Annotated in this window: 54 protein-coding genes and 1 pseudogene; 38 read left to right on the plus strand and 17 right to left on the minus strand. The window is 41.8% G+C overall.

The features are described 5' to 3' along the window. Window positions 1-307: 307 nt before the first annotated feature. Entirely contained in the window at window positions 308-844 is a 537-nt protein-coding gene (locus tag ACFOHL_RS10230) for a gamma carbonic anhydrase family protein (RefSeq protein WP_376920136.1), read from the plus strand. Window positions 845-889: 45 nt separating this feature from the next. Here the strand turns inward: ACFOHL_RS10230 and aroE are convergent, their stop codons facing one another. The 8 genes from aroE to ACFOHL_RS10270 form a co-directional block, all read right to left on the minus strand. After that, window positions 890-1,711, minus strand: coding sequence for a shikimate dehydrogenase (gene aroE, locus ACFOHL_RS10235; protein WP_376920137.1), 822 nt, complete (start codon window positions 1,709-1,711; stop codon window positions 890-892). A gap of 134 nt (window positions 1,712-1,845) precedes the next feature. Beyond that, on the minus strand, window positions 1,846-2,532 hold the full coding sequence (locus ACFOHL_RS10240; RefSeq protein WP_376920138.1) for an OmpW/AlkL family protein: 687 nt from the start codon (window positions 2,530-2,532) through the stop codon (window positions 1,846-1,848). Window positions 2,533-2,654: 122 nt separating this feature from the next. Beyond that, window positions 2,655-3,575, minus strand: a complete 921-nt coding sequence (hemF, locus tag ACFOHL_RS10245) for an oxygen-dependent coproporphyrinogen oxidase (protein WP_376920139.1) — start codon at window positions 3,573-3,575, stop codon at window positions 2,655-2,657. Continuing rightward, window positions 3,575-4,126, minus strand: coding sequence for an L-threonylcarbamoyladenylate synthase (locus ACFOHL_RS10250; RefSeq protein WP_376920140.1), 552 nt, complete (start codon window positions 4,124-4,126; stop codon window positions 3,575-3,577). The genes hemF and ACFOHL_RS10250 overlap by 1 nt, the downstream gene beginning before the upstream one ends. A 1-nt stretch (window position 4,127) precedes the next feature. Further along, window positions 4,128-4,685 (minus strand): DNA topoisomerase family protein, encoded by a 558-nt coding sequence (locus ACFOHL_RS10255; protein WP_376920141.1) that lies wholly within the window; start codon window positions 4,683-4,685, stop codon window positions 4,128-4,130. A 68-nt stretch (window positions 4,686-4,753) separates the two neighbouring features. Next, window positions 4,754-5,230: a DUF494 family protein gene (locus ACFOHL_RS10260; RefSeq protein ID WP_376920142.1), complete on the minus strand. Its 477-nt coding sequence runs from the start codon at window positions 5,228-5,230 to the stop codon at window positions 4,754-4,756. Between the two features lie 2 nt (window positions 5,231-5,232). Then, window positions 5,233-6,354: a DNA-processing protein DprA gene (dprA, locus tag ACFOHL_RS10265; protein ID WP_376920143.1), complete on the minus strand. Its 1,122-nt coding sequence runs from the start codon at window positions 6,352-6,354 to the stop codon at window positions 5,233-5,235. 66 nt (window positions 6,355-6,420) lie between these two features. Next, window positions 6,421-7,500, minus strand: a complete 1,080-nt coding sequence (locus tag ACFOHL_RS10270) for a LysM peptidoglycan-binding domain-containing protein (protein ID WP_376920144.1) — start codon at window positions 7,498-7,500, stop codon at window positions 6,421-6,423. Window positions 7,501-7,723: 223 nt separating this feature from the next. Here ACFOHL_RS10270 and def point away from each other — a divergent pair, with 223 nt between their 5' ends. Genes def through trkA form a run of 4 tightly spaced genes read left to right on the plus strand, consistent with a single transcriptional unit; the run spans window position 7,724 to window position 11,911 of the window. Beyond that, window positions 7,724-8,236 (plus strand): peptide deformylase, encoded by a 513-nt coding sequence (def, locus tag ACFOHL_RS10275; RefSeq protein WP_376920145.1) that lies wholly within the window; start codon window positions 7,724-7,726, stop codon window positions 8,234-8,236. Between the two features lie 8 nt (window positions 8,237-8,244). Beyond that, window positions 8,245-9,180 (plus strand): methionyl-tRNA formyltransferase, encoded by a 936-nt coding sequence (fmt, locus tag ACFOHL_RS10280; RefSeq protein WP_376920146.1) that lies wholly within the window; start codon window positions 8,245-8,247, stop codon window positions 9,178-9,180. After that, window positions 9,168-10,511 (plus strand): 16S rRNA (cytosine(967)-C(5))-methyltransferase RsmB, encoded by a 1,344-nt coding sequence (rsmB, locus tag ACFOHL_RS10285; RefSeq protein WP_376920147.1) that lies wholly within the window; start codon window positions 9,168-9,170, stop codon window positions 10,509-10,511. The genes fmt and rsmB overlap by 13 nt, the downstream gene beginning before the upstream one ends. 20 nt (window positions 10,512-10,531) lie before the next feature. Beyond that, complete coding sequence (gene trkA / locus ACFOHL_RS10290; RefSeq protein ID WP_376920148.1) at window positions 10,532-11,911, plus strand: Trk system potassium transporter TrkA; 1,380 nt, start codon at window positions 10,532-10,534, stop codon at window positions 11,909-11,911. 134 nt (window positions 11,912-12,045) lie between these two features. On the opposite strand, the gene nadS is transcribed toward trkA, so the two are convergent. The 3 genes from nadS to ACFOHL_RS10305 all read right to left on the minus strand — a co-directional run bounded on the left by nadS (window position 12,046) and on the right by ACFOHL_RS10305 (window position 14,548). Further along, window positions 12,046-12,336 carry a NadS family protein gene (nadS, locus tag ACFOHL_RS10295; protein ID WP_376919661.1) on the minus strand — a complete coding sequence of 97 codons (291 nt, stop codon included), beginning with the start codon at window positions 12,334-12,336 and terminating at the stop codon, window positions 12,046-12,048. After that, complete coding sequence (locus ACFOHL_RS10300) at window positions 12,333-12,650, minus strand: type II toxin-antitoxin system RelE/ParE family toxin (RefSeq protein ID WP_376919660.1); 318 nt, start codon at window positions 12,648-12,650, stop codon at window positions 12,333-12,335. Before ACFOHL_RS10300 ends, nadS begins: the two co-directional genes overlap by 4 nt. A gap of 446 nt (window positions 12,651-13,096) precedes the next feature. Continuing rightward, on the minus strand, window positions 13,097-14,548 hold the full coding sequence (locus tag ACFOHL_RS10305; protein WP_376920149.1) for a TrkH family potassium uptake protein: 1,452 nt from the start codon (window positions 14,546-14,548) through the stop codon (window positions 13,097-13,099). A 486-nt stretch (window positions 14,549-15,034) separates the two neighbouring features. Between ACFOHL_RS10305 and polA the strand changes: the two genes are divergently transcribed. Continuing rightward, window positions 15,035-17,821 carry a DNA polymerase I gene (gene polA, locus ACFOHL_RS10310; RefSeq protein ID WP_376920150.1) on the plus strand — a complete coding sequence of 929 codons (2,787 nt, stop codon included), beginning with the start codon at window positions 15,035-15,037 and terminating at the stop codon, window positions 17,819-17,821. A gap of 161 nt (window positions 17,822-17,982) precedes the next feature. Here the strand turns inward: polA and yihA are convergent, their stop codons facing one another. Further along, window positions 17,983-18,600 (minus strand): ribosome biogenesis GTP-binding protein YihA/YsxC, encoded by a 618-nt coding sequence (gene yihA / locus ACFOHL_RS10315; protein WP_376920151.1) that lies wholly within the window; start codon window positions 18,598-18,600, stop codon window positions 17,983-17,985. Between the two features lie 184 nt (window positions 18,601-18,784). Here yihA and ACFOHL_RS10320 point away from each other — a divergent pair, with 184 nt between their 5' ends. The 6 genes from ACFOHL_RS10320 to ACFOHL_RS10345 all read left to right on the plus strand — a co-directional run bounded on the left by ACFOHL_RS10320 (window position 18,785) and on the right by ACFOHL_RS10345 (window position 24,304). Further along, window positions 18,785-19,408 (plus strand): c-type cytochrome, encoded by a 624-nt coding sequence (locus tag ACFOHL_RS10320; protein ID WP_376920152.1) that lies wholly within the window; start codon window positions 18,785-18,787, stop codon window positions 19,406-19,408. Window positions 19,409-19,799: 391 nt separating this feature from the next. After that, the gene (gene yihI, locus ACFOHL_RS10325; RefSeq protein WP_376920153.1) at window positions 19,800-20,309 is read left to right on the plus strand and encodes a Der GTPase-activating protein YihI; all 510 of its coding nucleotides are present in this window, start codon (window positions 19,800-19,802) and stop codon (window positions 20,307-20,309) included. A gap of 6 nt (window positions 20,310-20,315) precedes the next feature. After that, the gene (locus tag ACFOHL_RS10330) at window positions 20,316-20,768 is read left to right on the plus strand and encodes a DUF2489 domain-containing protein (RefSeq protein ID WP_376920154.1); all 453 of its coding nucleotides are present in this window, start codon (window positions 20,316-20,318) and stop codon (window positions 20,766-20,768) included. Window positions 20,769-20,842: 74 nt separating this feature from the next. Further along, a complete protein-coding gene (gene glyQ, locus ACFOHL_RS10335) occupies window positions 20,843-21,751 on the plus strand; it encodes a glycine--tRNA ligase subunit alpha (protein WP_376920155.1) in 909 nt (302 codons plus the stop codon). Then, entirely contained in the window at window positions 21,751-23,841 is a 2,091-nt protein-coding gene (gene glyS / locus ACFOHL_RS10340; protein WP_376920156.1) for a glycine--tRNA ligase subunit beta, read from the plus strand. The genes glyQ and glyS overlap by 1 nt, the downstream gene beginning before the upstream one ends. A gap of 13 nt (window positions 23,842-23,854) precedes the next feature. After that, the gene (locus ACFOHL_RS10345) at window positions 23,855-24,304 is read left to right on the plus strand and encodes a hypothetical protein (protein ID WP_376920157.1); all 450 of its coding nucleotides are present in this window, start codon (window positions 23,855-23,857) and stop codon (window positions 24,302-24,304) included. Between the two features lie 61 nt (window positions 24,305-24,365). Here the strand turns inward: ACFOHL_RS10345 and ACFOHL_RS10350 are convergent, their stop codons facing one another. Then, the gene (locus ACFOHL_RS10350) at window positions 24,366-26,360 is read right to left on the minus strand and encodes a beta-propeller domain-containing protein (protein WP_376920158.1); all 1,995 of its coding nucleotides are present in this window, start codon (window positions 26,358-26,360) and stop codon (window positions 24,366-24,368) included. Window positions 26,361-26,593: 233 nt separating this feature from the next. Between ACFOHL_RS10350 and ACFOHL_RS10355 the strand changes: the two genes are divergently transcribed. The 4 genes from ACFOHL_RS10355 to ACFOHL_RS10370 all read left to right on the plus strand — a co-directional run bounded on the left by ACFOHL_RS10355 (window position 26,594) and on the right by ACFOHL_RS10370 (window position 29,843). Beyond that, window positions 26,594-27,463 (plus strand): MipA/OmpV family protein, encoded by an 870-nt coding sequence (locus ACFOHL_RS10355; RefSeq protein WP_376920159.1) that lies wholly within the window; start codon window positions 26,594-26,596, stop codon window positions 27,461-27,463. A 69-nt stretch (window positions 27,464-27,532) separates the two neighbouring features. Then, entirely contained in the window at window positions 27,533-27,886 is a 354-nt protein-coding gene (locus ACFOHL_RS10360) for a DUF3019 domain-containing protein (protein ID WP_376920160.1), read from the plus strand. Continuing rightward, window positions 27,886-28,599: a response regulator gene (locus tag ACFOHL_RS10365; RefSeq protein WP_376920161.1), complete on the plus strand. Its 714-nt coding sequence runs from the start codon at window positions 27,886-27,888 to the stop codon at window positions 28,597-28,599. Before ACFOHL_RS10360 ends, ACFOHL_RS10365 begins: the two co-directional genes overlap by 1 nt. A gap of 14 nt (window positions 28,600-28,613) precedes the next feature. Next, window positions 28,614-29,843 carry an ATP-binding protein gene (locus ACFOHL_RS10370; RefSeq protein ID WP_376920162.1) on the plus strand — a complete coding sequence of 410 codons (1,230 nt, stop codon included), beginning with the start codon at window positions 28,614-28,616 and terminating at the stop codon, window positions 29,841-29,843. A gap of 299 nt (window positions 29,844-30,142) precedes the next feature. On the opposite strand, the gene gyrB is transcribed toward ACFOHL_RS10370, so the two are convergent. From gyrB to dnaA, 4 genes and pseudogenes are all read right to left on the minus strand, one after another. Continuing rightward, on the minus strand, window positions 30,143-32,560 hold the full coding sequence (gyrB, locus tag ACFOHL_RS10375) for a DNA topoisomerase (ATP-hydrolyzing) subunit B (RefSeq protein WP_376920163.1): 2,418 nt from the start codon (window positions 32,558-32,560) through the stop codon (window positions 30,143-30,145). A gap of 2 nt (window positions 32,561-32,562) precedes the next feature. Continuing rightward, window positions 32,563-33,660 (minus strand): DNA replication/repair protein RecF, encoded by a 1,098-nt coding sequence (gene recF / locus ACFOHL_RS10380; RefSeq protein WP_376920164.1) that lies wholly within the window; start codon window positions 33,658-33,660, stop codon window positions 32,563-32,565. Window positions 33,661-33,674: 14 nt separating this feature from the next. Beyond that, window positions 33,675-34,802: a DNA polymerase III subunit beta gene (gene dnaN, locus ACFOHL_RS10385; protein ID WP_376920165.1), complete on the minus strand. Its 1,128-nt coding sequence runs from the start codon at window positions 34,800-34,802 to the stop codon at window positions 33,675-33,677. Window positions 34,803-34,826: 24 nt separating this feature from the next. Next, window positions 34,827-36,317 (minus strand): annotated as a pseudogene (gene dnaA, locus ACFOHL_RS10390) (chromosomal replication initiator protein DnaA); the annotation flags it as partial. Window positions 36,318-36,872: 555 nt separating this feature from the next. Here dnaA and rpmH point away from each other — a divergent pair. The 22 genes from rpmH to ACFOHL_RS10500 all read left to right on the plus strand — a co-directional run bounded on the left by rpmH (window position 36,873) and on the right by ACFOHL_RS10500 (window position 55,123). Next, entirely contained in the window at window positions 36,873-37,007 is a 135-nt protein-coding gene (gene rpmH, locus ACFOHL_RS10395) for a 50S ribosomal protein L34 (RefSeq protein WP_084407325.1), read from the plus strand. Between the two features lie 12 nt (window positions 37,008-37,019). Beyond that, the gene (gene rnpA, locus ACFOHL_RS10400) at window positions 37,020-37,382 is read left to right on the plus strand and encodes a ribonuclease P protein component (protein WP_376920166.1); all 363 of its coding nucleotides are present in this window, start codon (window positions 37,020-37,022) and stop codon (window positions 37,380-37,382) included. Beyond that, a complete protein-coding gene (yidD, locus tag ACFOHL_RS10405; RefSeq protein ID WP_376920167.1) occupies window positions 37,370-37,642 on the plus strand; it encodes a membrane protein insertion efficiency factor YidD in 273 nt (90 codons plus the stop codon). Before rnpA ends, yidD begins: the two co-directional genes overlap by 13 nt. Window positions 37,643-37,662: 20 nt before the next feature. Next, entirely contained in the window at window positions 37,663-39,315 is a 1,653-nt protein-coding gene (gene yidC, locus ACFOHL_RS10410) for a membrane protein insertase YidC (RefSeq protein ID WP_376920168.1), read from the plus strand. A gap of 77 nt (window positions 39,316-39,392) precedes the next feature. Next, window positions 39,393-39,878: a YajQ family cyclic di-GMP-binding protein gene (locus ACFOHL_RS10415; protein ID WP_376920169.1), complete on the plus strand. Its 486-nt coding sequence runs from the start codon at window positions 39,393-39,395 to the stop codon at window positions 39,876-39,878. Window positions 39,879-39,898: 20 nt separating this feature from the next. Continuing rightward, window positions 39,899-41,269, plus strand: a complete 1,371-nt coding sequence (gene mnmE / locus ACFOHL_RS10420; protein WP_376920170.1) for a tRNA uridine-5-carboxymethylaminomethyl(34) synthesis GTPase MnmE — start codon at window positions 39,899-39,901, stop codon at window positions 41,267-41,269. A gap of 6 nt (window positions 41,270-41,275) precedes the next feature. Further along, entirely contained in the window at window positions 41,276-41,710 is a 435-nt protein-coding gene (gene mioC, locus ACFOHL_RS10425; RefSeq protein WP_376920186.1) for an FMN-binding protein MioC, read from the plus strand. Next, window positions 41,707-42,363, plus strand: coding sequence for a DnaT-like ssDNA-binding domain-containing protein (locus tag ACFOHL_RS10430; protein WP_376920171.1), 657 nt, complete (start codon window positions 41,707-41,709; stop codon window positions 42,361-42,363). The genes mioC and ACFOHL_RS10430 overlap by 4 nt, the downstream gene beginning before the upstream one ends. After that, window positions 42,363-43,181 (plus strand): DnaA ATPase domain-containing protein, encoded by an 819-nt coding sequence (locus ACFOHL_RS10435; protein ID WP_376920172.1) that lies wholly within the window; start codon window positions 42,363-42,365, stop codon window positions 43,179-43,181. The genes ACFOHL_RS10430 and ACFOHL_RS10435 overlap by 1 nt, the downstream gene beginning before the upstream one ends. Window positions 43,182-43,716: 535 nt before the next feature. After that, window positions 43,717-45,618, plus strand: a complete 1,902-nt coding sequence (gene mnmG / locus ACFOHL_RS10440; protein ID WP_376920173.1) for a tRNA uridine-5-carboxymethylaminomethyl(34) synthesis enzyme MnmG — start codon at window positions 43,717-43,719, stop codon at window positions 45,616-45,618. After that, entirely contained in the window at window positions 45,618-46,256 is a 639-nt protein-coding gene (gene rsmG / locus ACFOHL_RS10445) for a 16S rRNA (guanine(527)-N(7))-methyltransferase RsmG (RefSeq protein ID WP_376920174.1), read from the plus strand. The genes mnmG and rsmG overlap by 1 nt, the downstream gene beginning before the upstream one ends. 11 nt (window positions 46,257-46,267) lie before the next feature. Further along, entirely contained in the window at window positions 46,268-47,050 is a 783-nt protein-coding gene (locus ACFOHL_RS10450) for a ParA family protein (protein ID WP_376920175.1), read from the plus strand. A gap of 24 nt (window positions 47,051-47,074) precedes the next feature. Further along, a complete protein-coding gene (locus ACFOHL_RS10455) occupies window positions 47,075-47,995 on the plus strand; it encodes a ParB/RepB/Spo0J family partition protein (RefSeq protein ID WP_376920176.1) in 921 nt (306 codons plus the stop codon). A 201-nt stretch (window positions 47,996-48,196) separates the two neighbouring features. Then, window positions 48,197-48,577, plus strand: coding sequence for an ATP synthase subunit I (locus ACFOHL_RS10460; RefSeq protein WP_376920177.1), 381 nt, complete (start codon window positions 48,197-48,199; stop codon window positions 48,575-48,577). A gap of 50 nt (window positions 48,578-48,627) precedes the next feature. Then, complete coding sequence (gene atpB, locus ACFOHL_RS10465) at window positions 48,628-49,461, plus strand: F0F1 ATP synthase subunit A (protein ID WP_376920178.1); 834 nt, start codon at window positions 48,628-48,630, stop codon at window positions 49,459-49,461. A gap of 45 nt (window positions 49,462-49,506) precedes the next feature. Then, complete coding sequence (atpE, locus tag ACFOHL_RS10470) at window positions 49,507-49,722, plus strand: F0F1 ATP synthase subunit C (RefSeq protein ID WP_284217642.1); 216 nt, start codon at window positions 49,507-49,509, stop codon at window positions 49,720-49,722. A 48-nt stretch (window positions 49,723-49,770) separates the two neighbouring features. Then, window positions 49,771-50,241, plus strand: a complete 471-nt coding sequence (gene atpF / locus ACFOHL_RS10475; protein ID WP_376920179.1) for a F0F1 ATP synthase subunit B — start codon at window positions 49,771-49,773, stop codon at window positions 50,239-50,241. 12 nt (window positions 50,242-50,253) lie between these two features. Continuing rightward, the gene (gene atpH / locus ACFOHL_RS10480; protein ID WP_376920180.1) at window positions 50,254-50,787 is read left to right on the plus strand and encodes a F0F1 ATP synthase subunit delta; all 534 of its coding nucleotides are present in this window, start codon (window positions 50,254-50,256) and stop codon (window positions 50,785-50,787) included. 13 nt (window positions 50,788-50,800) lie between these two features. Beyond that, window positions 50,801-52,342 carry a F0F1 ATP synthase subunit alpha gene (gene atpA / locus ACFOHL_RS10485; protein ID WP_376920181.1) on the plus strand — a complete coding sequence of 514 codons (1,542 nt, stop codon included), beginning with the start codon at window positions 50,801-50,803 and terminating at the stop codon, window positions 52,340-52,342. A 60-nt stretch (window positions 52,343-52,402) separates the two neighbouring features. Further along, entirely contained in the window at window positions 52,403-53,263 is an 861-nt protein-coding gene (gene atpG / locus ACFOHL_RS10490) for a F0F1 ATP synthase subunit gamma (RefSeq protein WP_376920182.1), read from the plus strand. A 31-nt stretch (window positions 53,264-53,294) separates the two neighbouring features. Continuing rightward, window positions 53,295-54,677: a F0F1 ATP synthase subunit beta gene (gene atpD / locus ACFOHL_RS10495; RefSeq protein WP_376920183.1), complete on the plus strand. Its 1,383-nt coding sequence runs from the start codon at window positions 53,295-53,297 to the stop codon at window positions 54,675-54,677. 29 nt (window positions 54,678-54,706) lie between these two features. Continuing rightward, the gene (locus tag ACFOHL_RS10500) at window positions 54,707-55,123 is read left to right on the plus strand and encodes a F0F1 ATP synthase subunit epsilon (protein WP_376920184.1); all 417 of its coding nucleotides are present in this window, start codon (window positions 54,707-54,709) and stop codon (window positions 55,121-55,123) included. Window positions 55,124-55,288 lie beyond the last annotated feature (165 nt).

Consider the following 55,288-nt stretch of genomic DNA (forward strand, 5'->3'; position numbering starts at 1 on the left):
CCGTTATTCTGACTGACTTATCGCTATCTGAAGTGTTTACCCCTGACAGCGGAGGCGCATTCTACGGAACAATTTAATAAGTGCAAGTATTTTTTGTAAAAAAACTGAAATATTTGTTTTTATGCTCAAAAAGCATCCATATCGTGCTGAATATATACATACAGGATCACAAACTATACTATCCACTAAAGTGAAAACATTAATAATGTTAAGAAGCTAGGTTCCTTAATTAGGTTTATTTGGTTTTGCTTTTTGCATTTAACCCCTAAAAAATACATAGCCACAAATAAAAAACTGGAGACTCGCAGTGACATTGAGAGATTACAACAACATAAGGCCTAAGGTTGGTAAAGCAGTATATATTGATGAAAGTGCTGTAATCATAGGCGACATTACCATAGCAGACAATGTAAGCATATGGCCCTTGGTAGCTGCCCGTGGTGATGTGAATTACATTAAAATTGGTGCAAGGACTAATGTTCAAGATGGCTCAGTTCTTCATGTAACACGACATAGTGAAAACCAAGCGCAGGGTTTCCCGTTAATTATCGGAGACGACGTAACAGTTGGGCACAAATGTATGTTACATGGTTGTCGACTGGGAAATAGAATACTCGTTGGAATGGGTGCAATTATACTAGACGGTGCGGTGGTGCAAGACGATGTGTTCATAGCCGCCGGCGCGTTAGTGCCACCAAACAAAGTATTAGAAAGCGGTTTTTTGTATGTAGGAAATCCCGTAGTTAAAAAACGGCTGTTAAGTGAGGCAGAGATGAGTTTTCTCAAACAATCCGCAAAAAACTATACAGAACTAAAAGATGAATACTTAGAACAGTCAACATAGCACTGGCACTATTCCAGTCTACCAATCAGCTCGATAGTCGCTTATTCACTGTGCTTGTAGAGCCTTTCTCAGTTTAACAAGCACAGGTTCAACATCTGGCATTTTACCAAACCAAAGATAGAAGCTTTGAGCCGCTTGCCCAACCAACATACCCAATCCATCTATGCAAACCTTGCATCCAGCCTTTTTAGCATGACGTAAAAACGAAGTAGGCTTATTCAAGTAGACCATGTCGTAACAAACTACCGATTCGCCATATATAAAATCGGGTAGCGAAGGTACTTTTTCTTGCAAGCTCAAAGATGTAGCGTTGATAATTAGATCAAAGTTCTCTTCGTCTTCATAGACAGACAACTGACAGTCGCCGTCTTCGCTCAAATTCAACAATAAATCACGCGCTCGCTCTACCGTGCGATTATATATGTGTACAGATGCTACCTGCGCATCTATAAGTGCAGGCAAAGCACCCTTTGCAGCACCACCTGCACCAATCAGTAAGACGCGTGCGCCTTTTAGCTTTACCTTGTTCCTCAGTAAATCTTGGATCAAGCCAATACCGTCAGTATTGTCACCAATAATTCTCTCGTCTCGCTTTACAAAGGTATTGACGGCTCCCGCCCGTTGCGCGTGAGGACTTAACTCATCGACATACTGATACGCTTGTTCTTTGAAGGGAACGGTAATATTTGCGCCAAGCACATCAGGATCGGCCAAAAACTCGTTTGCAGCACTGGTAAAAGCCTCTATCTCTGGCGAAGCTTTTGAATAGGCGAACTTAATATCAAATTGTTTAGCAAATTCTTCGTGAATAAAGGGGGATTTACTTTGACTTACCGGATTACCGAATACACAAGCTTTGTATAGCATATTTGATGGTCTATAGAACTAAGTATTCAGTAGTGTAATCAATCGTAGAAATTAGAAAAGCCCAAGTTTGTATAAGATAGTACACACAAGCGCACCTTAAACAGGTGTTAAAGATGCGCCAGTGAGGTGCATAGCTAAAATTTATATGCGACAGATAAAGTATATACGTAGGGATCAATATCTACAGTAACAGCACCTGGCGCATTATTTGCCCCTAAATCAGAGTTATTTAGTGTGAAGCTCGCATCTGTGCTGATATCAATATAGCGCACTGATGCGTTTATTAACCAATGGGTATCGACGGCATAGTCAAACCCCGCCTGAATAGAATAACCAAATGAAGCATCTAAATCTAAATCACTAAACCCGATGCCCTCATTCGTGTCTGTAAACTCTTCATCAAAAAAGAGAGTGTAGTTTAAACCCGCACCAATATAAGGTTGAAATGCGGCTCCACTATTATTAAAAAAATAGTTGAGCGTTAACGTAGGGGGTAAGTGAGTTGCTTCACCGAGCTTGGTTAAACCAAGTGGATTGTCATTGACTTGAATGTCATGAGTAAACGGGGTAGCGGCTAAAAGCTCTACATTTAAATTGTTAGTTAAAAAGTAAGCGAGGTTTAAGCCAACCTGTGTATTGTTATCAACGCTCAGACCAAAGCCTAAATCTGCTCCCGCTAATGCTATGTTTGAACTAGATTCATCCGGCGCTACGGTAGTTAAGCCAACCCGTAACAATATATCGCCTTTTTCATAAGCTTGTGCAGCACAAGAAAATAGTAGTGTAGCCGCGACGGCAAGTGTGATGTTTGATTTTTTCATAATGTTTTTGCTCCTAATCGAATGTCGTACATAGTACCGACTACATCAGGGCAAACTTTGATCTAGATTAAGATCTTAAAAAACATGAATAATCAAAAATTTAACTTTGATCCAAATCAAACTCAAAGCCAATCAATAGGCTTCAAATATTGATAGAGCTCTGCTTCAGGGCTTCCTGGACTCGGTGAATAGCCGTATTCCCATCTAGCTAGCGGTGGCATGGACATCAATATGGACTCAGTTCTTCCACCCGACTGCAAGCCAAATAGGGTGCCGCGATCGTATACAAGGTTAAACTCAACATAGCGTCCACGCCTGTACAACTGAAAATCCCGTTCCCTTTGCGTAAATGGCATTTGCTTTCGCTTTTCAACAATCGGAACGTAAGCTTCTAGATATGCATCACCCACGGCTTGCATGAAAGAAAAACATTTGTCAAAGCCCCATTTGTTCAAGTCGTCAAAAAACAGTCCACCTATCCCACGCGTTTCGTCTCGATGCTTGAGATAAAAATAATCGTCACACCACGTTTTATATTGAGTATATATGTCGTCGCCAAAGGGGGCACACAAATCCTTTGCGACTCGATGCCAGTGCTTGGCGTCTTCTTTAAACACGTAGCTAGGTGTAAGATCGAAACCCCCACCAAACCACCATATACTTGGCTCACCTTCTTTTTCAGCAATAAAAAACCGGACATTTGCATGAGAAGTCGGAATGTAGGGGTTGTTTGGGTGAATGACTAGTGATACCCCCATCGCCTGAAATTTACGCCCTTCAAGCTCGGGTCGTGCTGCCGTGGCAGACTTCGGCATCTTGTCACCGAATACATGTGAAAAATTTACACCGCCCTGCTCAATGACAGCTCCTTTACTCAATACTCTGGAACGGCCACCACCGCCTTCCTCTCGCTGCCAAGTATCTTCTACAAAATCACCCTTGCCATCGGACAAAGCCAGCGTTTGACAAATATTATCTTGAAGCGATAACAAATACTGTTTTACGAGTTGAATTTGCGGTTCTGAGATGGTGGACAAAGGCATTAACGTAATTTTTCCATGGTGATTGCATTGATAATTGTACTGGGTTTGGATTGCGTACCTAGACTTCCATCGATCAGTACTACTTCGTCATCAAAGTAGTGTTGAACGTCTTCCGCTGTTTTTGCTGGTGCTTTGCCAGCGTGATTGGCACTTGTCGAAATAATTGGGCTGTCAACAGCCAGACACAACTCGCACACAAGTGGATGTGCGCTCACACGAACAGCAACAAGGCCAGAATCACCACTAATCCAAGGCGGTGTATGACTGGTTTTGGGCACTAAATAGGTATATGGCCCTGGCCAATGCTCGTTCATGTGATGGCGAGCTTCATGGGACAAAGACGATAATTTTACAAAGGGCTTTATTTGATCGGTGTTGGCCGCAATCAGAATGACCCCCTTTTCTACGGGTCTTTGTTTTAGGGCCAAAATCTTTTCCATCGCTGTTTTATTTAAGGGGTTGCAACCCAAGCCATAAACAGCTTCAGTTGGGTAAGCAAATACACAACCGTCATTAAATTGTTGGCGAAAAACTGCAGTATCAATACTCATATCAACTATTTTGTTCGTGCAAACAGTGGCTCACTTCGCATTGTAACGTAGACTTTTTTGCTAGCGAAAACATTGTCGGAGATTGACAACGCTCGCATTGTACCGCGACAGGTTCATTATTTGTAATAAACTTACATTTTGGATAATTTGTACACGAATAAAAAAACTTTCCAAAGCGGTTTTGTTTTTTATGCAATTCCCCGTCTTGGCATAAGGGACAAAGTGGTGAAGTCTTCTTATCTTCAACTTGACTCTGGTTACTCGAAATAAAATGACAATCAGGAAAGTTAGTGCAGCCAATAAACATCCCGTAGCGCCCCTTTTTCACCGCTAATTTAGCTTGGCAATTTGGGCATTCACTGTCTTCAATAACTTTGAGCTGAGTAACATCTACATCGGACATCCCTTGTGTATAGACACAATTTGGATAAGCCGTACAGGCCAAAAAACTGGATTTACCTTTATATTTGATCGTTAACTTAGCGCCACATTCTGGACAATCACCGTAAGCAGCCTGAGAGGCAGCTGAAGAAAATAAATCACTGTTGATTTTAGACAAACTCAATACCCATTTATTATGCGGCTCAAACAGGCAAGGTAGTATGGTAGTTGTACTTTGTACTTATACTAATGCAACAAACCCTCTGGAATTTCAAATAGCAACTCTTCCATTTGTTCATAAGCACTTTCTTTTCCTGGTACATTAAAAAGTACCATCAACACTACCCACTTGAGATCGATCACACAAAACTCTTGAGAATCAATTTCCATTACTCGGTCTATCACCATTTCACGTGTAGACGAGTCCAGTACATTAATCCTCTCTAAGAAAACTAAAAAGCCTCGGCATTCCATGTCAAGTTTTAGCTGTTCTTTATACGTATAAATTCGAGTGGATGGGACGCCACTCAAACCGCTTATGTAAGGGTTATTTGTAGTTTGTTGTAAAGCTGAAAGTTTTTCTAGCCATGCGAGTGCCTTGTATATCTCGTCGTGATGAAATCCAGCCCTTATTAACTCATCGGTCAGTGCGTCATGGTCTGTTTGAATATCAGACTGATCATAAACAAGGTTTTCGAAAAGATACATGAGGATATCGAACATTTTTAGCCCCTCAGTTTGACGTAGCCCTCCGCTGTTGAAGAGACTAAGCCACGCAACTCATATTCTAATAATTGTGTCAGCACATCTACCACAGACATGCCGCTGCGCTTAGCAATAACATCTACTGATGTACCACTAGCATCTACACTATCTAACAATGGATCGCTTGCCAAGGGTTTATCCGCATTTTTTGGTGAATTATTTATGTTGAGTGCAAAATTATGAAAAGCAGGTACTGCTTCAACAATATCACTTGCCGATGTCACGGGCGTTGCGCCGTCTTTTATTAGCTGTAAGGCAAGCTCGCCATTGGGGTTAAAAATACTGCTAGGCACAACCAATACTTCTTTGTTTTGTTCGATAGCGTATTTTACCGTCACCATTGTCCCGCTCTTTATTCGCCCCTCGGAAATAAGTACCGCATCGGACAAAGCACTAATCAAACGGTTTCTGCGCGGGAAGTTAAAGGCTTGTGGTTTTACGCCAGGGAAAAACTCACTCAGTAGCAAACCTGATGCTGCTATATCTTGTTGCAATTGTTGGTGACGCTTGGGGTACACGAGATCTATCCCGCAACCTAAGACCGCAACAGTGGGAATGCCATGAGCTAAGCTTGTGCGGTGGCAAATGGCATCTACGCCCAAGGCCAATCCGGATATGGTCGCAAAATCAGCATAACCATAAAACGCGGGAAGCAGTGATTCTGCAACATCGTAGGCATATTGCGTTGGCGAGCGTGTGCCGACCATAGCAAGCATAGAATAGTTGAGAAGATCCAATTTCCCTTCAGCAAATAATACAATCGGCGGGCTGGCTGTATCCAATAAAGCCTTGGGGTAATCTGGGTGTCCTATATGTAGAACATGGCGACGACTTGTACTCTCAAGCCACTTTATCGCTTTTTTTATACGATGTTCTGTTTTAGCACAGCGGCCTTTAACTGCGTCTATTTGCCCGACTTGCCAACCAAGTTGCAATAGTTGGTCGTGATTTGTTTTGTGTATTGTATGTAAGGGGGTGCGCAATGCCTCGGCTGTTTTAGAAAGACGAGCGAAGCCCATTTTGGTTATACATGCTAGGCGCAACCAACTGTGTATATCATCAATTGTTTCAGTAGTGTGCATATGTCCATCCTTGGAGTCATTGAGAGCTATAACTTATGTGAGCTATACTCGAGATAAATAAAATGATTAGGGGCTGGCAATAATTTCCCCGCCACGCATGTGGATTTCGGCCTTCGTCACTAGGGCATAACTACCTAGCTCAAAGGTTTTAAATACCACTAATTCACCGACTTTATAAGCGGGTTGCTTGATTTCTTCCCCCAAACTCAGCAAGGTAAATATACTCGCGCGCTCTAGAGAGTAACTGGTTTCTTCTTTGTAATCTATGTCAGTACCCACATCGTAAATGCCAAACACGGTTCCGGGTTTTACTTTACGTTTTCCCAAATTAATAATCACGACATCGTTTTTGCCGATAAGTTGACGGCCATTGGCATTCTCAACCAACTCACCTTTTTGTCTTTTTGCTGCTCTTAATACTAAATCTTTTTGTGAGACCTTTTTATGGGGCACAATTCTGTCACCCTGTCTCGCTTCTGACAAACTATTATCTAATTCGACAACGACATGACCATCGTTAGCTTGCTGTTTTAATTTTGCAGTGCTGATCAGGTCAACTTGCAAACCAAGTGACATCCCTCTGCTGTCTTTTACTTCACGTACCTTGCGCATAACATTGAACAAGGCCTTTGTTTCATCTAACCCCCGCGTCAGTATAAAGTCACGTTCAGCATATCGAGGGGTGCCGGTTCTATCACCTAGCAAGGGTGGTAGATCGTGATATTGGGCTTCAGGCATCAATTGATCACCAATTAAGAAAGGTTCAATGAGCGACCAAGGCAACACATCAATGGGAAGACGCTTTTTACGAACAAACTTTTCAGGAGTTAACACTAGCGTGCCTTTTTCCCGGGTAATAGCTAAAACGGGTTTGCCGTTTTCATATTTCAAGCTCAGGACATCACCTGGATAAATCAAGTGAGGGTTTTCAATGTGCGAATTTGTGCGCCATAACTCCGGCCATAACCATGGTTTGGAAAGAAACAAGTTAGAAATGTCCCACAAGGTATCGCCTTTTTCTACCACATAGGTAGAAGGTGCATCTTGCTTTATTTCAATGATATCGGCTGAAGCATGCAGTACCGCACCTAAAGCAAGGGCGTAAAATAGTGCAATACGGGAAATATACCTGTGAATTTTTACCATTAAATATTTGCCTCAATCCCAAGCGTGTTCAATTTAGTTTATCTATCTACTGACTGCTGTATAATTACTTATCGGTTTGAAATCTGTTTAATTAACCCTTATTACAGGTAAAACACAACACGTATAACCTAAGCACGCATCTTATCTTGCAGCAGTATGTATATAGATACATATTCTGCTTTATGCGTATAAATATTTATACTGAATCAAAGGGCGGTTTTGTATGGCAGTTTTAGAAGTACTCACATTCCCAGATGAACGTCTTCGTACCGTTGCTGCGCCAGTGACATCGGTGGATGACACAATAAAACAACTGGTCGAAGACATGTTCGACACAATGAAAGAAGAAAAAGGCGTGGGCTTAGCCGCCACCCAAGTGAATGTCCACAAACGCGTGGTAGTGATGGATGTATCCGAAGAGCAAAACGAACCAAGGGTATTCATCAACCCTGAAATAGTCGAAAAAGAAGGCTCTAAAATAAGCGAAGAAGGCTGCCTCTCGGTTCCTGGAAATTATGCAAAAGTGGATAGAGCAGAAAAAGTCAAAGTACGGGCCTTAGATAAAAACGGTGAAGAGTTTGAAGTAGAAGCAGAGGGGCTATTTGCTGTATGTATTCAACATGAACTTGATCACTTAGAAGGTAAACTGTTTGTCGATTACCTATCGCCCCTAAAGCGTCAAAGAATTCGTAAAAAGTTAGAAAAAGAAGCGCGATTAATAAACAAAGCGTCATAGGAAAATAATTGAGAATTGTATTTGCGGGTACGCCCGATTTCGCCGCCGCTCACCTTCAGGCTCTACTCAATACCGAGCATGAAATAGTAGCCGTTTACAGTCAGCCCGACCGCCCTGCGGGTCGAGGCAAAAAACTTACCCCTAGTGCAGTGAAGTCCCTTGCACAGGCCAACAATATCGCCGTAGAACAGCCCCTAAAGTTCAGCGACGAGGGTGCTGCAGACAAGCTAGCCAGCTATCACGCTGATGTGATGGTAGTCGTTGCTTACGGCTTGTTGCTACCCGAGCATATACTTAACATTCCCAAGCGTGGATGCATCAATGTGCACGGTTCTATTCTACCCAAGTGGCGAGGTGCTGCGCCAATCCAACGGGCGATTTGGGCAGGTGACAAAGAAACGGGTGTTGCCATCATGCAAATGGATAAAGGCTTGGATACTGGCAAGGTAATACAAATTGCTACCCTCGCAATAGAAGACAACGATACCAGCGCCAGCTTGTACAACAAACTGGCAGCATTGGGACCCCGCACTCTTGTCGACACCCTAGCGAAGCTTGATACACTTGAAGCCACTGAGCAAAACAACGATCAAGCAACTTATGCAAAAAAACTGAGCAAAGAAGAAGCGCGATGTGATTGGTCACTAGACGCTCAACAACTCGCTAGAAATGTAAGAGCTTTTAATCCGTGGCCGGTAGCTTGGTTTGATTATAATGGCCAAGCGATTAAAATATGGGAAGCAGAACCAGTAAGTGCAAAAAGCTTTGAAAAAAGCGCTTGCGGGGAAATTACAGAATACTCAAAAGATGGTCTTTCAATCAAATGTGCGAGTGGTTTACTGCTGATTAAACAAATTCAATTACCCAACAAGAAGCGACAAGCCATTGCTGATTTAGTCAATGGCAAGCCCGATTTGTTTGCACCTGGTCAATGCCTGCTTTGAATAGTCAACAACGAATATCACATAAAATAGACTTACGCGCTGACGCTGCATGGGCTTTGTTTGAAGTATTAGAGAACGGTCGTTCGAGCCGAGATATCATGCCCATGATCTTTGCCCGATACAATAAAAGCCAAGACAAAGCATGGATACAAGAAGTGATTTATGGTTGCTTGCGGGTACTCCCTAAATTGCAGTTTTGGACGCATTCTCTACTAGAAAAACCGCTAAAAGGTAAACAAAAAATCATTGAGCATGTCATTATGCTTGGGCTGTTTCAAATTCATAGCATGCGTACTTCAGATCATGCCGCCGTTTCAGAAACCGTAAACGCAGCAAAAGTGTTAGGGCAGCCTAAATTTGCGGGCTTAGTCAATGCCATTTTGCGTAACTTTACCCGCAAAAAAATTGCCGAATTACCTTTCCCTCAGCCACATATTGCCTACGACTTACCCAAATGGCTATTCAAACAACTGCAAGCCGATTATCCCGAAAGTTGGCAAGATATTGCTCAGCAATCCAATAAAAAAGCCCCACTTTGGCTGCGGGTAAATCAACAAAAAATTTCTGTCGGTAGTTTTTGTCAAGCACTTGAACAAGCGGGTATTGACTACGAATGTGTCACAAATACAGCGATTAAAGTACTTTCACAAGCTAGCGTGCCTGCCCTACCCGGCTATGAGCAAGGCTGGTTTAATGTGCAAGATTACGCCGCACAACAATGCACACATTTACTCGATGTCAATGCAGGTGAACTAATTCTTGATTGTTGTGCTGCACCAGGCGGAAAAACACTAGCACTGTACGATAGCTGCCCCGAACTTGGCACTATTTATGCCGTGGACAAAGTAAACAAGCGCTTGGACACGATGCGTGAAAATCTTGAGCGTGCACACCTTAAAGGCCTACAAAGAATTAAGCTTTTGGAGGCAGATGCGTGTGCGCTAACAGAAATCGAAGCGCTACCGATGTTCGACAAAATACTGCTGGATGCACCTTGCTCAGCAACCGGTATTATTCGCCGGCACCCAGACATTAAATGGTTGCGTAAACGCCAAGATATTGAAGTCTTGGTTGCACTCCAAAGTGACATTCTCGAACAAGCTTGGGCTAAACTGAAACCAGGTGGCACCCTACTCTATGCGACTTGTTCTATTTTAAAAGTAGAAAATACCCTGCAAATAGAACAATTTCTCAATACACACAAAGATGCCCAGCTATCACCAATAAGCCATGCTCTGAGTTGTGAGGGCCAAAGTTATGGTTGGCAAATTTTACCCGGTGAACAAGAAATGGATGGTTTCTTTTACGCAAGATTGATAAAGTCAAAATAGAATGACAAGAACACGCTAATATGAAAATAATAATTATCGGCGCAGGTCAGGTAGGCGGGACACTTGCAGAAAACCTAGTTGGCGAACAAAATGAAATAACCATTGTTGACTCTGATATCAAGGTGCTGGAAAGTCTGCAAAGCCGCTTGGATCTGCAGGTTATTTGTGGCATTGGCTCCCACCCAGATGTGCTAAAAAAAGCAGGTGCCGAAGACGCCGACATGCTCATTGCAGTGACCAACAGCGACGAAAGCAATATGATGGCCTGCCAAGTGGCCTACAGTCTGTTCAAAACACCGACCAAAATCGCGCGTGTACGATCTGAGCAGTACATCATTTATCAATCACAGCTATACAAACACCAAGATATACCGGTTGATCATTTAATTGCACCAGAACAACTGGTAACTACCGCCATTAAACGCCTAATAGATTACCCTGGGGCACTACAAGTCGTTGAATTTGCAGAAGGTAAAGCTAGCCTTGTGGCCGTAAAAGCGTATTACGGCGGTTTGCTCGTCGGTCACGCCTTATCTGCCTTAAAAGAGCACATGCCCAATGTCGAAACCCGCGTAGCCGCAATTTATCGTCGCGGTCGCCCAATTCGACCGCTAAGCTCTACCGTTATCGAAGCTGATGACGAAGTGTTTTTTATAGCCGACACCAAGCACATTCGCGCAGTAATGAGCGAACTGCAAAAACTCGAGTCCAGTTATAAGCGCATAATGATAGCTGGGGGCGGACTCATTGGTGCAGGTTTAGCCAAACGCCTCGAAGGAAAGCACAACGTAAAACTCATCGAATATAGCGCAGAACGTGCGGAGTACCTGTCTACCGTGCTAGACCAAACCATTGTGTTTCAAGGCGATGCCTCTGACGCCAGCTTGCTGCAGGAAGAAAGCGTAGAACAAGTCGACGCCTTTATCGCCGTAACTAATGACGACGAAGCGAATATTATGTCAGCCATGTTAGCTAAACGCATGGGCGCACAAAAAGCCATGGTGCTCATTCAACGCAGTGCATACGTCGATTTGGTACAAGGTGGAGATATTGATATTGCCTTTTCACCTCAACAAGCCACCATTTCAGCCTTGCTCACCCACGTCAGGCGTGGTGACATAGTAAACGTTCACTCACTACGAAGAGGCGCTGCAGAAGCGATTGAAGCCATCGCCCATGGTGACGAGAACACTTCAAAAGTCGTCGGCAAGCAAATAGACGATATAAAGTTACCGCCCGGCACAACCATAGGCGCCGTTGTACGAAACGACGAAGTGATTATTGCGCACAGCGATACGATTATAAAAGCCAACGATCACGTGATTTTGTTTTTGGTAGATAAAAAATTCATCCGTGATGTAGAAAAACTATTCCAGCCCAGCGCTTTGTTTTTTGGGTGAAGTGTAATTTTTGGCTCTTTCAACGTCTCTGCTTTGATTCGATTTATTACCACCGCAAAGCAGACTATTTTTAACAGAGTTCCCGAGCGCATTGCCAAACGCATCGGTCAAGGCACTCGACTTTTAACGGCTATTCAGTGATTAAGTGCTTCCAGAGCGTACTTAGGGTTAGCATCTAAAATTTTAAGTAAAGCGCGAGCTGGACCAGTTGGATGGCGGCGGCCTTGTTCCCAATTCTCTAACGTGCGTTTGCTCACACCCAAAACATCAGCAAACCGGCTTTGTGTTAATCCCGTTTTGGCGCGAATAGCTTTGACTTGGGGCTCAGCAAATTCAGTTACACGAGAAGGCTTAGCGGTACCGTTGATAATATCATCAGCTTGACTAACGCTTTCTATTAATTGTTCAAACATGTCCTCATTCATTCTGACCACCTCTCTAAAATTTGCTTTAACTTTTTAAGCTGTGAATCTGTCAGGTTCTCCTGCACATTTTTTGGGTAAGCCAACAACATATAAAGCTGATCATTGTCGGTCATCCAGTAATAAATAACCCTTACTCCACCACTCTTGCCCCGTCCTTCTAGAGCCCAACGAACCTTTCTGAGGCCGCCACTGTTTTTGATTATTGCGCCCCTATCCGGCCTGCTAACCAATGCTTCCTGCAAGTCTTTGTATTCGTCATCACTCATCAACTCTGTTATGAGTTTGGTGAATATAGGCGTTTCAATAATTACCATTTCGTGAATATAACATTAAAATTAATCATACGCCAATGACGTATAAAAGTTATCTTTGACAGTAGTTATCTTACTTACTCTAAAAAAGGACTATTATCCAGCACATTGCCAAATCTATCGGTCGAGAAGCCACTCAGGTGCTGTGTTGAGCCAGATAAAAACGTGGGAATCTAAGAGGATATTCATTGGTGTTCGGCTCATCGCTGTTTACCGCATCATTGAGTGCACCCAAGCCCTTCTTATTCACTGCCTCGTCCCCCTAATCATTACCAAGCAGGGTTTGTAATCGCCGACCTTGCTGCTCACTCATATGCACAGTGTGGGTCTGTGTATGGACTTTCTTGAGCTTTTTGAATCAGCCAACACCACTCAATAAAACCAAATAAGTTCCGAGATGCATCGTACCCACAAGCTTCCCAAAACAATCTCTCATACAACGGAAGAAATCAACTCCGCCAAAAAGTAGGGGAAAACAATACGAGCAACGAAAATACTTCTAAGCGACCAAATAGCATTGCCATAACCAGTAGCCACTTTGCGGAATCCGATACTTCTGCGTAAGTACCCGCAACGGTGCCTAAGCCTGGGCCTAGATTGTTAAGGGTAGCTGCGGTCGCTGAAAAGGCGGTGATATTGTCAAGGCCAGTACCAATTAGGCCAATCATAATAAATACAAAGACAATGGCGTAGGCTGCAAAAAAACCCCACACGGCATCTATCACTCTATTGGGCATCGCACGGTCGCCCAACTTTACGGCGTAAACGGCTTTGGGGTGAATAAGCCTATCTATTTCTCGCTTGCCTTGTAAAAACAATAGCAGTACGCGGATTACTTTTAAGCCGCCGCCGGTAGAACCTGCACAACCACCGATAAAGCTAGAAAATATCAGTAAGATAGGTAAAAACGCTGGCCATGATGAAAAGTCGGTTGTAGCAAACCCTGCTGTCGTACTTATCGATACGGCTTGAATCAATGCCTGATCTAAGGAGGCCTCGGCGCTATCGTACACTTCAAATTTTACCAATACCAAAAAGCACACTGTGATCAAGGCAAACTGAATAGTAAAAAAGGACTTACACTCCGGATCGCGAAAGTAATTTTTTATATTTCGACCACTTACGGCAGCATAGTGCAACGAAAAATTGAGTGCAGCAATCCACAAAAATATGACACAGACCACGTTAACCGCAACACTATTGAAATGGCCGAGGCTGGCATCGTAGTTTGAAAAGCCACCAATCGCAATCGTAGAAAATGCATGACAAATCGCATCAAACAAAGACATACCAGCGAGCCAATATGCAAAGGTACAAGCTAGGGTTAACGACAAGTAAATATACCATAGGTGCTTGGCCGTATCGGCAATACGAGGTGTCATCTTTGAGTCTTTTACCGGCCCTGGCGTTTCTGCACGGTATAGTTGCATCCCCCCTACGCCCAATATGGGTAATACGGCAACTGCGAGTACAATAATACCCATACCACCGAGCCATTGCAGCTGTTGGCGGTAAAACTGCACGGCCGTGGGCAAAAACTCGATACCTTCGATTACTGTTGCACCCGTAGTAGTCAGCCCAGAAAAGGACTCGAATATGGCATCGGTAATGGTCATTTGCGGCTGTTCTAACAGGGCAAAAGGTAAGGCACCAATGCCCGCGAGCACCGTCCAAAAAAGGACAACAATTAAAAAGCCTTCTTTTGCTCGCAAATCTTGCTTACTGCGGCGGTATGGGTACCAAATGATTAAACCTGTAAACAGGCTAAGAAAAAAGGCCACCACAAAAGCCAAGCCACCGCCATCTTCATATATTAGAGAGATAAGTGCTGGAGGCAGCATAGTTACGCTAAAAATCGCAACTAGCAGCCCTAAGATCCTTATGATTGCTCGATATTGCAAGCTAAAATAACCTTGGTTGTGATGCTACTGATATAGTCTACAACGCTTATGAAATCTTCGACAAGCAGAATGCCAATTTTTATTTTGTATTTATAAGCTATTGACCTTCAAAGATAAAAAAAATAATAAATTAATTTCTTGGCATGGCATATTTTTGTGTTAAATTTAACGAAATGACAAAGGCAATCCCCTTGCGTTTGTACATACACAGAAGCAATGATACAACACCATTTATTCTTGTCGTAAACAAATGGGTGCTTCTACAAAACAATAATAAAATTGGTATGGATATTAGGCATTTTGCCATTAGTTGTAATCCCTGCAAAACTACTACGGATGCTTTTTTCAAAAGAAAAAGGTAGATTTTTTATGTCTTTGTTTTAGTTTATTAACAAAGTTATCCACAGGGTTTTCAACAAATATTTTTATTATTTCTTTTTTATTTCATATACTTAATACACAGTCATTACCACAAGCGATCTTACTATGCACAACACACAAACCAGCCCTTTAGTTCTTGTCGACGGTTCTTCTTACTTGTTTCGTGCATTCCACGGTTTACCTCCTTTGACCAATTCGAAAGGGCAAGACACAGGCGCTATTTACGGTGTAGTAAATATGCTTCGCAGCTTAGTAAAAGATTACTCCCCCAAAGAGATGGTTGTTGTATTTGATGCCAAAGGCAAGACATTTAGAGACGACATTTACCAAGAGTATAAAGCCAATCGCCCGCCTATGCCTGAAGAGCTTCGGAGTCAAATTGCCCCTTTACATGTGATTGTCGAAGCAATGGGATTTCCAATGATTGTACAAGAGGGAGTGGAAGCCGATGACGTCATTGGTACGCTGGCTCGACAAGCAAGTGAACAAGGCAAAGCTTGTGTTATTAGTACAGGTGATAAAGATATGGCACAACTGGTAAATGACCAAGTGAGTCTTATTAATACAATGACCAAAACTACGATGGACAAAGCGGGTGTATTGGAAAAGTTTGGCGTACCTGCGGAGTTAATCATCGACTACTTGGCACTCAAGGGAGACAAAGTAGACAATATTCCTGGTGTACCCGGTGTCGGCGATAAAAGTGCCATAGCAATGCTAAACGGCATAGGCGGTATCCGAGAGATATATGACAACTTAGATAAAATAGCGAGCTTGGACTTTCGTGGCGCTAAAACCATGGCAAAAAAGATGGAAGCATATAAAGAACAAGCGTTCTTATCATACGAGCTAGCCACGATAGTCACGGACTTGACTCTCCCTTTCTCACTAGAGGAGTTAAGCTTAAAAGAATTAGACAAGCCCACCCTTAGAGAACAATTTGCCAACTTAGAATTCAAAAAGTGGCTGGCTGAAGTCAGTGACCAAGGTGATGAATATGTTGACGATGCAATAAATGGCGGCTCTGAAAAACAAACAGCAACGGATAACGGTAACGATGCTGCAAGTGCACAGATTGATCGCAGCGTTTACGAAATAGTACTTAGTCAAACGCAGTTCGACAAGGTTTTGCAAAAACTTAAAAGCGCCACATTATTTGCCGTGGATACCGAGACAACAAGCTTGGATTACATGGAAGCTGAATTGGTCGGCATATCCTTCGCTTTTGCAGAAAATGATGCGTGTTACATTCCACTTGCTCACGATTATCCTGATGCGCCAGAACAGCTCGACAGACAGCAAGTATTGTCAGCACTAAAACCCATTTTTGCTTCAGAGCAAATCAAAAAAGTCGGACAACATATAAAGTACGATCAAAATGTGCTCGCGAACTACGATCTAGAACTAAAGGGCATCGCCTGTGACACCATGCTAGCATCCTACGTATTAAACAGTGTTGCGACTCGGCACGATATGGATAGCCTGTCACTGAAATACCTAGGGCACAAATGTATTAGCTTTGAAGAAATTGCAGGAAAAGGTGCTAAACAACTCACATTTAATCAATTGGATATCGACATTGCAGGCAAATATGCCGCCGAAGACGCTGACGTAACCTTTCGTTTATTTCAAGCTTTAAGCGGTTTATTAGCAAATGAAGATAAGCTGCCTGAGATCTTAGAGACGATTGAAACCCCGCTTTCCACTGTATTAGCAAAAATGGAACAAACTGGGGTGTTAATCGATGCACAAATGCTAGGTCAGCAAAGCCAAAACTTGGCTAGTCGAATCGTAGAACTAGAAAAGCAAGTGCACGAAATGGCGGGTGAAAGCTTTAATTTAAGCTCTACTAAGCAATTGCAAACGATTCTGTTTGAAAAAATGGGCTTGCCTATCGTGAAAAAAACCCCGAAAGGTGCGCCATCTACCTCTGAGGAGGTATTGCAAGAATTAGCAAACGATTACCCACTCCCCGCTTTGCTCATGCAATACCGAGGACTGACTAAGCTGAAAAACACCTACACCGACAAACTGCCTAAGATGATTAATCATCGTACAAACCGTGTGCATACCTCCTATCATCAGGCGGTGACGGCGACCGGTCGCTTATCGTCGACGGATCCAAATTTGCAAAATATTCCTATTCGTACACCAGAAGGCAGACAGGTCAGACAAGCGTTTGTACCTCGAGAAAACTACAAGATTGTCGCCGCTGACTATTCACAGATCGAACTCAGGATTATGGCACATTTGAGCAAAGACGAGGGCTTGCTGAATGCATTTAATCACGGCAAAGATATTCACCGAGCTACTGCTTCAGAAATTTTTTCCATAGCTGAAGAAGCTGTTACAGACAATCAACGACGAAGTGCAAAAGCAATTAATTTCGGCCTCATTTACGGCATGAGTGCCTTTGGCCTATCCAAACAACTACATATATCCCGTCACGATGCACAGCAGTACATGGATACCTATTTTGCGCGATACCCTGGTGTACTTGACTACATGGAAGCGACAAGAGAGTCTGCAAAATCTGTCGGCTATGTCAGCACAGTATTTGGCCGCAGGCTATACTTACCTGACATCAATGCAAGCAACGGTGCGCGTCGCAAAGGTGCGGAACGTGCAGCCATTAATGCCCCGATGCAAGGCACCGCAGCTGATATCATTAAGAAAGCTATGATAGACGTCGCCGCGTGGATTGATTCGCTTGATGACGACAGTGTCGTAATGATCATGCAAGTACATGATGAATTAGTTTTTGAGATAAAAGAAAGCCAGTTAGACGCTCACAAAAACAAAATATGTGAACTCATGCAAAATTGCGTCGAGCTGTCAGTACCATTAGAAGTAGAAGCAGGTGTTGGTAATAATTGGGATGAAGCGCATTAATACCTATTGGCGCATCACCTCTGTCGACCTAAAAAAGAAGATTAATCAAATTAATTTAAAATAAATATGAACTTTCTGATTTAACCGCACTCTTAAGCTACGAATGTGTTGTTCTCCCTGAGTAGTAAAGCCCCGTTAGTGTGTTGCGGGGCTTTCTTTTTTTACTCATCGTCGTTTGTTGTTTTACTTACTTCCAGCCATGTCATAAGTTTATTTTCAGCTTCACTCAAGCCTATCCCTGACAACGAAGAAAATGCATGAACACTCACATCACCCTGAAATGCCAAAGCTGCCTCGCGCACCATCAAAGTTTGCGCCTTACGCTTCCCGGCTTTTAATTTATCTGCCTTCGTTAGCAAAATGAGCACAGGCAATTTGGCACTTACCGCCCAAAAAATCAAATCTTGGTCAAGATCTTTCAAAGGGTGCCGAATGTCCATAAGTACCACCAACCCACGCAAACACTCGCGTTTTTGCAGGTATTCACCTAAAGACTTTTGCCATTTCTTTTTCATCGCAATAGGCACTTGTGCATAGCCATAACCTGGTAAATCCACCAATCGCCTGTACTCATCAAGTTCGAACAAGTTGATCAACTGGGTTCTACCCGGTGTTTTGCTTGTTCTTGCTAAGTTTTTTTGCCGCGTAAGCTTATTTAAGGCACTAGATTTTCCCGCATTTGAACGCCCAGCAAAGGCTATTTCGATCCCCTCAAAAGGACTCAAATGCGTGATACCAGGTGCGCTGGTTAAAAACTTAGCTTTCGTAAAATATGACATACCACCTCAAAAATTTGCTGAATAGACAGCATAAGTTTACAAATGTAGTTAGAGGCTGCTTATCTTTCATTGATTTAAATCCATTGTATTACCAACAAACGGTTTTTTTAACTGCTTAATTGTGTAAAATACACCACCACTGCCGTTATAGGTATGTTATTCCTCATCTTTAGAGAATTTAAGTATGAAAAAATTATGTTTACTTTTCGGATTAACCTTATTGAGCACAACTGCATTCGCAGTAGACGGTGATGCCGAGTCAGGTAAAGCAAAATCAGTTACCTGTGCCGCTTGCCACGGTGCTGACGGCAATAGCGCAATTAACTTAAATCCAAAATTAGCGGGACAACACGCGGGTTACATATTAAAACAACTTAAAGAATTCAAACTTGCCGCCAGCACTGGAGGTAAAGAGGGAAGAAACAACGCAGTAATGAACGGGATGGCCATGCCGCTCTCTGAGCAAGACATGAAAGACCTTGCTGTGTACTTTTCTAGCCAAGAGCTAAAAATCGGTGAAACACCTGAAGATGTGATTGAAGAAGGTGAAGCTTTGTATCGTGGTGGCGACGCTGAACGAGGTATAACCGCATGTATCGCTTGTCATGGCCCTGATGGCGGCGGCATGAACCTAGCTGGCTTTCCTGTTATTGGTGGTCAGCACGCTGCGTACACAAAACAGCAACTTGAAATGTTTAGAGCGGGCGACAGAAATAACGACATGAATGAAATGATGCGAAATATCGCCGCTCGTCTAAGTGACAAAGATATTGATGTCTTGTCTAAATACCTCGAAGGTTTGCATTGATTTAGACACACATATTTTTAGCTCGATACCGTAAGAAGACGACTCGGTTGTATTGTAAAAAAGTTGTAAATATAATTTTTTTGAGTATTATCTAAACAAGCTACAAACAGGGCTTGATTAAAGCTTCTTTTATGAGTAGTATCAAAGTATAAGAAAGCGTAATGGAATACCTACAACAATACTGATCAACTAGTTAATAATAATAAAAAGATAGTGAGTCAGCTAAGTACAAGACGTGCAAAACGGGAGAGGTGTCGTCAGACACTAATTAATATAAGGTGATAATCTTCGGGTTATCACCTTTTTCTTTGCCTGTGTTAAAATATGCACCCTCAAACACAAACTGTGTTCAAAAGCCATCACGACAATAGCATCTTCATTGGAAACCATTATGGCAAGACAAAAAAAATCGAGAAAAATTGGAAAGATTGGGGTGAGTAAAGACGAGCGCCCAGCAAAAGTCACTTCAAGTGGAAAACCTAAAAACAGAAGTGGTAAAAAGCCTGGTTCCCGTCAAATGTTAAATATGACATCAAACCAAGCGAACAATCATACTACCAAGAAAGATCCTCGAGTAGGCAGTAAAGCAAGCGTCAATTTAGACAAATACAAAGATGCACCGTTTAAGAAAACAAAAACGAAGCAGGTAGAAAAACGGTATTTTTCGCCGCAAGACGAGTTAGACGCAATCGAAAACGATCATAAACTCGATGTTTTGCTAGAAAAACAACAACAATCGACTCTCACGTCATCCGAACAAACCTACCTTGACACAAAACTTGCACGACATGCTCAACTATGTGAAATGCTTGGCATCGCCAGTGAAGAAGAAAATGAAACAAGCGATACTGATCCATTTTCATCTTTAGATGCAATTAGTATTGATGAATTTAAGAATTAACTAATCATGCTTTATTGGATTTTAATACTAGTAGCTGCACTTATCGTTATTGGCTTAGGCGTTTACGCTGGGCGACTATTGTTTTTGTTGCAAGCACAAAATAAGCGCCAAGCAATGGCAAGAGACAAACGGTGCCAAACTATTGTAGACAGTATTCAAACCATTGCTTTCGCGATGCAACAACAGCAATGTGACCTTTCAGAGGGTGTCATTCGTCTCTGGCATTTGCTCGAAGCTATGCCAATATTGCCACAACCCAATTATCGCCAGCAATTTCCAGCGGTATATGAGCTTTATGATCGCATTCAACACTTCCCCACTTTAGATGCCAGAAAAGCCCTAAGTAAAAAAGAGCGCAAACAACAAGATAAAGAAAGGGAGCAAATTGAAAGTGAATTTGATAGCCGAGTTAGGCTTGATATCGATAAATTAAGACACTTTCACGTGAACAATCCCTAAGATACCAAATCTGCGTGAATCACGCTATAATGCTGGCCTTTTTGAATTTCTAACTAGCTAACACGATCACGCGGATGCATAACTACGACTTAAATACCTTTCAAGGTTTAATTTTGGCGCTGCAAGACTATTGGGCGCGCCAAGGCTGCGTCATTATCCAGCCTCTCGATATGGAGGTTGGGGCAGGCACTTTTCACCCAATGACATTTTTGCGTTCTCTAGGTCCTGAGCCTATGAGTAGTGCGCATGTGCAACCCTGTCGCCGCCCCACAGATGGCCGCTACGGAGAAAACCCCAATCGCTTGCAGCACTACTATCAGTTTCAGGTGATGCTAAAGCCTTCACCTGACAACATTCAAGAGCTCTATTTAGGCTCGTTAGAGATGCTTGGCTTTGATCCAAAAGTTCATGATATCCGCTTTGTAGAAGACAACTGGGAATCGCCTACCTTAGGGGCTTGGGGCTTGGGTTGGGAAGTTTGGCTGAATGGAATGGAAGTCACCCAGTTTACATACTTTCAGCAAGTCGGCGGCTTAGAATGCCGCCCAGTCACAGGTGAAATTACCTATGGCTTAGAAAGACTCGCGTTGTATATGCAAGGCGTGGATAGCATCTACGACTTGGTATGGACAAAAGGGCCGTTTGGCACCGTAACTTATGGTGATGTGTTCTTACAAAACGAAAAAGAACAATCTGCATACAACTTTGAGCATGCCGACGTTGCATTTTTATTTGAAAGCTTCGATCAATGTGAGAAAGCGTGCCAAAAGTTAATTCAAGAAGCCTTACCTCTGCCCGCATATGAGCAGGTAATGAAAGCGTCCCACGCCTTTAACCTTTTAGATGCGCGACACGCAATTTCGGTGACCGAGCGTCAAGGTTATATTCTTCGAGTAAGAACATTGGCTAAAGCCTGTGCAGAAATGTACTACGCATCTCGTGAAGCACTGGGCTTCCCTCTTTGCAATGGAGCTGCAGAATAATGAGCAATACAGAAAACTTATTAATTGAATTAGGCACTGAAGAGCTTCCACCAAAAACACTGAAAAAGCTCAGTGACACCTTTTGTACTTTCCTTGTAGCCGAGTTAAAAAAGCTTGGGTTTACTTACGAGCATGCGAGTGCTTTTGGCGCACCCAGACGTTTAGGCGTGTTAGTCAGTAACTGCGAACGCGTACAAGCTGATAAACAAGTTGAAAAGCGCGGCCCTGCCGTATCTGTCGCGTTTGATGCAGAAGGTAATGCCACACCGGCTGCAATAGGCTGGGCAAAGTCAAATGGCATTGACATCACTCAAGCAGAACGTTTAGTGACGCCAAAAGGCGAATGGCTATTACACAAAGCAACTGTCGCTGGCCAGTCTTTGGATGCCGAGTTACAAGGTGCTTTAGAACGTGCGTTGAAACAATTACCCATCCCCAAACCAATGCGCTGGGGAAGTTCTGCTGCCGAGTTTATACGCCCAGTCCATACCATTTGCGTGTTATATGGTAGCGAAATCATTGACATAGAGCTATTTGGTCTGCAATCAGGCAGACAAACCTCTGGACACCGATTTCACGGCGATCATCGCGTAGCCATACCCAAAGCGGATGACTATGTCGATGTGATGCGTGATCAATATGTGTTGGTAAAATACGAAGAGCGCGTTAACACGATAAAAACGCAACTCGAAGAAATGGCCAGCTCACTTGGCTTACATGCAGACTATGATCAAAACCTGCTTGAAGAAATTTCGTCCCTAGTAGAATGGCCGGTAGTACTCAAAGCAACCTTCGAAAACGAGTTTTTGGCAGTCCCCAAAGAAGCCTTGATATATACGATGAAGGACGATCAAAAATACGTTCCTTTGCTCAATACCGATGGTTCCTTGAGCAATACGTTCTTATTCGTTTCAAATATTGAGAGCAAAGACCCCAGCCAAGTTATCACTGGGAACGAAAAAGTGATCCGCCCTCGCCTTTCTGATGCCCGCTTCTTTTTTGAAGCCGACAAAAAAACGAGCTTAGAAAGCAAAGCAAAGCAGTTGAGTACTATCCTGTTCCAGAAAGATTTAGGCACGGTTGCAGAAAAATCCGCACGTGTTGCAGATATTACCCAACTTATTGGCAAAGCATGCAAGCTAGACCACACGGTTTTGCAAAATGCACATAGGGCGGCTTTACTAGCAAAAGCCGACCTAGTGTCGAACATGGTAATGGAATTTACCTCAATTCAAGGAACCATGGGTAAGCACTATGCCAACCACGATGGAGAGAATGCTGCGGTAGCACTAGCAATCGAAGAGCAATATTTACCGCGCTTCGCCAATGACAAATTACCTTCGTCAATGGAGGGAACATTGGTCTCATTGGCGGAAAAACTAGATACTCTCGTGGGTATATTTGGCATCAACAAAATACCCAAAGGCGATAAAGACCCCTTTGCACTTAGGCGAAGTGCGATTGGTATATTGAGAATTTTGGTCGACAACAAGCTCGATATCGATCTTTCATTGCTGATTGATGGCGTCATCGCAACTTTCTCCGACAAATTAAAAAACCCTCAAACAAAAGAACAGGTCTTAGCTTTCCTACTTGATAGGTGCAAGCCGTTTTATGCGGATCTTGGCGTTAGTAGCGATCTAGTTAACGCTGTCATGGCAGTTACCGATAGTTATTCGCTCAGTGATATTAATTTGCGTATCCAAGCAGTTGCCGATTTCGCTAAGTCACAAGCGGGCGCTAGTTTGATAGCAGGAAATAAACGAGTGAGTAACATCCTCAATAAAAACAATATTGAGTTAAATGAGTACTCCTCAATAAACACTGAATTGTTCGAAGCAGACGAAGAAGCCGCGTTGTTTGAGTCGTTTGAAGATATTCAAGGCTTAGTATCTGCTGATACTGGGAGCATAGATTATGCTGATTTGTTAGTTAAACTCTCCTCACTAGAGGCACCTTTGTCCAATTTCTTCGACAAAGTGATGATCATGGCTGATGATGAGAAAGTCAAAGCGAATCGAATAGCTATAGTGGCAAATGTGCGCTTGGCGTTTCTGAGTGTAGCGGATATATCGTTGATAAACGTATAAGGGATTAAACACGATGCGGTTTACGACCAAAACCATGGTTTTATGCGGTGCATACTTGTTCTTACAAGCTTGTACCACTATGCAGTCGGCCGAAAGTATTTTTACCAATGATGCGCCAAAAGACTATTCCAGTATGTACTTACGAGGTGTATTTAATTGGTGGGAAGCACCAGACGATTATCGTTTACTCGCCATCGAAGAGTATAAGTACAGAGTCACAATAGAGCTGATTGCAGACGGTCAGCCCTATGATTTTAAGGTTGCAGATAAAATTTGGGCTCACGAACTCAATTGCGGCCTTAAGTTTGGCAATCAATCAGTAGAGATTAATGATGATATTGATCTCTATTGTGCAAGCGACTCAGCCAACTTACAGTTCACCCCTGACGAAACCGCCATGTACACCTTTGTACTCGATGTATCCGATGATGAAGAGCCCATACTGACTATACAAAAGCAATAAAAAAGGGACTCGCAAAATGTGAGTCCCCCCACCTTCCTTCCGTGAAGGTGCTACTCTAAAACTAATATGGCCCTGTTACTTTGCTATCTATTGACCAAGTCCCATGCCAAAAGCTATTTCCACGCAAATAATAGATGTTGTCCCCATGGATTATGCTCCGGTCTTCACCACCGTATATGTATAGTTCATTTTCATCTTGTTCGACAGTAAGACGCACAGCTTGTTCCATTGTCATGGCATTCACATCCACTTGCAGTCCAACTAGACTGTATTCTGAACGAGAGAAAAACCTATCGTCGTGGATCCATGTTTCAACTGGCATGGCAAATTTATACGTATCACCTTCTTGCAATACAGACAACGCACGGTAATCGAATTCAACTGGGGTGTACGAGTTTTCCCACACTTGTTCAGCCCGCACAATAGGCGAAGAAGGATCGGAAACATCAAATAAACTGGCTTTCATCCCAGATGTCGTCGGCAGTATCAATACATCTTCGCCATTTCTGGGTAAATTGCCTTGATTCACTTCCTGCCCAATACCCAGCACTAAATTTTCTCCAATTGGATGGAGGTAACTTGAAAAACCCGGTATTTCGAGGCTACCAGCCACTTCAGGTGCAGTGTGGTCGGACAAATCAAGAACATATAATGGATCAATTTGTTCAAAGGTCACCACATAAGCTTGATCTCCAAAGTACCTGACTGCAAACACATCTTCCCCTTCCTTTCCAATGGGCTCTGGTTGTGCATCATTTGGCAACTGCCCCACCACTTCCAAGCTGTCTGAAGATTCGTTTAATATATATAATTGGTGTTCAGGATCAGAAAAATCCGAGTAGTCAGTCGTCAACACACGCAAGTGGTCGTCATGCTCACTTAGTCGCAAGTTCGGCGCCCCTCTTCCCCCCAATATGCCATCAACAACGCCCGAGGCTTTGTAACTAAGACTACTTAAATTGACTTTATGAATGTTGGTAGACTCAAAATAACCAGATGTTAAATATAGGTTTTCTGGCGACATGTAGATATTGTCAGCAACAGCGCTTAAACAGGTAGCATCAAAATCCTCTGGCTTGTCTAAGTCAATTTTTATCACTGTGAGTAACTGCGCATTGCCTTCATCACTATTTGTGTCTGCAGGGATCACACAGTCATCAAACGAAAACAACGAGAATTCATTGTCATTGACAGTAATAGTGGGTATCAGTGCTTCATCGTCTAGTTGCAACAAAGTATTGTAGTTGCTGACAAGCTCCTCATCTGTTTGAGCGCCTACAACTAGGCCTTCAACAATAGGCATGTATTGCGTGATTAGAAAAAGTGTATTGCCAATTCTACGGCTGTTAATTAGGCTACCTTCAATACTGATTTCAGCTTCATTGCTAGGCTCAGCAGGGTCAGCAAGCCCGTATATGTCTACATCGACAGTGGCTTCGTTGTTACCACCAAAACCAGGGAAAAACACACTGGTTCTAAAAATTTCAATTGGATAACTGGGTGCAGATTGTGTGATTACCGCTAGTTTATCGTCCGCTAAATAAAGACCACCCACGTTATAACTTGACGCAACATCCAGATCTGCCACTTGGTTTAAAGAATCATCACCTAATCGTTGGAGTATTCTTACCTTTGGCGCGTACTCTTCTTCCGGATACCAAATGGGGACATCTGCAGCAAATACATATTCACCGTTGTACTCCACCCTGTCAGCTTCATCCACACCAGTTTCCTGAGTGTTAGTTTGCGAAAAACCTCGGCTAGAACTAGAAGCGGGAGTGCTTACTGCATCATTTTCTAGAAAAGTAAAAAACTGCTGTTGGTTGTTCAGATATATGCCATTTTTAACAAATAAACTCACAGAGTTTGCGCCGGAAGATTGCAACGGGCTACCCGAGTTTTGTTTCAGTACAATCTCAGGAGGCGATGTAACCAGTTCAATTTCTGGGACACTCCCACTGTCGCTACCGCCACTACAAGCACTTAGCACGGAAAGACTAAGTATACTCATGCCAAATAGTTGCTTTGTTTTGTTTAAATTGTGTTGCTGTTGCATTCCGATTTCCTTATATGTCCGAAGGTTTAAGCTCATCCTAAGACTAAAATTACCTTGTTTCAGATCATAAATGCGATTAAATGTGAATATTTGTAATCGCTTAGTGAGTTTGGACTAGGGCTTTGGTAGTCTTTGCTTTATTGAGTCCTAGCAATAAAGTATTGAGTTTGTCCCAGTATACTGTTCGTCACAAATATGGCTGTTTATTTCATTGCGTTTTGTTAGCAACTTTTTTGTGTATACAACATGTTGCGTTTGCTGGTGAAGATAAGCTGCATTCTTCAGAGAAATCGCCTTCCACTCATAACAACCTTGTTGATACAAATAAGTGGGAAATAGGGCTAGCAATAGGTGCGGGTGTGCGGACAAACCCTTTGTCAGATGGGGATAATATTCCTCTTGTTTTGTTACCCGACATAGCTTGGTATGGAGAAAAAGCTTATTTTGACAACGGCGAACTTGGCTATCAATGGCTAAGCAATGCAAGTTATGCGCTTGAAAGTTTCGTTGAAATAAATAGAGAACGTGCATTCTTTTCTTTTTGGCACCCCGAAAATATTTTCCTCACTCAAAGCTTTATCCAAACTTCATTGCCCACTGGGCCTTTAAATGAAAGTGATGACATGAGGCTAACGAATTCTGATTTTTTGTCGATTGACAACATAGCAACTAGACGTTGGGCTGTCGATGCCGGATTTAGGTTTCATCTATACACCAAGACCGGCGAATTAAACTTATCCGTATTGCATGACATCAGCAGCACTTATGACAGTTTTCACGCCGAGGCAAACTATCGCTATTCCTTAAAATTCAACTCATGGCAATTTGCTTTTAATGCTCGACTGAATTGGAAAAGCGATGGGTTGATTGATTACTATTATGGGATCTCGTCTAGAGATGCCAATTCTCTGGACTTAATGTATAGTGGGGAATCAACACTTAACCCAAGCATAAGCGTATTAGTGAGTAAATCAATAAATGAAAATTGGCAAGGCTTAGCAATGGTCGGAACTGAATGGCTAGGGAGCGGGATCACAAATAGTCCTATAGTGTCAGAGAATACCATTAATACTTTTTTTATTGGCGCAGCTTACAGGTTTTAAGGGATACAAATGGCTTGTAAGCCTATAATCTACATATTCTTTATTTGTATGGGTGGATTGTGCACGAGTATGGCATTTGCAGAAGGTTCTGACAGTATATCAAGTGCCAGTCCAATTGAAGTCGGTCCAGATGTGTGCGTTACCATGAATAGTAGCGAGATTTGCGAGATGGATCTTCAAATGCAATACCAACTAGAAAATAGCAACATAAACACACTTTGCTTTGCTCTTAAAGAGGTGTCGCTTGGTTGTTGGCCACTAACAAAATTACCCACATCGCTGCCTATTCAGTTATCACGCAATACTTGGTTTCAAGCAACCTCAACAAATGGCGATGTTATTTTCGAAAAACAACTATTGGTCAAATACACTCAGCCAATTAAACAACGTCGACGAATAAATAATCCTTGGAGTATTTTCTAGTGATCGACTTAGTACTCGTCGAAGATGACACAAGGTTGTCAACGCTCGTTTCTCAATATCTTGAGAATAACGGCTTTTCCGTCAAAGTCTTTGGCGATAGCAAAGGATTAATAGAATATGTTTCGTCACAAGTGCCTAGTGTCGTCATTTTGGATGTTATGCTACCAGATATTGACGGATTTCAGTTGTGTAAAATGCTACGGCAAATTTACCAAGGACCACTACTATTTTTGACCGCAAAAAATGAAAGTATCGATCAGGTGATTGGACTAGAATTAGGGGCTGATGATTACATACTCAAACCCGTTGAACCTCGCTTGTTACTTGCGCGTATCCACGCCTTACTCAGGCGCGCTAGTGAAAACCATCTCAAACAGAGCAATACTGAGCTCGCATCTCCGCACATATTGCGCTTTGGCACACTCTGCATAGATAAAGATTCACGAAAAGTCACACTAAATAATGACGATATTGTATTGACCAGCCACGAATTTGACATGCTTTGGAAGTTGGCAGAAAACCCTTCACAAGTCGTAAAGAAAACCACATTGTATACCGAGTTAATTGGTCGCGAATATGATGGAATTGACCGGTCTGCAGATGTTCGAATATCTAGACTTCGCAAGAAGCTTCAAGACAACCCCAAAAACCCCTACCGAATAAAGACTATTTGGGGCAAAGGTTTCTTTTTCGTCCCTGATGCATGGGATTAGTCTAAAGCGACGTCATGGCGAAACTGTTTCTTAGCTTTTATCTATTTATCACCTTATCGCTTATTATCATAAGCAGCTTGCTTGATATTTTTTTACCGACCGATGCTGAGCAAAATAGTCATACACAACTTAGTGTCTATTTAATTGAGGCAATGAGTAAAACCCCAGAGGACTTATTTGATACTTTGGCGGCTCGAGGCATTCCCTTTGAAGTATTGCGCATAAACGATATTGCCTGGCCTCCATCAGAAATAGCTATGCTAGCCGAAGGTAAGAGTGTAGTGCTATACGATGAAGACGGACAATCAATTTATACTCCTTTGGTCGATAATTCGCTGATTGCCCTTAACTTACCCTACCCAGAAAATATAAATAGCGAATTTTTCAGCACCTACGCATTTTTATTTTTAATGCTCCTCGCAATAGGTGTGGCTATTTGGTCTTGGCCTTTATGGCGAGACTTATCAAAAGTAAACCGCTCGGTACTTTCCTTCGACCAGTATGGCCACATACAAACTATCGATATAGGAAAAGGCTCGTTAATTCAACCTATTGCGAATACCCTTAACGGGTTAAATGAAAAAGTATCTGAAGTCTTAAATAGTCAACGGGAATTGACTGGCGCGATTGCACATGAGTTTAGGACACCCATAGCGCGCCTAAAGTTTGCGCTCGCTATGCATCCTCAGCCAGATTCAGATGAATGGTCGGCGCTTGAGAGCGACCTAGACGAGCTCGAACGCCTCGTACAAGAGCTTTTAGACTATACCCAATACGAATCTATTCAACCAGAGTTAAATATTGCTGACTTGCCCTTACGGAAGCTTTGTGAAAACGTGGTAGAAAAGTTTAGCTTACATTGTCCCCACAAATTTTCCGTAAACGGTGACAATTGCATTCTGCAAGCCGATGGCCACTTTATTGAGCGCGCAGTTAACAATCTAGTGGGCAATGCAATTCGGTATGCCCAAAATCAAATTGAAATAAACATTCAATGTCAACAAACGCAAATTATATTGTCCGTTGAAGACGATGGAGTGGGTATTGAGAACGAGACTAAAGACAAAATATTTTCTCCCTTCTACCGCCCTGATAGTGGGCGAGACAGAAAAAAAGGCGGCGCAGGTTTAGGTTTAGCGATAGTCAAACGCATTCAAGATTGGCACGGAGGTAGTTGTTACGCAGAAAACAGTGACAAACTAGGTGGAGCAAAAATAGTTTTAGTGTATAACGTGCCACCATAAATGGGCTATGTAAGCACCAACGTGTACCCCCTCGCAGAAACGTTCGTACTTAGAAATTCGTCCTATATTGTTACAAAACCGTTTTGAATATACATATACACTTTGATTATTCATCCGTGAAAAATAAATTTTGCAAAAATAAAGAATGAAAATTCAAGTACAATATCGCTGCGTGTCCAAAATTTTCCCTTTTTTATTGTTTATAATCATAGTTAAACTCTGTAAGTTTAAAAACAAAAAAAGCGCGATGTGAGTCGCGCTTTTTAGATAATAAACTTACTGTTTTAGTGGATAACTATTTACACATCCAAGTTTTCTACATTCAAGGCATTTGATTCAATGAATTCGCGACGTGGCTCCACTTGGTCTCCCATAAGTGTTGTGAATAACTGATCAGATGCAATGGCATCTTCAATCGTCACTTGCAACATTCGACGGCTATTGGGATCCATCGTTGTTTCCCATAATTGTTCTGGGTTCATTTCTCCTAGACCTTTGTATCGTTGAATGTATTGCCCGCGTTTGGCCTCACTCATCAGCCATTCCAAGGCCTCAGAAAACTCGACAACAGGTTTTACTTTTTCGCCGCGTTTAACATGGGCGCCAGCTTCCATTAGCCCGTTGATCGTTTGATTTAGTGATACAATTTTTTCGTATTCTGGAGATTCTATAAACTCTTGATTTATATAGTATTCATAGTCAATACCATGTTGTTTCATGGTGATGACTAGTGCATTTTTACCGTTCTCATCAAGCTTAACTTCCATGCTAAAGCTATGTGACTCGCTGTCTTGCTCGGATAAAGCGTCAACAATTTCTTGACCAGCTATTTGTAGTTCACTTTTGTCTTTCAAAGTGTCTACTGTAATCACTTTATTATAGACAAATTGTGTGAGTATTGACTTAGGCATTCTGCGCCTACTCATACGATCAATCATTGCAAAAGTGGTTTGATACAACTTCACCATGTTCTCTAGTGCAACACCCTGAATGGCAGGTGCATCCTCGCTGACATGCAAAGACGCACCATCTACAGCAATGTTCGTCAGATACGCACTCAGCGCATCATCATCTTTTAAGTACTGCTCCTGTTTACCTTTTTTAACTTTGTATAGAGGGGGTTGTGCAATAAAGATATGCCCCCTTTCAATCATTTCAGGCATTTGACGGTAAAAGAAAGTCAAAAGTAATGTACGAATGTGTGAACCGTCAACATCGGCATCGGTCATTATAATGATGCTGTGATAGCGAAGTTTGTTCGGATCATATTCATCCCGACCAATACCACAACCAAGGGCGGTAATCAGCGTCGCCACTTCTTGTGATGATAGCATTTTATCAAAGCGTGCTTTTTCTACGTTTAGTATCTTTCCTTTGAGAGGAAGAATGGCTTGGTTTTTACGATTTCTACCCTGTTTTGCAGAACCGCCGGCAGAATCACCCTCCACTATATATAATTCAGACATAGCTGGATCTTTTTCTTGGCAGTCAGCGAGCTTTCCAGGTAAACCAGCTAAATCTAAAGCACCTTTTCGCCTCGTCATTTCACGAGCCTTTCTTGCTGCTTCGCGAGCTCGTGCGGCATCAATAATCTTATTAACGATAACCTTGCTTTCAGTGGGATGCTCTATTAAAAATTCAGCAAACTTTTCGCCCATTGTCGATTCAACCGCTGATTTGACTTCAGAAGATACAAGTTTATCTTTAGTTTGAGAAGAAAACTTAGGATCAGGTACTTTCACAGAAATGATTGCCGTCAGCCCTTCCCTAGCGTCATCACCGCTAGCATTAGTTTTGTTCTTTTTGTTGTACCCTTCTTTTTCCATGAAGTTATTCAAGGTACGTGTTAGCGCGCCTCTAAAGCCTGCTAAATGTGTCCCTCCATCACGCTGAGGAATGTTGTTAGTAAAACAAAATATATTTTCTTGAAAACCATCGTTCCACTGCATTGCAACTTCCACTGCAATACCATCATCTCGCTCAGTCGAAAAATAAAATGGGCTTGTATGCATAGCATTTTTGTTTTTATTTAAATACTCTACAAATGCTTTAATTCCACCTTCATAATGAAAGTGGTCTTTTCTACCATCTCTTTCGTCTTCCAATTTTATCGATACACCAGAGTTCAAAAAAGATAACTCTCTAATACGTTTAGCTAAAATATCGAAGTGGAATTCTACGTTAGTAAATGTCTCTTCACTGGGCCAAAAACGTATAGTCGTACCTGTTTGTTCTGTGCTACCTGTTACTTTAAGCGCCTCATTTGGCTCGCCCATTGTATAGGACTGTTCGTGTACTTCACCGTTTCGCTTAACTTTTAAGCTTAGCTTTTTAGAAAGCGCGTTAACAACTGAAACACCGACTCCATGTAAACCACCAGATACTTTGTATGAGTTATCGTCAAATTTGCCGCCGGCGTGCAGCACGGTCATAATAACTTCAGCTGCACTTACCCCCTCTTCAGGATGAATTTCAGTTGGTATTCCCCGACCATCGTCGCTTACACTAACCGAGTTGTCCGAATGAATTTTAATTACGATATCATTGCAGTGCCCAGCAAGTGCTTCATCTATTGAATTGTCAACAACTTCAAATACCATATGATGTAAGCCTGTTCCATCATCGGTATCGCCGATATACATACCAGGTCTTTTTCTAACCGCATCCAAGCCTTTTAGGACTTTTATACTGGATGAATCGTAGTTATTTTCGGACATCTTTACTCCTCGAACACGGAATTATGTTTCACGTGAAACACTTTCTTATTTTTGTATTTATCAGCAAAAGTAAGCTGTTGTTTTTCTATTGCGGTAACAAACAACTGTGAACTATCTTCTACTGCCTTATCTAAAAAAAATTCCCTAGTCGTTTCGTCCAGTTCTGCACTAATATCATCAACTAGGAAGATCGTATTTTTATTCGTTTTTTTTCTTAGTACTTTTACTTCTGCGATCAACAGTAATGAAACCAATACTCTTAATTGACCACGAGACAAAAACTCTGAAACTTCTTTACCTTCTACGTAAAACCTTAAATCGCTTTTATGCGTGCCGACCGAGGTAAAACCCCTAAATATATCTCGCTCAGTTTTATAAGATAATGCAGAAGCTAAATCTTTTTCTCTTTCCCATCCTTGATTATATCTTATTTCAACATTTATCTCAGGCTTAAATTCCTTGTACAAGCCAATTAATTCATCATTTAAATCGTTTACGTACTGCTTACGCAACTTGTCAATCTTTTCACCATAGTCAGCTACTTGATTTGCCCATACTTCATCAAATTTTGAGTATTGACTCGTTTGCAAGTGACAAGATTTAAGAAACGCATTTCTTTGTTTCAACACCTTGTTGTACGCCTGACTGAGTCCTAAGAATTCATGTTCCACGTGAAACAATAACCAATCTAGATATCTACGGCGTAATGAAGGAGACCCAGTTATCAGCTCTGTACTTTGAGGTGTAAATATTTGAACTGGCATTATCCGAACTACATCACCTATACGGCCAGATTTATTTCCATTAATATTAAATGTAAAACCTTCACCTTTTGTGCGGCTGAAACCCAATACCTGCGAACTATCGACGTCTTTGTATGAACAAAACACAGTCGCTTGACTGGCGTCATTAGTATTAATTAAGTTGTCAGCTTTGTTGGTTCTGAACGAACGACCAAAGCCCAATACGTGGATGGCTTCTAATATACTGGACTTACCGGCGCCATTGACACCATATATGATGTTAAAACTTGGGCTAGGAGAAATTTGCAGTTCAGGAAAGTTGCGGAAGGTTGTCATCCGCAACTGATTGATAAACATGGCTTGGCTTACTATTATAGCCTCATAGGCATAATTACGTATTGGGCACTTTCGTCTTCTACAAGTTGATCATGCTTGACAACCATTCCTTGAACCAAAGCACTGGCATTTGAGTCAGATAGTTTAAATATTACTGAATTGGTTTCGAGTACGTTAAGCGCATCAATAAGATACACAACATTAAAACCGATTTCTAATGGTTCCCCATCGTAATTAACTTCTATAATTTCCTCGGCTTGCTCTTGTTCTGGATTATTTGCCGTTATCTTTAACTCGTTCTTTTCTAGATTTAATCTGACGCCCTTAAATTTTTCATTGGTAAGAATCATCGCACGCGCAAAAGCACTTTTGATTGCGTTCCTATTTACGATGAGACCTTTGTCCGTATCCTTTGGTACAACGCGATTGTAATCAGGGAATCGACCATCAACGAGCTTACTAGTAAATATAAACAAAGTGCTAAAGACGCGAATATGATTGCTACCGACCTGTACTTTGATATTTGTGTTACTATCTTCTATCAGTCGCGAGATTTCTAAGACGCCTTTTCGTGGGATAATAACTTGTTTAGGCGCAAGTACTGAGGCTTCATAAGGAATAGCAGCCATTGCGAGACGATGTCCATCTGTAGCGACAGTGCGAATTTCGCTTTCGCTGGTCTCCAAACTCATACCATTTAGATAGTATCGAACATCTTGCTGCGCCATAGAAAACTGAACAGAATCAATAAGATACTTTAAATCACCTTGACTAATTTCAAATTCAGATTCGCCTTGCCAATCTTCTAAATTAGGGTAATCATTTGCGGACAAGGTTGACAAGGTGTACTTCGCTCGCTGAGCTTTAAGTATGGCTTTGTTTTCGCTTAACTCAAAAATTATTGTTACTTCTTCGGGTAAGCCACGCACTATATCTAAAAACTTTTTAGCAGGTACTGTAATACTCCCTTCTGTAAAAGAACCAGCAAGTTTTACGCTCGCCATCAATTCTACTTCTAAGTCTGTACCCGTTAACCAGAGTGATCCTTCAGATACACGCAATAACACGTTAGCAAGGATTGGCAAAGTGTGTCGTCTTTCCACTGCTCCTGAAACAAGTTGCAAAGGCTGTAACAAACTTTCACGGCTAATAGTAAAATTCATTTCTTATTCTCGTTCTACGTGTAATTAAGAAGAAAGTGTTCTTATCAAATTTTTATAATCTTCCAGAACGTCGTGACTTAACCCTTTCAGCTCCTCTATCTTTCGAATCGCATGAAGAACTGTTGTATGATCCCTGCCACTAAAGGCATTCCCGATTTCAGGTAGACTGTGGTTAGTGATTTCTTTAGCCAAAGCCATAGCCATTTGCCTAGGGCGAGCCACACTGCGCGTTCGACGTTTTGATAATATATCAGCGACCTTTATCTGATAATAGTCTGCTACTGTTTTAATTATATTTTCAATAGTAACCAACTTATCTTGTAAGGCAAGCAGATCACGCAAAGCATCCCTAACAAAATCTATCGTGATTGGGCGTCCTGTAAAATTAGCATTTGCTATTACTCGGTTTAATGCACCCTCTAATTCTCTAACATTGCTGCGAATTCGTTTTGCCATAAAAAAAGCAACTTCACTTGGGAGTTCAATCCTGTTCTCATTGGCCTTGCGCATCAAAATAGCCACTCGTGTTTCCAGTTCAGGCGGCTCGATGACGACAGTTAATCCCCAACCAAAGCGAGATTTCAATCGATCTTCGACCCCATCTATTTCCTTTGGGTAGCGGTCAGACGTGAGAATGATCTGCTGGTTTCCTTCTAGCAGCGCATTGAAGGTATGAAAAAATTCTTCTTGAGAGCGTTCTTTATTTGCAAAAAACTGAATGTCATCTATTAATAGTGCGTCTACAGAACGATAAAAACGTTTAAACTCTTCTATCGCATTGTTTTGTAGTGCTTTTACCATATCTTGAACGAAGCGTTCGGAATGCATATAAACGATTTTGGCATTCGGGTTTTTGTCAACAATACCATTGCCAACCGCATGGATTAAATGTGTTTTACCTAAGCCTGTGCTGCCGTATAAGAATAATGGATTATAAGATTTACCAGGATTTTCAGCAACTTGCATAGCAGCTGCACGCGCAAGTTGGTTTGATTTACCCTCTACAAAATTATCAAATTTATATTCTGTTTTTACGTTGCTTTTATGATTATTTAACTTTGGTACTGGAATATTATTGGCGACTGCGTTGGCATTCCCCGAATTACCCTGAGTCATGCCTAAATTTTGCCTAGGCGCCAAGGCTTTACCATTTAAAGCCTTTGATTTTAGATGCACTTGCGCCGTTTCGCTCTCTGTAAGCGGTGAATCGCTATTGGACTCTTGCGAAAAAGGTTCATCGGAAAAAGCACGTAAATAGTTGTCAGATTTTGCCGTAGCGAAAGCATTTTCTGACTGTACTCCAAGATGAGCAGTATCCGAAACTAACTGATTATTAACTGGGGCTGGCGGCTGTCCAACCTTTAACAATAGTGAAGGCGCATCCTTACCATACAATTGACGCAAAGATGAAGATATCAGCTCAAAGTATTCATCGCGTACCCAATCCAAGATAAAACGATTGCCAGCGAATAAATGCAAACTTTCTCCATCGTAATGGGACTTGAGGGGCTTTAACCACATACTGAATTGTTCAGAAGACAATTCATGCTTTAGCATATCTAAGCATTGTTCCCAGTCGATGTTCAAAATCCTATTTACCTTAGCTGACAATAAAATAGCGCTACAATATAGCGAAGTACAGTATATTTATCCACAGTAAATCACTTACAATGCCTGAGTTGCTTAGTATTTATTCACATTTCAATATAATTGCTTGTTTTATAGAAGCGTACATTTAGATTTTTATACCACTATGTAGGTAGCTACCACTGAAAAAAGCCTGTTTTAATAAAAATTGGTCAATTTTTAACACGAAATTTACAACACTTATCGCGAATATGTGGATAAGTTTAAACAATAAATACTGACTTGTGGATATCACTCCAATCATACAAGCGCCCTCTCATCACCACCAACAAAAGAAAGCATTTAATTTGTATGCAGTAACTGCACTTTTTTGTTGACAAAAAGAACATAGATCAATAGACTTCGGCGTCCAAATTAATCAGGTGCAAGCAACAGCCGTTTTTGGCAACGCGACAACACCACAAACTTAGACGAGAATAGGTCATGAAAAGAACTTTTCAACCCAGTAACCTTAAGCGTAAGCGTTCTCACGGTTTCCGTGCTCGCATGGCCACTAAAAACGGTCGTAAAGTATTGGCAAATCGCCGTGCGAAAGGTAGAAAGCGTCTTTCTGCTTAATGCTTGGCTTTAGTGAAAAAATCACTTTATAGCTTTCCAAGGGAGTCACGTTTACTGACTCCCTCTTCTTTTTCTAGGGTCTTCGAAAAAGCAATACCCGCCGTTTCCCCATGTATCACAGTACTCGCTAGACACAATGATCTTGAAAAACCGAGATTAGGCATTACAGTACCCAAGAAGAAAGTAAAACTCGCGAGCAATAGAAATCGCATTAAACGGTGTATAAGAGAAAGTTTCAGATTAATCGCGCATGAATTACCAAATGTTGATATTATTGTTGTCGCCAAACACGGCATCGGCGACATGAATAATAGAGCCATCAATGAACAACTCGATAAACAATGGCGGAAACTGCAAAAGCGATGTCAAACCTAGCACACCAACAACGGATAAAGAGCAATATTGCGGCATTACCACTCATCGGTACTATTAAGTTTTATCAAACTTTAATTTCGCCCATGCTTGGTCAAAACTGTCGTTTTTATCCTAGTTGTTCTTGCTATGCTAAAGAAGCCTTAGAAGTACACGGATTATTCAAAGGTAGCTATTTAGCCGCCAAACGTATTACACGGTGTCACCCGCTACACCCCGGTGGTGTGGACCCTGTACCTTTACCCAAATCATCAAAAAAATAACCTGGATATACGAGAGAGTTATGGAATCCCAACGAAGTATTCTCATTATTGGTTTGTTACTTGTCAGCTTTTTACTTTGGATAGAATATCAAGAAGCTAACGCACCACAGGCAATCATACCTGCTGAACAAACTGAGCAAGCAAGATCTGAAACTGAACAAAGTAATGAAACTGGTTTTGTGCCTCAAGCAGATAACGACAGTTTGATAAGTCCAGTGAATACAGATACTAGCAACAAACAGCGCTTGATAAATGTCACAACTGATACCTTGCATTTAGTCATCGATACCTTAGGTGGGGATGTTATCTCAGCCGATTTAATTAAATACCCGGTTACACAAGGAGGAGACGATGCATTTCAAGTCTTTAGTAATAAAGCCGCGACACTCTATATTGCGCAAAGTGGCCTGATTGGCAAACAAGGTGTCGACCTTTCTACAGGTAGAGCCAATTACAATGTTCCACGGGAAACATATGTATTAAGTGAAGGTGAAGAACAGATTGTTGTACCACTAAGTACAGTCACTAAAGAAGGCATTATCGTCACAAAAAACTTCGTATTTACACGTGGAAGTCACGCTGTTGAAGTAAGTTACACGATCAACAATACAACAAATAGCCCTGCCCATGTTCAGCAGTATGCTCAACTCAAACAATCTTTAGTTGAGCGCGAGGGTGGTAGCATGTTTATGCCTACTTATAGAGGTGCCGCGTACGGCACATTGGAAGACAATTATGAAAAGTATAAATTTCCAGAGTTTGAGGATGAAAAGCTCAATCTAGCAACACAAGGCGGTTGGGTTGCTATGCTAGAACACTATTTTGTTTCAACTTGGATAGCGCCTAAAACCGGTACTAATACTTTGTATTCAACGATATCTAACAATGCAGCCATCATTGGTTATAAAGGTGAATCTTTAAGTATTCCTGCAGGAGAAACAACGACCGTATCAAGTACTTTATATGTCGGCCCGAAAGACCAAGATACCCTAGCAGGCTTAGCAAAAGGTTTAGATTTAACCGTTGACTATGGAATATTATGGTGGCTTTCTCAACCCCTCTTCGCCATGCTCAAATGGATATATGACCTTGTAGGAAACTGGGGAGTAGCAATAATATTTATTACTATTATTGTTAAAGGAGCAATGTATTGGTTAACGAAAAAACAATACGAATCCATGGCAAAAATGCGCGCCCTTGCACCTAAATTGCAGCAGCTAAAAGATCGATACGGTGATGACAAACAAAAGATGTCTAAAGGTATGATGGATTTGTACAAGAAAGAAAAAGTCAACCCGATGGGTGGCTGTTTTCCGATGCTACTTCAAATGCCGATCTTCATGGCGCTATATTGGGTATTACTCGAAAGTGTTGAATTAAGACACGCCGATTTTGCACTTTGGATTACAGATTTATCCATCCCTGATCCTTGGTTTGTCCTACCAATATTGACGGCTGCATCGATGTTTTTATTGCAACGATTACAGCCCATGACTATACAAGACCCAATGCAGCAAAAGATATTCAAATATATGCCCGTGGGAATGGGGGTGTTTTTCATTTTCTTCCCTGCAGGTTTAGTGCTTTACTGGTTAATAAGTAACGTCATCACCCTAGTACAAGCAAAAATAATTTACGCCTCAATGGAAAAACGTGGATTAAAAACTAAGTAAACAGCCAATAAGGCCCGCAATGACAGCGGGCTTTTTTAAAGCAGTACTTATCACCTAAAAATTAATAAGGAATCATTATGCCTTCATTCGATATTGTTTCTGAACTAGATGCTGTAGAAGTAAAAAATGCTGTTGATAATGCCAATCGAGAGTTATCTACACGTTTTGATTTCAGAGGCGTAAATGCGTCTTTTGAATATAATAAAGAAACCGTCACATTGATTGCCGAAGGTGACTTCCAACTTCAGCAACTACAAGATATGTTACGCAATGCTTGTGCAAAAAGAGGCGTAGACGCACGAGCAATCACACCTGAACAAATTGAGCGCAGCGGTAAAACGCACAAACAAGTTATTTCTTTTAAGCAGGGTATCGACCACGAGCTGGGCAAAAAAATAAATAAATTGATCAAAGATAAAAAGATGAAGGTGCAATCTAGTATTCAAGGCGACCAACTAAGAGTGAATGGTAAAAAACGTGATGACTTGCAAGCTGTGATTGCCTTGCTAAAAAGTGAAGATTTTGGTCAACCCTTGCAATTCAATAACTTCCGAGACAAATAGCACTTTTAAGAATTCAGCCCGTGCAAAACGATTTTAAAAAAGAAACCATTGCCGCTCAAGCAACTGCGCCCGGACGAGCCAGTGTCGGGATCGTTAGAGTATCTGGGCCAAATACGCGCAAAGTTGCAGAATTAATATTGGGGCAATGCCCTCCTCCTCGCAAGGCAGTTTACCAAGATTTTGTTGATGCAAAGGGCGATACTATCGATCGCGGAATCGCGTTATTTTTTGTGAACCCTCATTCATTCACAGGTGAAGATGTCCTTGAATTACAAGGACACGGAGGCCCTTTTGTCATGCAACTACTATTGGAAGCGTGCTTGGCAACAGGTTTAGTACGAATGGCAAAACCCGGCGAATTCAGTGAACAAGCATTCTTAAATGACAAACTGGATTTAACTCAAGCGGAAGCAATTGCCGACTTGATCAATGCCTCGTCTTTACAAGCAGCAAAAAGCGCAGTGCGAAGCCTGCAAGGTGAATTTTCAAAAAAAATTCATGCTTTAACAAATTCGTTGATTCAACTAAGAATGTATGTCGAAGCTGCCATTGATTTTCCTGAAGAAGAAATCGACTTTTTAAGTGACGGTAAAATTCAAGGTGATCTTCAAGATATCATTATTACACTGACACAAATAAAGCAAACCGCTAAACAAGGGGCACTATTACGAGAAGGCATGCATGTTGTCATTGTTGGGCGCCCAAATGCAGGTAAATCAAGTTTGCTCAACGCACTTTCTGGCAAAGATACCGCAATTGTTACCAGCATTGCCGGTACAACAAGAGATGTGCTAAAAGAGCATATTTTAATAGATGGGCTACCGCTACATATTATCGACACAGCTGGGCTTAGGGATTCAGATGATGAAGTGGAAAAAATAGGAATAGAACGAGCCTGGGAAGAAATCAGCAAAGCTAACCAAATATTATTTATGGTTGATGCAACTACTGAAACGAAATGTAAACCACAACAGATTTGGCCATCCTTTTTTGAGAAATTACCAAAAAACATCCCCCTGACCTTAATTAGGAATAAATGTGATCTCAGTGGTGAACCAGTAGAAATCATTGAAGACGATACGACAACCATTTCCTTGTCCGCAAAAAGCGGCGACGGTATCGATTTATTGAAAGCGCACTTGAAAAAGACTGTCGGATTTGAACAATCGGGAGAAGATCAAATCATTGCGCGTCAGCGCCACATCAATGCTTTATTAACCGCAGAAAACCACATATTGTCAGGTAAATCACAGCTTGAAGAACACATGGCAGGTGAGCTACTAGCTGAAGAGCTTCGTATTGCCCAACAAGCTTTAAATGAAATCACAGGTGAGTTCACCGCAGATGATTTATTAAGTAAGATATTCTCATCTTTTTGCATAGGAAAATAACGGAGCATCATGGATATCCACATTGTCGTAGGATCAGTACTGGGTGCCAGTGAATATGTTGCAGATGCCTTGAATGAATACTTATCTAACAAAGGGCATCAATGTACGCTACATTTTCAACCGATATTTACTGAAGTTGACTTTAGCAAACTCGTGATCATTATCACATCCACCCATGGCGCAGGTGAACTGCCCGACAACATTCAGGATTTTGCAGACGAGTTAATTAATGCACAGCTTGATAACACAAATTACTTACTCATTGGCTTGGGCGATACCAGCTACGATACTTTTTGTAATGGTGCAAGAACAATAGAAAACCTAATGAAAGAAGCGAATGCAAGGCTACTTCATCCTGCGCTACACATTGACGTATTGCAGCACCCCGTCCCAGAAGAATTTGCACTTGAGTGGTTTGAACAAATTGTAGATAAGCTGTGAATATTGTTGAAATAGAAGCCTTAAAACAAGCCATTAGCAATGAAGCACGTGTATTATATACCTTGTACTTAAGGCCGATGTGGACCTTAAATTCACAAAAAATCACAATTAAAAACAAAGCCATCATTCAACTACTCAATGCCAAAACACCCCGTCTGTCACTTGGGAGAGAAATTACTGACTTGTTTGTTGAACTAAGCAAAGTAGGCCTAGTAAAATTTGAAGAAGACATTGACCTCAACAATAGTTTGAATAATCAAACGGTGTCCTTGCCATTACTTCAAATTCCCGCACATATTGACGCAAAAACACTTCATCAACAACATCAAGCCATGTCCTTGCAATGGCGCCCTAGTCCTGACCATTTTGAAATGCTATGCAAGCTTTTAGGTGTCATTACCAGTGAATATAGCGCTGATGAGTTAGGTGAATTTATCGCATATTGGCTTGGTCGCCCAGAAATAAACCAAACCCCATACCAATGGACACAGAAATTTGTGTTACAGTTAAAACAACGTCGTTTACAAAAACCTGCTGCTCAAGGACAAACTAAAGCCGGTCACCAATGGATGAATCCAAAATCCGGTCTTACATTTGATCAAAATGTAGAAAATTTAGTGAAGCAGTACAGCCAACAAGACAACAAAAAATAATGAAAAGTTTCCAACAACAACTCGCCGATTTAGGTAAACGTCTAGGCAAAAACATCGATGAATTGCCAAGTCTCGATACCGCTGAAGACTACGCCACTCGCAGAAAAATGTATGATGCACAAGCCAATCAAGACGTGGCCAAATTGCAATTGGAAACAAAACAAGCCCGTATACAAGCCCTGTATGGTGCTTCAGAGCTAAATGAAAACTGGACATTTGATCGATTAATTGAAGATTCTCAAGACGTAAAAGAAGCCATCAGTATCGCAAAGTCTTTTATTGCGGCGCATCAAGATCCAAAATGGCGAAATAGTCGCGCACATATGATGTTATTTTATGGCGACTATGGCAGAGGTAAATCACACATTGCTGGTGCAATCGCGCATCAACTTATTCAACAATTTGAAATCACAGTGTTGTATCGACAACTGCAAACCTTGTTAGAACTGCGTTTTTTCTCATATGATTACCAAGCAGAAGATAAAGCGTCAATGAAATTCAGAGAAATTAGCAAACAACTACTTGAAGTAGACTTGCTCATTCTTGATGAAGTCTGCGTCAATCAAACTATACTTAAGCAATCAGCGCAAAGTTGGTTAGGCAGCTTATTGCGTCAACGTTGCGCTGACAATAAAAACTGTATTCTTATCACCAATCACCATGTCAACGATTTACCCAAAGCGCTCGGCACCTATTGCTTTGAATCGATAAAAGAATATGAAACATATAAAGTCCACTTTCAAGGTCCTAGTCGCCGCGGCAGCCATGAGAGCGAACAAGCAAGTGATTCTAGCCACTATCAACCCAACCATTTCTAATTTTATCTAGCCCCCTACCCTTGCTCAACATACCCGCGTTTTCTTATTGTGGGATGACAACTATCAAACAAGTTTTAGTAGTCAAATTAGCCATATATCCGTTTATATATTGATTCTTAGAGGAATAAATTCACGTTTTCCATCTGTGGATAACTTAAGTATAAGCGTGTTAATATCCACAAGATAGGATCTGAATAAAAAAAATGAAAAATCGACTTGTGGATAACTCACCCAGTTATACAGCATTTACACAAGCTATATACGTGAATTATCCCAAAGTTAATTTTAATTTAAATTATTGTTTTTATTAGTAAATATAGGGTTTTCCACAGTTTCGGTCAACACTAATAAAAATAATAATAAAGATCTCTATATAGATCTTTTTAATTATAGGGATTGGCGGAAATTTAACCATCCTAGTAAAAAATAGATATGAATGTATGTATTGTTCAATTAATAATCATTTAAAAAAAACGAAGACTCATATAAACTATGCGCCCTTTTTTTAACGTAACTGCGCGTGAGTGAGGTTAAGATGTTTTATCAACAAGAGTACGATGTAATAGTGGTAGGTGGTGGTCACGCAGGTACCGAAGCCGCGCTTGCGTCTGCGCGTGTGGGCGCAAAAACTCTGTTGTTGACACACAGTGTAGAAACCCTAGGGCAAATGTCATGTAATCCTGCCATTGGTGGAATTGGCAAAGGGCACCTCGTAAAAGAAATAGATGCTTTGGGTGGCGTTATGGCAAAGGCCATTGACAAAGCAGGTATTCAATTCAGAACCCTAAATTCATCAAAAGGCCCAGCGGTAAGGGCTACGCGCGCGCAAGCAGACAGAACCTTGTATCGCATTGCCGTTAGACAAAGTCTTGAGCAACAAGACAATCTGACGATTTTTCAGCAGTCTTGTGATGATCTTATCGTCGAAAATGAAAAGGTGTGTGGTGTTGTTACACAAATGGGTCTGAAATTCAGATCGAAGACCGTAGTCTTAACTGTCGGCACGTTTCTGGGCGGCACTATCCATATTGGATTAGAAAATTACAAAGGCGGCAGAGCCGGTGATCCTCCTTCCATCGCCCTTGCGCATCGCTTACGAGAATTACCGTTTAGAGTAGATCGATTAAAAACTGGCACGCCAGCAAGATTAGATAGCAGAACACTAGATTATTCTGTTATGCAAGAACAAGCCGGTGATACGCCACTACCGGTATTTTCTTTTATGGGAAAAGTAGAAGATCATCCAGAGCAAATATCTTGCTATATTACTCACACGAATGAAAAAACCCACGATATTATTCGTTCGGGTTTGGATCGGTCCCCCATGTTCACAGGGGTTATTGAGGGCGTTGGTCCAAGGTACTGCCCCTCTATTGAAGACAAGATAACGCGTTTTGCGGATAAAAGCTCTCATCAGATATTTGTTGAACCAGAGGGTTTAAACAGTATTGAAGTCTACCCCAATGGTATTTCGACAAGTTTACCGTTTGATGTTCAGGTTAATTTGATCCAATCGATTAAAGGCTTTGAAAATGCCCATATTATTCGCCCAGGCTATGCTATTGAGTACGATTTCTTCGATCCGAGGGATCTTAAACAGAGTTTAGAAACTAAATTTATCCATGGCTTATTTTTCGCCGGTCAAATTAACGGCACAACCGGCTATGAAGAAGCTGGTGCGCAAGGCCTTTTAGCGGGCGCGAATGCAGCATTGCAGAGCAAAGAAAAAGCACCTCTATCGCTTCGTCGTGACCAAGCATATATTGGTGTGTTAATCGATGATTTAGCCACACTGGGTACCAAAGAACCCTACAGAATGTTCACCAGCCGTGCAGAATATCGTTTACTACTGAGAGAAGATAATGCTGATGTTCGACTAACTGAATTAGGTCGCAAAGTAGGCTTGGTAGATGATCATAGGTGGGCCGCGTTTAGTCATAAAATGGAACTTGTTGAGCAAGAGAAGGCACGTTTGCGCTCAACATGGGTACATCCAAAACATGCAGCAGTGGATAAGTTAAATACCCTACTAAAAACCCCTATTAGCAAAGAAGCTTCGCTAGAAGAGCTTATTCGTCGACCTGAAATGAACTATCAGTGTATAGCTAATATACCTGAACTTGGTTCTGCACTTGACGATCCGCAAGCAGCTGAGCAAGTAGAAATCCAAATTAAGTACGCCGGTTATATTGCGCGACAACAAGATGAAATTGCAAAAACTCAGCGACACGAGAATACCATTTTGCCTGCAGACTTTGATTATTCAAGTGTTTCAGGTCTATCAAATGAAGTCGTAGCAAAGCTAGAACAAGCCAGACCTGAAACAATTGGGAAAGCGTCGAGAATTTCAGGTATAACGCCTGCGGCAATATCGTTACTTTTGGTGTATTTGAAAAAATACTCAGTTGTCCGTAAGCAAGCACAAAAGACCGCGTAATGACAACAGACCTAACTCAACTGCGTGAACAACTTGACGTACTTATTAACAGAACAGCGTTAACAGTAACAGAGGAGCAGCGCAACAAACTTGTGCGTTTTGTGGGCTTATTGGATAAGTGGAATAAGACCTATAATTTAAGCTCAGTGCGAAAGCCAAGTGATATGTTGGTTAAACACATTATGGATTCCATCGTTGTTGCGCCTTACGTAGAAGGTAAATATGTCGCGGATATTGGCACTGGACCTGGCTTACCTGGTATCCCGTTGGCTATCATGTTGCCGGAGAAAGAATTTACATTACTGGATTCTTTAGGCAAACGGATTCGATTTATTAAACAAGTGTTGCACGAGTTGGATATATCCAATGTTACGCCAATACAAAGTCGAGTGGAGACATTTCAAGCAAGCCCGCTTTTTGAATGCATTTTAAGTCGCGCATTTGCATCAATGTCTGATATGCTTAATTGGTGTGAACACTTGGTGTCTGATAACGGCTATTTTTTAGCCTTAAAAGGACAGCTTCATCCAGCAGAGCTGAGTCAAATTGACGCGCGTTTTTTTGTTGAAAAAACGACTTCACTCGACATACCTAGCCTGGAGGGAGAACGTCATTTGGTTAAAATCAAAAAATTATAACAGGACTAATTTTGGCCAGAGTTATTTCTATCGCAAATCAAAAGGGTGGTGTGGGTAAAACCACAACAGCTGTCAATGTTGCCGCATCGATGGCAGCAACAAAACGCAAAGTTTTATTGATTGATTTAGATCCCCAAGGCAATGCGACCATGGGTTCAGGCGTGGATAAATATGAAGCAGAAAACACTTGTTACGAACTGCTGATAGAAGAAAAACCGGCTGAAGACGTCATCGTTAAAAATACCAGTGGAAAATACGATCTTATTGCGGGAAATGCTGATGTGACAGCGGCTGAAATCAAACTTATGGAAGTCTTCGCCCGAGAGGTTCGTTTACGTAACGCATTGGATCAAATTAAAGACCAATATGATTACATTTTTATTGATTGTCCGCCTTCATTAAACCAGTTAACGGTAAACGCACTCGCTGCATCAGATTCAGTACTCGTGCCTATGCAATGTGAGTACTATGCGCTGGAAGGTTTAACGGCATTAATGGACACCATTCAAAAATTGGCTTCGGTGGTCAATCCCAATCTAAAAATAGAAGGGGTGCTCCGAACTATGTACGATCCGCGCAATCGTTTAGCGAATGACGTATCAGAACAGTTAAAACGCCATTTTGGCGACCAAGTATACAGAACGGTCATCCCCAGAAACGTCCGATTAGCCGAAGCACCAAGTTTTGGCGCACCTGCCATGTATTACGATAAATCTTCAACGGGTGCAAAAGCATACTTGGCACTGGCAGGTGAAATCATCCGTCGTCAGAAAAAGTCACAGGCAGTGGCGTAATGAATATAGCGTATCGAGGTAAAAATGGCGCCTAAATCTAAAGGGCTTGGACGCGGCTTGGATGCATTGCTTGCAACAAGTCAAAGTTATGCGGAAAAACAAACGTCAGAACAAGAAACCACGCCAAATGTAAGTGTGGAAAGTGAGTTACAGCAACTTCCCATTGAACATTTATCGCCAGGCAAATATCAACCTCGCAAAGATATGGCCACTGAGCCATTAGAAGAATTGGCTGCATCGATAAAGTCACAGGGTATCATTCAGCCCATTGTTGTTAGAACAGTCGGTGAACACGCCTATGAAATCATTGCAGGTGAACGTCGTTGGCGAGCTGCGCAAATAGCGAAATTGGATACTGTTCCTTGTTTGGTCAAATCCATACCGGACGATGCGGCTGTTGCTATGGCATTGATCGAAAATATTCAACGTGAAGATCTTAATGCAATGGAAGAGGCGCAAGCTCTCGACAGGCTTATGGTCGAATTCAAACTGACTCACCAACAAGTTGCAGAAGCAGTTGGAAAATCGCGCACAACTGTCACCAACATTCTTCGCTTAAACGGCTTACAAACACCAGTCAAAACCCTACTAGAGCATGGCGATATTGACATGGGGCATGCACGAGCGCTATTGGCTGTAGAAGGTAATTTACAAGAATCACTCGCTAAACAAGTTGCCGAGCAAGGCTTAACCGTTCGTGAAACAGAGAGCCTAATCAGAAAAATACAATCTGAAGATCTGGATAGTAAGCAAAGCCCCGCAAAACCAAGCAAGCAAATTGACCCCGACGTTAAACGCTTGATGAATAGTTTGAGTGATACCTTAGGCGCCCCCGTCAATATTTCGCACAATAGTAAAGGTAAAGGCAAATTAACTATAGCATTTAGTGATTTAGCACAATTAGAGGGTATTTTGGCTCATATTGATATTAAAGATGGGGCTTAGTCTTTGATATATCGAAAGAATAAATAGTTTTTTGTTCTGAGCGCACTTATTTGGGGATTTTATTCGATAAAACTGAATAATTACGACAATTTTTTCTGTGAATAGAATACTAAGAATAACATGATTTATTCCCCTTTATAGTTGAATTATTTTGCATTAGCAGTATACTTCGAGCGCTTTTAAATAAGGTGTTACGGGATAATGCAATCCGATTTGGCAGCCAATGGAAAAAACCTTGCTATAAAAGGTTTGGCTGTGCAGTTTGCCCTAGGTTTCACATTAATAATAATTTGTGCACTATTTTGGCCTGAACACGTATCATCAGTAGCACTAGGTGTAATCAGTTTTGTATTACCCCACAGTATTTTTGCCTATTGGATTTTCCGGTATGCAGGTGCGAGCAAAAATCAATTAGTTGTTCGCAGTCTGAGCCAAGGTATGAAAATTAAATTGGCGCTGACGAGTATAATTTTCACTGTTGCGTTCTCTACTTTTTCTGCGCACCCACTGTTTTTACTTGGTGCCTACGCAATGATTACATTGAGCCAATGGTTGGCTATGTTCTGGTTCAATCAACAATGAATTGACCAGCAAAAGATAAGATTTTTAAATTACACAATTTGGGTTAAAAAATGGCGTCTGAATATACCACTACTGAATATATCAAACACCACTTAACCAACGCTAGAATGTGTTATACCGATGAAGGCTTAGCTTTCAATAAAGCGTGCGACGATGCGGGCTTTTGGGTATGGCATGTTGACACACTAGGTTGGTCTATTGGTCTTGGTTTACTTTTCTTATTTATTTTCCGTAGCGTTGCAAAATCTGCTACCACTGGCGTACCCGGTAAACTGCAAGCTTTTGTAGAAATAGTTGTCGATTTTGTTGACAGTAATGTTAAAAGTACCTTCCATGGTAAAAGTGATTTAATTGCACCACTTTCTCTGACTATTTTCGTGTGGGTTTTATTGATGAACCTCATGGATTTGGTGCCGGTAGATGTGTTGCCAATGATTGCGGGTATGGTGGGTCAATACGGTTTCGGCATGGATCCACATGACGTTTACATGAAAGCTGTGCCTACAACAGACCTAAACTTAACGTTTGCATTGGCTTTAGGCGTGTTCATTTTAATTTTGTTTTATTCAATAAAGATGAAAGGCTTTGGCGGCTTCACCAAAGAACTCACGATGCAGCCGTTTAATCACCCTGCGTTCATTCCTGTGAACTTTATTCTGGAATCGGTCACTTTACTGGCAAGACCCTTGTCACTTGCACTGCGTTTGTTTGGTAATTTGTACGCGTCAGAGTTGATATTTATTCTAATCGCGACAATCGGCTTTGCGCAGTTGCCGCTTCACTTTATGTGGGCCGTTTTCCACATATTGGTATTACCCTTACAAGCTTTTGTATTCATGATGCTGACGATTGTTTATCTCAGCCTTGCATGCGAAAAGCACTAATTTATACACTTTTAATTTTAACTTAACTAAAAATCGGAGATTTACATGTTATATATCGCAGTTGCTATACTAATTGGTATGGGTGCTCTTGGTACTGCTATCGGGTTTGGTTTACTTGGTGGTAAATTCCTCGAGTCTGCAGCTCGCCAACCAGAACTTGCCCCTACGCTTCAAACGAAAATGTTTATCGTTGCAGGTCTTATCGATGCGATCGCTATGATCGGTGTTGGTATCGGCTTGTACATGTTGTTCGCGCTTTAATTGACAATAAACCTTACTTTTTGCGAACTATATTAAGGAGGAGCGGACGTGAGTATTAACGCCACTCTAATCGGTCAATTGATTGCTTTTGCTGTTTTCGTATATTTTTGTATGAAAATGGTATGGCCACCTCTGATGGCTGCAATCGAAGATCGTCAAAAAACGATAGCTGATGGTTTAGCAGCCGGTGAACGCGCTGAAAAGGATCTTGAACTTGCTCAAGCAAAAGCAACGGAGCAATTGAAAGATGCGAAAGCACAAGCCGCTGAAATTATCGAACAAGCGAAAAAGCGAGCGAATCAGTTAATAGATGAGGAAACTCAACGAGGGCATGCTGAGCGTGAAAAGATCATCGCGCAAGGTCACGCCGAAATTGAAGCCGAAAAAAATCGCGTCAAAGAAGAACTGCGTAAACAAGTGGCGTCGTTAGCCATTGTTGGTGCGCAACAAATTCTTCAGCGCGAAATTGATGCGCAAGCACAAAACGACATTGTTGAAAAACTTGTCGAAGAACTTTAAGGGAGAGGCGCCATGTCTGAATTGACAACTGTCGCTCGCCCCTACGCAAAAGCAGCTTTTGATTTTGCGGTAGAAAAGTCTGACGTTGAAAACTGGCAAAGCATGCTGGTTTTCGCTGGTGAAGTTGCTAAAAACGAAGCAATGAGTGATTTATTGGCTGGTTCTGTCGCTGCAAGTCGACTTGCAGAACTTTTCATTTCAGTTTGCGGAGAGCACCTAAATGAAAAGGGTCAAAACTTTATAAAAGTCTTGGCTGAGAATGAACGCCTAGCTGTGCTGCCTGCAATTGCAGATGGCTTTAATTTACTTAAAACTGAGTATGACAAAGTGCTTGATGTCGATGTGACATCTGCGAGTGAACTCAGCGCAGAGCAACAAACCAAAGTTAGTGCCGCATTGGAAAAACGATTTGCGCGCAAAATACAGCTTAATTGTAACGTGGATCCAAGCTTAGTGGCTGGCTTAATTATCAGAGCCGGCGACACAGTGATTGATGGTTCCGTAAATTCTAAATTGAACCGTCTGCAAGACGCGTTGCAAGCATAACGGGGATAAGAGCATGCAACTTAATTCCACTGAAATTGCTGAACTGATCAAAAAGAGAATTGAACAGTTTGATGTAAAAAGTGAAGCGAGAAACGAAGGAACTATCGTTGGTGTAACTGACGGTATTATTCGCATTCACGGCCTTGCTGATGTAATGCAAGGTGAGATGATTGAACTTCCTGGTGGTCGTTACGCCATCGCACTTAACTTAGAAAGAGACTCAGTTGGTGCGGTTGTAATGGGACCATATGCTGACCTTCAGGAAGGTGTAAAAGTAAATTCGACTGGCCGTATCTTAGAGGTGCCAGTTGGTCCGGCACTACTTGGTCGTGTAGTTAACACACTAGGTGAGCCTATTGATGGTAAAGGTGCGGTTGACGCTTCTGGCTTTGAGCCAGTAGAAAAAATTGCACCAGGCGTAATTGAACGTCAATCGGTAGACCAACCAGTTCAAACGGGATACAAGTCAGTTGACTCTATGATCCCAATCGGTCGTGGCCAGCGTGAGCTAGTTATCGGTGACCGTCAAACAGGTAAGACTGCTTTGGCAATCGATGCGATTATCAATCAGAAAAACACAGGCGTTAAATGTGTTTATGTCGCGATTGGTCAAAAAGCGTCTACGATTGCTAACGTTGTACGTAAGTTAGAAGAACACGGTGCAATGGGTCATACTATTATCGTTGCTGCTTCTGCTTCTGAATCTGCTGCTTTGCAATACTTAGCACCTTATTCAGGTTGTACTATGGGTGAATATTTCCGTGATCGCGGCGAAGATGCACTTATTGTTTACGATGATTTGTCTAAGCAAGCTGTTGCCTATCGTCAGGTTTCATTGTTGCTAAAACGTCCTCCTGGTCGTGAAGCTTATCCTGGTGACGTATTCTATCTACACTCACGCTTACTAGAGCGTGCTGCTCGTGTAAATGCCAATTATGTTGAAAAATACACGAATGGTGAAGTAAAAGGCAAAACAGGCTCGCTAACTGCCTTACCAATTATTGAAACACAAGCCGGTGACGTATCAGCATTCGTACCTACTAACGTTATTTCGATTACCGACGGTCAGATATTCCTAGAAACTGATTTGTTCAACGCAGGTATCCGTCCTGCTGTGAATGCAGGTATTTCGGTATCTCGTGTTGGTGGCGCAGCGCAGACAAAGATCGTCAAAAAGCTTGGTGGTGGTATTCGTCTGGCACTTGCCCAATATCGTGAACTTGCAGCCTTCTCACAATTTGCTTCTGACCTAGACGAAGCAACACGTGAACAGCTTGAACATGGTGAGCGTGTTACGGAGCTAATGAAGCAAAATCAATACGCGCCCCTTTCTGTCGCCGAAACTGCTGTCTCTCTATTTGCAGCAGAAAAAGGTTATTTGAAAGACGTAGAGTTAAACAAAGTTCTTGATTTTGAATCTGCCTTGCATTCATACATGAATAGTGAGTGTGCTGAGTTGATGAACACGATCAATGAAACAGGTAACTACAATGATGATATTGAAGGCCAATTGAAAGCTGCATTTGATTCGTTCAAAGCAACCCAAACTTGGTAATCAATCAGCCCTGTGACAGTTGTTTACAGGGCGCATTGTTGAGTAATCGGAGAAAGTGTCATGGCTAGCGGAAAAGAGATAAAAGGTAAGATTGGGAGTATTAAAAATACTCAAAAAATTACCAATGCAATGGAAATGGTTGCCGCTTCAAAAATGAAGCGAGCGCAAGAGCGTATGAGCTCTGGCCGTCCATATGCTGAAAGCATGCTAAAAGTGATTGGTCATATTGCTAACGGAAATCTTGAATTTCGTCATCCATACTTGGAAGATCGCGAAATCAAGAATGTTGGTTTTATTGTCGTTTCTACAGACCGTGGTTTGTGTGGTGGACTAAACACCAACGAGTTTAAAGCGGTAGCCGAAAAAGTACGTAGTTATAAAGAACAAGGTGTAGAAGTAAGCTTTGCTGCACTAGGTTCTAAAGCTGTTGGATTTTTTGGACGGTTTGGCGGCAAAGTACTTGCTGCTGAGTCAGGTCTAGGTGACAAACCAAGTGTTAGTGATGTGGTGGGTGTAGTAAAAGTAATGCTGCAAGCTTACGACAATGGCGAGTTAGATCGCATTTATTTGGTATACAACAAGTTTGTTAATACCATGTCGCAAGAACCACTAATCAGTCAACTATTGCCTTTGCCTAAATCAGAAGATGAAGGACTAAAGCATCGCTGGGATTACATTTATGAGCCTGATCCAAAAGAAATTTTGGAAAAGTTAATGGTCAGATACATCGAATCGCAAGTGTATCAAGGCGTAGTAGAAAATGCTGCTTCAGAACAAGCAGCGCGTATGGTCGCTATGAAAGCGGCAACGGATAACGCTGGTAATCTCATTGATGACTTGCAGTTAGTTTATAACAAAGCGCGACAAGCGGCGATTACACAAGAGATAAGTGAAATCGTTGGCGGTGCGGCTGCTGTTTAGGTAAAGAATTTAAAGTTTAAGAGGACAAATTATGAGTCAAGGTAAGGTCGTCCAAATCATTGGTGCCGTTGTGGATATCGAATATCCACAAGATCAGGTTCCACGTGTATACGATGCACTTAAAGTGACCGAAGGTGACTTAGCGGGCTTAACTTTGGAAGTACAACAACAGCTGGGTGGTGGTGTTGTGCGTTCAATTGCGCTAGGTACTACAGACGGTTTGCGCCGCGGCATAGCGGTAGATAACACAGGTGAAGCAATACAAGTTCCAGTAGGTAAAGCGACTTTGGGTCGTATAATGGATGTATTGGGGAATCCTATCGACGAAGCGGGTCCAATTGGTGAAGAAGAAAAAATGTCGATTCACCGTGCAGCACCAAGTTACGAAGATCAGTCAAATACGGTTGAGTTACTCGAGACGGGTATCAAAGTAATCGATTTGGTATGCCCCTTCGCTAAAGGTGGTAAAGTTGGTCTGTTTGGTGGTGCTGGTGTTGGTAAAACCGTAAACATGATGGAGCTTATCCGTAACATCGCTATCGAGCACAGTGGATATTCAGTATTCGCTGGTGTGGGTGAGCGTACACGGGAAGGTAATGATTTCTATCACGAAATGAATGAGTCAAACGTACTAGATAAAGTATCGCTAGTATACGGCCAGATGAACGAGCCACCAGGTAACCGTTTGCGTGTTGCCCTGACGGGTCTAACAATGGCCGAAAAATTCCGTGACGAAGGTCGTGATGTACTATTCTTTGTAGATAATATCTATCGTTATACGCTAGCAGGTACAGAAGTATCAGCGCTGCTAGGTCGTATGCCATCTGCGGTAGGCTACCAGCCTACACTAGCTGAGGAAATGGGTGTACTACAAGAGCGTATCGCATCAACTAAGACAGGTTCTATTACGTCGATTCAAGCGGTATATGTACCTGCTGATGACTTGACTGACCCTTCGCCTGCGACTACCTTCGCTCACTTAGATGCGACGGTTGTACTATCTCGTGATATTGCGTCACTTGGTATTTACCCGGCAGTTGACCCACTTGATTCAACGTCTCGTCAGCTTGATCCACTAGTCATCGGTCAAGACCACTATGATACTGCTCGTGGTGTTCAGTCTGTACTGCAACGTTACAAAGAGTTAAAAGATATCATTGCTATTTTGGGAATGGATGAGTTATCTGATGAAGACAAGCAGGTTGTGACTCGCGCGCGTAAGATACAACGTTTTCTATCTCAGCCTTTCTTCGTTGCTGAAGTCTTTACTGGCTCTCCAGGTAAATATGTATCGCTTAAAGATACAATTGCTGGCTTTAAAGGTATTCTCAACGGCGACTACGATGACTTGCCAGAACAAGCGTTCTATATGGTTGGATCGATAGAAGAAGCAATTGAAAAGGCTAAAAAGTAATCTAAGTATCAGATTGCAGGAGATTTAATATGGCAACGACCGTTCACTTGGATGTGGTAAGTGCAGAGGAGTCGATTTTTTCGGGCTCTGTACAAAGCATTCAAGTATCTGGTAGCGAAGGTGAGCTAGGGATCAATCCTGGTCATGCGCCTTTGTTGACAGGCATCAAACCTGGCATGCTAAGATTGGTTAGTGAGCATGGAGAAGAAGAATTTCTTTATGTTGCAGGCGGTACTATCGAAGTACAACCCAGCCAAATAACCGTATTAGCTGATACCGCATTACGTGCCGATGATATTGATGAATCTGCCGCGCTGGAAGCAAAAAAACATGCAGAAGAAAAAATAGCACAAGCAGATGGTGCTGATTTTGATTATGCCGAAGCTGCGATAGAGTTATCAGAGGCCATTGCACAATTAAGGTTAATACAAAAATTACGAAAGTAATCGCATATACCTAAGTATTGTATTAGTAAAAAGCCAGTGTCTTTACATTGGTTTTTTTTTGCCAAAAATTTGATGGCTTTCCGCATAAAAATAGTCAGAACTGTCATTCCGCACCCACTTTCAAGATTTCAAACTGATTGGATGTGATCTTGCTTTTTTTAAACT

Origin of the sequence: Agaribacter flavus (assembly GCF_042646125.1) — a bacterium.
Classification (GTDB): Bacteria; Pseudomonadota; Gammaproteobacteria; order Enterobacterales; family Alteromonadaceae; genus Glaciecola; species Glaciecola flavus.

Bases quoted from the DNA above. Each gene is read 5' to 3' on its own strand.
- aroE (WP_376920137.1), bottom strand. From the start codon at position 1,711: ATGCTATACAAAGCTTGTGTATTCGGTAATCCGGTAAGTCAAAGTAAA.
- ACFOHL_RS10240 (WP_376920138.1), bottom strand. From the start codon at position 2,532: ATGAAAAAATCAAACATCACACTTGCCGTCGCGGCTACACTACTATTT.
- hemF (WP_376920139.1), bottom strand. From the start codon at position 3,575: ATGCCTTTGTCCACCATCTCAGAACCGCAAATTCAACTCGTAAAACAG.
- ACFOHL_RS10250 (WP_376920140.1), bottom strand. From the start codon at position 4,126: ATGAGTATTGATACTGCAGTTTTTCGCCAACAATTTAATGACGGTTGT.
- ACFOHL_RS10260 (WP_376920142.1), bottom strand. From the start codon at position 5,230: ATGTTCGATATCCTCATGTATCTTTTCGAAAACCTTGTTTATGATCAG.
- dprA (WP_376920143.1), bottom strand. From the start codon at position 6,354: ATGCACACTACTGAAACAATTGATGATATACACAGTTGGTTGCGCCTA.
- ACFOHL_RS10270 (WP_376920144.1), bottom strand. From the start codon at position 7,500: ATGGTAAAAATTCACAGGTATATTTCCCGTATTGCACTATTTTACGCC.
- def (WP_376920145.1), top strand. From the start codon at position 7,724: ATGGCAGTTTTAGAAGTACTCACATTCCCAGATGAACGTCTTCGTACC.
- rsmB (WP_376920147.1), top strand. From the start codon at position 9,168: ATGCCTGCTTTGAATAGTCAACAACGAATATCACATAAAATAGACTTA.
- trkA (WP_376920148.1), top strand. From the start codon at position 10,532: ATGAAAATAATAATTATCGGCGCAGGTCAGGTAGGCGGGACACTTGCA.
- nadS (WP_376919661.1), bottom strand. From the start codon at position 12,336: ATGAATGAGGACATGTTTGAACAATTAATAGAAAGCGTTAGTCAAGCT.
- ACFOHL_RS10300 (WP_376919660.1), bottom strand. From the start codon at position 12,650: ATGGTAATTATTGAAACGCCTATATTCACCAAACTCATAACAGAGTTG.
- polA (WP_376920150.1), top strand. From the start codon at position 15,035: ATGCACAACACACAAACCAGCCCTTTAGTTCTTGTCGACGGTTCTTCT.
- yihA (WP_376920151.1), bottom strand. From the start codon at position 18,600: ATGTCATATTTTACGAAAGCTAAGTTTTTAACCAGCGCACCTGGTATC.
- ACFOHL_RS10320 (WP_376920152.1), top strand. From the start codon at position 18,785: ATGAAAAAATTATGTTTACTTTTCGGATTAACCTTATTGAGCACAACT.
- yihI (WP_376920153.1), top strand. From the start codon at position 19,800: ATGGCAAGACAAAAAAAATCGAGAAAAATTGGAAAGATTGGGGTGAGT.
- ACFOHL_RS10330 (WP_376920154.1), top strand. From the start codon at position 20,316: ATGCTTTATTGGATTTTAATACTAGTAGCTGCACTTATCGTTATTGGC.
- glyQ (WP_376920155.1), top strand. From the start codon at position 20,843: ATGCATAACTACGACTTAAATACCTTTCAAGGTTTAATTTTGGCGCTG.
- glyS (WP_376920156.1), top strand. From the start codon at position 21,751: ATGAGCAATACAGAAAACTTATTAATTGAATTAGGCACTGAAGAGCTT.
- ACFOHL_RS10345 (WP_376920157.1), top strand. From the start codon at position 23,855: ATGCGGTTTACGACCAAAACCATGGTTTTATGCGGTGCATACTTGTTC.
- ACFOHL_RS10350 (WP_376920158.1), bottom strand. From the start codon at position 26,360: ATGCAACAGCAACACAATTTAAACAAAACAAAGCAACTATTTGGCATG.
- ACFOHL_RS10360 (WP_376920160.1), top strand. From the start codon at position 27,533: ATGGCATTTGCAGAAGGTTCTGACAGTATATCAAGTGCCAGTCCAATT.
- ACFOHL_RS10370 (WP_376920162.1), top strand. From the start codon at position 28,614: ATGGCGAAACTGTTTCTTAGCTTTTATCTATTTATCACCTTATCGCTT.
- gyrB (WP_376920163.1), bottom strand. From the start codon at position 32,560: ATGTCCGAAAATAACTACGATTCATCCAGTATAAAAGTCCTAAAAGGC.
- recF (WP_376920164.1), bottom strand. From the start codon at position 33,660: ATGTTTATCAATCAGTTGCGGATGACAACCTTCCGCAACTTTCCTGAA.
- dnaN (WP_376920165.1), bottom strand. From the start codon at position 34,802: ATGAATTTTACTATTAGCCGTGAAAGTTTGTTACAGCCTTTGCAACTT.
- rpmH (WP_084407325.1), top strand. From the start codon at position 36,873: ATGAAAAGAACTTTTCAACCCAGTAACCTTAAGCGTAAGCGTTCTCAC.
- yidD (WP_376920167.1), top strand. From the start codon at position 37,370: ATGTCAAACCTAGCACACCAACAACGGATAAAGAGCAATATTGCGGCA.
- yidC (WP_376920168.1), top strand. From the start codon at position 37,663: ATGGAATCCCAACGAAGTATTCTCATTATTGGTTTGTTACTTGTCAGC.
- ACFOHL_RS10415 (WP_376920169.1), top strand. From the start codon at position 39,393: ATGCCTTCATTCGATATTGTTTCTGAACTAGATGCTGTAGAAGTAAAA.
- ACFOHL_RS10435 (WP_376920172.1), top strand. From the start codon at position 42,363: ATGAAAAGTTTCCAACAACAACTCGCCGATTTAGGTAAACGTCTAGGC.
- mnmG (WP_376920173.1), top strand. From the start codon at position 43,717: ATGTTTTATCAACAAGAGTACGATGTAATAGTGGTAGGTGGTGGTCAC.
- rsmG (WP_376920174.1), top strand. From the start codon at position 45,618: ATGACAACAGACCTAACTCAACTGCGTGAACAACTTGACGTACTTATT.
- ACFOHL_RS10455 (WP_376920176.1), top strand. From the start codon at position 47,075: ATGGCGCCTAAATCTAAAGGGCTTGGACGCGGCTTGGATGCATTGCTT.
- ACFOHL_RS10460 (WP_376920177.1), top strand. From the start codon at position 48,197: ATGCAATCCGATTTGGCAGCCAATGGAAAAAACCTTGCTATAAAAGGT.
- atpB (WP_376920178.1), top strand. From the start codon at position 48,628: ATGGCGTCTGAATATACCACTACTGAATATATCAAACACCACTTAACC.
- atpE (WP_284217642.1), top strand. From the start codon at position 49,507: ATGTTATATATCGCAGTTGCTATACTAATTGGTATGGGTGCTCTTGGT.
- atpH (WP_376920180.1), top strand. From the start codon at position 50,254: ATGTCTGAATTGACAACTGTCGCTCGCCCCTACGCAAAAGCAGCTTTT.
- atpA (WP_376920181.1), top strand. From the start codon at position 50,801: ATGCAACTTAATTCCACTGAAATTGCTGAACTGATCAAAAAGAGAATT.
- atpG (WP_376920182.1), top strand. From the start codon at position 52,403: ATGGCTAGCGGAAAAGAGATAAAAGGTAAGATTGGGAGTATTAAAAAT.
- atpD (WP_376920183.1), top strand. From the start codon at position 53,295: ATGAGTCAAGGTAAGGTCGTCCAAATCATTGGTGCCGTTGTGGATATC.
- ACFOHL_RS10500 (WP_376920184.1), top strand. From the start codon at position 54,707: ATGGCAACGACCGTTCACTTGGATGTGGTAAGTGCAGAGGAGTCGATT.